Source organism: Cryobacterium tepidiphilum (genome assembly GCF_003716325.1).
Taxonomy (GTDB): Bacteria; Actinomycetota; Actinomycetes; order Actinomycetales; family Microbacteriaceae; genus Cryobacterium; species Cryobacterium tepidiphilum.
Window position 1 is genome coordinate 1 of sequence record NZ_RDSR01000019.1, and the last position, 54806, is coordinate 54806.

Annotated in this window: 62 protein-coding genes and 2 tRNA genes (1 of these 64 running past the window's edge); 29 read left to right on the top strand and 35 right to left on the bottom strand. The window is 69.8% G+C overall.

Annotated elements, in window-relative coordinates; translation table 11 throughout:
• Positions 1-743: DUF222 domain-containing protein (locus EEJ31_RS10815; RefSeq protein ID WP_148040174.1), on the bottom strand; the 743-nt coding region annotated here is incomplete at its 3' end.
• A 105-nt stretch (positions 744-848) separates the two neighbouring features.
• Here EEJ31_RS10815 and EEJ31_RS10820 point away from each other — a divergent pair.
• Positions 849-1073, top strand: coding sequence for a hypothetical protein (locus EEJ31_RS10820; RefSeq protein WP_148040175.1), 225 nt, complete (start codon positions 849-851; stop codon positions 1071-1073).
• Between the two features lie 40 nt (positions 1074-1113).
• On the opposite strand, the gene EEJ31_RS10825 is transcribed toward EEJ31_RS10820, so the two are convergent.
• Positions 1114-1581 (bottom strand): PPC domain-containing DNA-binding protein, encoded by a 468-nt coding sequence (locus EEJ31_RS10825; protein ID WP_123046320.1) that lies wholly within the window; start codon positions 1579-1581, stop codon positions 1114-1116.
• Positions 1582-1651: 70 nt separating this feature from the next.
• Here EEJ31_RS10825 and EEJ31_RS10830 point away from each other — a divergent pair, with 70 nt between their 5' ends.
• Complete coding sequence (locus tag EEJ31_RS10830; protein WP_123046321.1) at positions 1652-2131, top strand: 2'-5' RNA ligase family protein; 480 nt, start codon at positions 1652-1654, stop codon at positions 2129-2131.
• Here the strand turns inward: EEJ31_RS10830 and EEJ31_RS10835 are convergent.
• Positions 2128-2430 (bottom strand): hypothetical protein, encoded by a 303-nt coding sequence (locus tag EEJ31_RS10835; protein WP_123046322.1) that lies wholly within the window; start codon positions 2428-2430, stop codon positions 2128-2130. The two genes, EEJ31_RS10830 and EEJ31_RS10835, sit on opposite strands and share 4 nt — an antisense overlap.
• A 192-nt stretch (positions 2431-2622) precedes the next feature.
• Between EEJ31_RS10835 and pepN the strand changes: the two genes are divergently transcribed.
• The 4 genes from pepN (at position 2623) to EEJ31_RS10855 (ending at position 8491) form a co-directional block, all read left to right on the top strand.
• Positions 2623-5181 carry an aminopeptidase N gene (pepN, locus tag EEJ31_RS10840; RefSeq protein WP_123046323.1) on the top strand — a complete coding sequence of 853 codons (2559 nt, stop codon included), beginning with the start codon at positions 2623-2625 and terminating at the stop codon, positions 5179-5181.
• A 164-nt stretch (positions 5182-5345) separates the two neighbouring features.
• Entirely contained in the window at positions 5346-6347 is a 1002-nt protein-coding gene (locus EEJ31_RS10845) for a mechanosensitive ion channel family protein (protein WP_233563853.1), read from the top strand.
• A gap of 46 nt (positions 6348-6393) precedes the next feature.
• Positions 6394-6771 (top strand): globin, encoded by a 378-nt coding sequence (locus tag EEJ31_RS10850; RefSeq protein WP_123046363.1) that lies wholly within the window; start codon positions 6394-6396, stop codon positions 6769-6771.
• Positions 6772-6817: 46 nt separating this feature from the next.
• Positions 6818-8491 (top strand): FAD-binding dehydrogenase, encoded by a 1674-nt coding sequence (locus EEJ31_RS10855; protein ID WP_123046325.1) that lies wholly within the window; start codon positions 6818-6820, stop codon positions 8489-8491.
• 156 nt (positions 8492-8647) lie between these two features.
• On the opposite strand, the gene EEJ31_RS10860 is transcribed toward EEJ31_RS10855, so the two are convergent.
• Complete coding sequence (locus EEJ31_RS10860) at positions 8648-9331, bottom strand: hypothetical protein (protein WP_123046326.1); 684 nt, start codon at positions 9329-9331, stop codon at positions 8648-8650.
• Between the two features lie 67 nt (positions 9332-9398).
• On the opposite strand from EEJ31_RS10860, the gene EEJ31_RS10865 reads away from it, so the two are divergent.
• Positions 9399-10271 (top strand): acyl-CoA thioesterase, encoded by an 873-nt coding sequence (locus tag EEJ31_RS10865; protein ID WP_123046327.1) that lies wholly within the window; start codon positions 9399-9401, stop codon positions 10269-10271.
• A gap of 144 nt (positions 10272-10415) precedes the next feature.
• Here EEJ31_RS10865 and EEJ31_RS10870 read toward each other — a convergent pair whose 3' ends face one another.
• Genes EEJ31_RS10870 through EEJ31_RS10885 form a run of 4 tightly spaced genes read right to left on the bottom strand, consistent with a single transcriptional unit; the run spans position 10416 to position 13670 of the window.
• Positions 10416-10892: an acyl-CoA thioesterase gene (locus tag EEJ31_RS10870; RefSeq protein WP_123046328.1), complete on the bottom strand. Its 477-nt coding sequence runs from the start codon at positions 10890-10892 to the stop codon at positions 10416-10418.
• Positions 10893-10900: 8 nt separating this feature from the next.
• Positions 10901-12583 carry an energy-dependent translational throttle protein EttA gene (gene ettA, locus EEJ31_RS10875; protein WP_123046329.1) on the bottom strand — a complete coding sequence of 561 codons (1683 nt, stop codon included), beginning with the start codon at positions 12581-12583 and terminating at the stop codon, positions 10901-10903.
• 10 nt (positions 12584-12593) lie between these two features.
• Positions 12594-13100, bottom strand: coding sequence for a DUF6993 domain-containing protein (locus tag EEJ31_RS10880; protein WP_123046330.1), 507 nt, complete (start codon positions 13098-13100; stop codon positions 12594-12596).
• 36 nt (positions 13101-13136) lie between these two features.
• Positions 13137-13670, bottom strand: a complete 534-nt coding sequence (locus EEJ31_RS10885) for a single-stranded DNA-binding protein (RefSeq protein WP_158603948.1) — start codon at positions 13668-13670, stop codon at positions 13137-13139.
• Positions 13671-13889: 219 nt separating this feature from the next.
• Here EEJ31_RS10885 and mgrA point away from each other — a divergent pair, with 219 nt between their 5' ends.
• The 3 genes from mgrA (at position 13890) to EEJ31_RS10900 (ending at position 15990) form a co-directional block, all read left to right on the top strand.
• The gene (gene mgrA / locus EEJ31_RS10890; RefSeq protein WP_123046332.1) at positions 13890-14897 is read left to right on the top strand and encodes an L-glyceraldehyde 3-phosphate reductase; all 1008 of its coding nucleotides are present in this window, start codon (positions 13890-13892) and stop codon (positions 14895-14897) included.
• A gap of 64 nt (positions 14898-14961) precedes the next feature.
• The gene (locus EEJ31_RS10895; RefSeq protein ID WP_123046333.1) at positions 14962-15192 is read left to right on the top strand and encodes a DNA mismatch repair protein; all 231 of its coding nucleotides are present in this window, start codon (positions 14962-14964) and stop codon (positions 15190-15192) included.
• A 66-nt stretch (positions 15193-15258) separates the two neighbouring features.
• Positions 15259-15990: a hypothetical protein gene (locus tag EEJ31_RS10900; RefSeq protein WP_123046334.1), complete on the top strand. Its 732-nt coding sequence runs from the start codon at positions 15259-15261 to the stop codon at positions 15988-15990.
• A gap of 7 nt (positions 15991-15997) precedes the next feature.
• Here EEJ31_RS10900 and nadE read toward each other — a convergent pair whose 3' ends face one another.
• Positions 15998-16819: an ammonia-dependent NAD(+) synthetase gene (nadE, locus tag EEJ31_RS10905; RefSeq protein WP_123046335.1), complete on the bottom strand. Its 822-nt coding sequence runs from the start codon at positions 16817-16819 to the stop codon at positions 15998-16000.
• Between the two features lie 159 nt (positions 16820-16978).
• Between nadE and EEJ31_RS10910 the strand changes: the two genes are divergently transcribed.
• A tRNA-Arg gene (locus tag EEJ31_RS10910) sits at positions 16979-17050 on the top strand.
• 44 nt (positions 17051-17094) lie between these two features.
• On the opposite strand, the gene EEJ31_RS10915 is transcribed toward EEJ31_RS10910, so the two are convergent.
• From EEJ31_RS10915 to EEJ31_RS10935, 4 genes are all read right to left on the bottom strand, one after another.
• Positions 17095-17748, bottom strand: a complete 654-nt coding sequence (locus tag EEJ31_RS10915) for a dihydrofolate reductase family protein (RefSeq protein ID WP_123046336.1) — start codon at positions 17746-17748, stop codon at positions 17095-17097.
• A 149-nt stretch (positions 17749-17897) separates the two neighbouring features.
• Entirely contained in the window at positions 17898-18326 is a 429-nt protein-coding gene (locus tag EEJ31_RS10920; RefSeq protein ID WP_123046337.1) for an ester cyclase, read from the bottom strand.
• 363 nt (positions 18327-18689) lie between these two features.
• Positions 18690-19151 (bottom strand): GNAT family N-acetyltransferase, encoded by a 462-nt coding sequence (locus EEJ31_RS10930; RefSeq protein WP_123046339.1) that lies wholly within the window; start codon positions 19149-19151, stop codon positions 18690-18692.
• Between the two features lie 74 nt (positions 19152-19225).
• Positions 19226-19486: a thioredoxin family protein gene (locus tag EEJ31_RS10935; protein ID WP_123046340.1), complete on the bottom strand. Its 261-nt coding sequence runs from the start codon at positions 19484-19486 to the stop codon at positions 19226-19228.
• Between the two features lie 56 nt (positions 19487-19542).
• On the opposite strand from EEJ31_RS10935, the gene orn reads away from it, so the two are divergent.
• Together orn and EEJ31_RS10945 are read left to right on the top strand one after the other, a co-directional pair.
• Complete coding sequence (gene orn, locus EEJ31_RS10940; protein ID WP_123046341.1) at positions 19543-20163, top strand: oligoribonuclease; 621 nt, start codon at positions 19543-19545, stop codon at positions 20161-20163.
• Between the two features lie 42 nt (positions 20164-20205).
• Positions 20206-20278: transfer RNA gene (locus EEJ31_RS10945), tRNA-His, on the top strand.
• A 162-nt stretch (positions 20279-20440) separates the two neighbouring features.
• On the opposite strand, the gene EEJ31_RS10950 is transcribed toward EEJ31_RS10945, so the two are convergent.
• On the bottom strand, positions 20441-20725 hold the full coding sequence (locus EEJ31_RS10950) for a metal-sensitive transcriptional regulator (protein WP_016465089.1): 285 nt from the start codon (positions 20723-20725) through the stop codon (positions 20441-20443).
• A 98-nt stretch (positions 20726-20823) separates the two neighbouring features.
• Here EEJ31_RS10950 and EEJ31_RS10955 point away from each other — a divergent pair, with 98 nt between their 5' ends.
• The 7 genes from EEJ31_RS10955 (at position 20824) to EEJ31_RS10980 (ending at position 24487) form a co-directional block, all read left to right on the top strand.
• On the top strand, positions 20824-21009 hold the full coding sequence (locus tag EEJ31_RS10955) for a hypothetical protein (RefSeq protein WP_016465088.1): 186 nt from the start codon (positions 20824-20826) through the stop codon (positions 21007-21009).
• A gap of 175 nt (positions 21010-21184) precedes the next feature.
• Complete coding sequence (locus tag EEJ31_RS10960; RefSeq protein WP_123046342.1) at positions 21185-22597, top strand: MBL fold metallo-hydrolase; 1413 nt, start codon at positions 21185-21187, stop codon at positions 22595-22597.
• Between the two features lie 22 nt (positions 22598-22619).
• Complete coding sequence (locus EEJ31_RS14215) at positions 22620-23111, top strand: sulfite exporter TauE/SafE family protein (RefSeq protein WP_267897622.1); 492 nt, start codon at positions 22620-22622, stop codon at positions 23109-23111.
• 14 nt (positions 23112-23125) lie between these two features.
• Positions 23126-23395, top strand: coding sequence for a sulfite exporter TauE/SafE family protein (locus EEJ31_RS14220; RefSeq protein ID WP_267897623.1), 270 nt, complete (start codon positions 23126-23128; stop codon positions 23393-23395).
• A gap of 25 nt (positions 23396-23420) precedes the next feature.
• Positions 23421-23786, top strand: coding sequence for a rhodanese-like domain-containing protein (locus EEJ31_RS10970; protein ID WP_016465084.1), 366 nt, complete (start codon positions 23421-23423; stop codon positions 23784-23786).
• A 45-nt stretch (positions 23787-23831) separates the two neighbouring features.
• On the top strand, positions 23832-24209 hold the full coding sequence (locus EEJ31_RS10975) for a thioredoxin family protein (protein WP_016465083.1): 378 nt from the start codon (positions 23832-23834) through the stop codon (positions 24207-24209).
• Positions 24206-24487 carry a YgaP-like transmembrane domain gene (locus EEJ31_RS10980; RefSeq protein WP_016465082.1) on the top strand — a complete coding sequence of 94 codons (282 nt, stop codon included), beginning with the start codon at positions 24206-24208 and terminating at the stop codon, positions 24485-24487. Before EEJ31_RS10975 ends, EEJ31_RS10980 begins: the two co-directional genes overlap by 4 nt.
• 180 nt (positions 24488-24667) lie before the next feature.
• Here the strand turns inward: EEJ31_RS10980 and EEJ31_RS13775 are convergent, their stop codons facing one another.
• Positions 24668-24895 carry a hypothetical protein gene (locus tag EEJ31_RS13775; RefSeq protein WP_143187273.1) on the bottom strand — a complete coding sequence of 76 codons (228 nt, stop codon included), beginning with the start codon at positions 24893-24895 and terminating at the stop codon, positions 24668-24670.
• 76 nt (positions 24896-24971) lie between these two features.
• The gene (locus EEJ31_RS14315) at positions 24972-25595 is read right to left on the bottom strand and encodes a cytochrome c oxidase assembly protein (protein ID WP_123046343.1); all 624 of its coding nucleotides are present in this window, start codon (positions 25593-25595) and stop codon (positions 24972-24974) included.
• 150 nt (positions 25596-25745) lie between these two features.
• Here EEJ31_RS14315 and EEJ31_RS10990 point away from each other — a divergent pair, with 150 nt between their 5' ends.
• From EEJ31_RS10990 to EEJ31_RS11000, 3 genes are read left to right on the top strand one after another with little or no spacing between them, the layout of a single operon-like run.
• Entirely contained in the window at positions 25746-26147 is a 402-nt protein-coding gene (locus EEJ31_RS10990) for a DUF302 domain-containing protein (protein ID WP_016465080.1), read from the top strand.
• 49 nt (positions 26148-26196) lie between these two features.
• Positions 26197-26463, top strand: coding sequence for an SHOCT domain-containing protein (locus EEJ31_RS10995; RefSeq protein ID WP_071645089.1), 267 nt, complete (start codon positions 26197-26199; stop codon positions 26461-26463).
• The gene (locus EEJ31_RS11000; protein ID WP_123046344.1) at positions 26463-27923 is read left to right on the top strand and encodes a multicopper oxidase family protein; all 1461 of its coding nucleotides are present in this window, start codon (positions 26463-26465) and stop codon (positions 27921-27923) included. The genes EEJ31_RS10995 and EEJ31_RS11000 overlap by 1 nt, the downstream gene beginning before the upstream one ends.
• Before the next feature lie 394 nt (positions 27924-28317).
• On the opposite strand, the gene EEJ31_RS11005 is transcribed toward EEJ31_RS11000, so the two are convergent.
• Positions 28318-29148, bottom strand: coding sequence for a phosphatase PAP2 family protein (locus tag EEJ31_RS11005; RefSeq protein WP_033107199.1), 831 nt, complete (start codon positions 29146-29148; stop codon positions 28318-28320).
• A gap of 197 nt (positions 29149-29345) precedes the next feature.
• On the opposite strand from EEJ31_RS11005, the gene EEJ31_RS11010 reads away from it, so the two are divergent.
• The 3 genes from EEJ31_RS11010 (at position 29346) to EEJ31_RS11020 (ending at position 31297) form a co-directional block, all read left to right on the top strand.
• Positions 29346-29864 carry a PepSY domain-containing protein gene (locus EEJ31_RS11010; protein WP_016465076.1) on the top strand — a complete coding sequence of 173 codons (519 nt, stop codon included), beginning with the start codon at positions 29346-29348 and terminating at the stop codon, positions 29862-29864.
• Between the two features lie 85 nt (positions 29865-29949).
• The gene (locus EEJ31_RS11015) at positions 29950-30582 is read left to right on the top strand and encodes a VTT domain-containing protein (RefSeq protein ID WP_016465075.1); all 633 of its coding nucleotides are present in this window, start codon (positions 29950-29952) and stop codon (positions 30580-30582) included.
• Positions 30583-30622: 40 nt separating this feature from the next.
• Positions 30623-31297, top strand: a complete 675-nt coding sequence (locus EEJ31_RS11020) for a response regulator transcription factor (RefSeq protein ID WP_033107200.1) — start codon at positions 30623-30625, stop codon at positions 31295-31297.
• A 40-nt stretch (positions 31298-31337) separates the two neighbouring features.
• Here the strand turns inward: EEJ31_RS11020 and EEJ31_RS11025 are convergent, their stop codons facing one another.
• The 3 genes from EEJ31_RS11025 to EEJ31_RS11035 form a co-directional block, all read right to left on the bottom strand.
• Positions 31338-32768, bottom strand: coding sequence for a sensor histidine kinase (locus tag EEJ31_RS11025; RefSeq protein WP_123046345.1), 1431 nt, complete (start codon positions 32766-32768; stop codon positions 31338-31340).
• A 154-nt stretch (positions 32769-32922) separates the two neighbouring features.
• Entirely contained in the window at positions 32923-33216 is a 294-nt protein-coding gene (locus tag EEJ31_RS13995) for a hypothetical protein (RefSeq protein WP_199727331.1), read from the bottom strand.
• 83 nt (positions 33217-33299) lie between these two features.
• Complete coding sequence (locus EEJ31_RS11035) at positions 33300-33584, bottom strand: helix-turn-helix domain-containing protein (protein WP_177243847.1); 285 nt, start codon at positions 33582-33584, stop codon at positions 33300-33302.
• 193 nt (positions 33585-33777) lie between these two features.
• Here EEJ31_RS11035 and EEJ31_RS11040 point away from each other — a divergent pair, with 193 nt between their 5' ends.
• Positions 33778-34125, top strand: coding sequence for a metallopeptidase family protein (locus EEJ31_RS11040; protein ID WP_407643239.1), 348 nt, complete (start codon positions 33778-33780; stop codon positions 34123-34125).
• Between the two features lie 22 nt (positions 34126-34147).
• Positions 34148-35392, top strand: coding sequence for a D-alanyl-D-alanine carboxypeptidase family protein (locus EEJ31_RS11045; protein ID WP_158603949.1), 1245 nt, complete (start codon positions 34148-34150; stop codon positions 35390-35392).
• On the opposite strand, the gene EEJ31_RS11050 is transcribed toward EEJ31_RS11045, so the two are convergent.
• From EEJ31_RS11050 to EEJ31_RS11115, 14 genes are all read right to left on the bottom strand, one after another.
• The gene (locus EEJ31_RS11050) at positions 35389-35658 is read right to left on the bottom strand and encodes a hypothetical protein (protein ID WP_123046348.1); all 270 of its coding nucleotides are present in this window, start codon (positions 35656-35658) and stop codon (positions 35389-35391) included. The genes EEJ31_RS11045 and EEJ31_RS11050 overlap by 4 nt on opposite strands.
• 9 nt (positions 35659-35667) lie before the next feature.
• The gene (locus EEJ31_RS11055; protein WP_123046349.1) at positions 35668-36240 is read right to left on the bottom strand and encodes a nucleoside/nucleotide kinase family protein; all 573 of its coding nucleotides are present in this window, start codon (positions 36238-36240) and stop codon (positions 35668-35670) included.
• Entirely contained in the window at positions 36227-37018 is a 792-nt protein-coding gene (locus EEJ31_RS11060; RefSeq protein WP_123046350.1) for an energy-coupling factor transporter transmembrane component T family protein, read from the bottom strand. Before EEJ31_RS11060 ends, EEJ31_RS11055 begins: the two co-directional genes overlap by 14 nt.
• Complete coding sequence (locus EEJ31_RS11065) at positions 37015-38517, bottom strand: ABC transporter ATP-binding protein (RefSeq protein ID WP_233563854.1); 1503 nt, start codon at positions 38515-38517, stop codon at positions 37015-37017. Before EEJ31_RS11065 ends, EEJ31_RS11060 begins: the two co-directional genes overlap by 4 nt.
• A 2-nt stretch (positions 38518-38519) precedes the next feature.
• On the bottom strand, positions 38520-39146 hold the full coding sequence (locus tag EEJ31_RS11070) for an ECF transporter S component (RefSeq protein ID WP_123046351.1): 627 nt from the start codon (positions 39144-39146) through the stop codon (positions 38520-38522).
• Between the two features lie 190 nt (positions 39147-39336).
• Positions 39337-40587, bottom strand: coding sequence for a DNA polymerase IV (locus tag EEJ31_RS11075; RefSeq protein ID WP_123046352.1), 1251 nt, complete (start codon positions 40585-40587; stop codon positions 39337-39339).
• Positions 40588-40612: 25 nt separating this feature from the next.
• Positions 40613-41050, bottom strand: a complete 438-nt coding sequence (locus EEJ31_RS11080; RefSeq protein ID WP_123046353.1) for a pyrimidine dimer DNA glycosylase/endonuclease V — start codon at positions 41048-41050, stop codon at positions 40613-40615.
• A gap of 12 nt (positions 41051-41062) precedes the next feature.
• A complete protein-coding gene (locus tag EEJ31_RS11085) occupies positions 41063-42178 on the bottom strand; it encodes a VIT1/CCC1 transporter family protein (protein ID WP_199727332.1) in 1116 nt (371 codons plus the stop codon).
• A 6-nt stretch (positions 42179-42184) separates the two neighbouring features.
• Positions 42185-43684: an Asp-tRNA(Asn)/Glu-tRNA(Gln) amidotransferase subunit GatB gene (gatB, locus tag EEJ31_RS11090; RefSeq protein WP_123046354.1), complete on the bottom strand. Its 1500-nt coding sequence runs from the start codon at positions 43682-43684 to the stop codon at positions 42185-42187.
• Positions 43684-45231, bottom strand: coding sequence for an Asp-tRNA(Asn)/Glu-tRNA(Gln) amidotransferase subunit GatA (gatA, locus tag EEJ31_RS11095; protein ID WP_123046355.1), 1548 nt, complete (start codon positions 45229-45231; stop codon positions 43684-43686). The genes gatB and gatA overlap by 1 nt, the downstream gene beginning before the upstream one ends.
• A gap of 3 nt (positions 45232-45234) precedes the next feature.
• Positions 45235-45531, bottom strand: coding sequence for an Asp-tRNA(Asn)/Glu-tRNA(Gln) amidotransferase subunit GatC (gatC, locus tag EEJ31_RS11100; RefSeq protein ID WP_123046356.1), 297 nt, complete (start codon positions 45529-45531; stop codon positions 45235-45237).
• A 57-nt stretch (positions 45532-45588) separates the two neighbouring features.
• Positions 45589-47853, bottom strand: coding sequence for an NAD-dependent DNA ligase LigA (gene ligA / locus EEJ31_RS11105; RefSeq protein WP_123046357.1), 2265 nt, complete (start codon positions 47851-47853; stop codon positions 45589-45591).
• Positions 47854-47981: 128 nt separating this feature from the next.
• The gene (mnmA, locus tag EEJ31_RS11110) at positions 47982-49121 is read right to left on the bottom strand and encodes a tRNA 2-thiouridine(34) synthase MnmA (RefSeq protein WP_123046358.1); all 1140 of its coding nucleotides are present in this window, start codon (positions 49119-49121) and stop codon (positions 47982-47984) included.
• A gap of 107 nt (positions 49122-49228) precedes the next feature.
• The gene (locus EEJ31_RS11115) at positions 49229-50422 is read right to left on the bottom strand and encodes a cysteine desulfurase family protein (RefSeq protein ID WP_123046359.1); all 1194 of its coding nucleotides are present in this window, start codon (positions 50420-50422) and stop codon (positions 49229-49231) included.
• A gap of 33 nt (positions 50423-50455) precedes the next feature.
• On the opposite strand from EEJ31_RS11115, the gene glgX reads away from it, so the two are divergent.
• Positions 50456-52489 (top strand): glycogen debranching protein GlgX, encoded by a 2034-nt coding sequence (gene glgX / locus EEJ31_RS11120; protein ID WP_123046360.1) that lies wholly within the window; start codon positions 50456-50458, stop codon positions 52487-52489.
• Positions 52490-52517: 28 nt separating this feature from the next.
• Here glgX and glgP read toward each other — a convergent pair whose 3' ends face one another.
• On the bottom strand, positions 52518-54806 hold the 3' portion of the coding sequence (gene glgP, locus EEJ31_RS11125) for an alpha-glucan family phosphorylase (RefSeq protein WP_123046366.1). It continues 285 nt past the right edge of the window; only the last 2289 of its 2574 coding nucleotides appear in the window; its start codon lies off the right edge, out of view; its stop codon occupies positions 52518-52520.

Here is a 54806-nt window from a genome sequence, read left to right on the forward strand (position 1 = left end):
AGGAGGTCTTCTTCGAACGCGGCCCACGCCTCGGCGGGGAGGGTGCCGGCCTGGTCGATGATGACCTGCGCGTGCCGGTAACCGATCCGCCCCTCCGACAGGGCGGCCATGGTGGCGGGGAGGTCGTGGGCCAGGGCGCGGCTCTCGTGGATGAGCGTGTCCGCGGCGCCCTGCGACAGCGACAGCCGGGCGGCGACCTCGGACACGAACACGCGCCGGGCCCACTCGGTGCGTTCCGCCGGGGACAGCCCGGCGTCGCGGTTCACGAACTCGTCCGAGACCTCCGACCACAGCCTCGCCTGGTCGATCGCCCGGGCCCGATCGGCCGCCATCATGGCCAGGGCCGCCTCGTTCTGCGCGACGTCGTCGAGGAGGACATCCAACCGGTCCGCGTACCCGTCAGGCAGGCCGCCGGCCAGCAACGCCCCGGTCCGGGCGGCGTCCTCGGCGTCGCGGACCGACGCGCGAACCAGCTCCTCCGGGATCACGTCTTCCGGATCGACCCACTGCTCGGCGGATTCCTCGGCCCAGCGCTGCAACCACTCGTCCCACGGCTCACCCGCGAACGGATCCGGCCCCAACGCCGCCAACTCCGCCGCGACGTCGTCGGGCAGCGCGGCACCGGGCAAGGCAACGCCGGGCTGGCTGCCGGAGTGGCTGCCGGGAGGCCGACCCGGCGGCGCGCCGGGAGGAGCAGCTACCTCGGCACCGAGCGGGTGAGAGAACCTCAATGATTCATCCATGGCACCAGTGAACACCACACCACCGACATTCCCGTCCGTCTGTCCTGCTGAGCACAGGCATCCGCTGAAACACGCACGTTGGCGTGCCGTGCTAGACAAATGAGTGTGACTGCAGACGATCCCGGCAGGCACCTGCCTGTAAAGGTGGGCGCCGCAGCGGCGGCGCTCAGCGCCATCGTGGCCATCCTCGCGCTCATCGTTCTGGACGTGCAGATTCCGGCATACGCGACGGTTCTGTTGATCCTGATCGTGAGTGCCGCCGCGGGCCTGACCGCTGGGATCGCTGCGCGGAAGAACCGTTCGTCTACCGGAGTCCCAAACCGACCGTGACAGGCACTGGCGTTCGGCGACGCCAACCGCCTAGGGCCTCCTATCCGCCGACCTCCCCGTTTGACCGGGCCAGGTCGATCAGCGCCAACCCGAATTCGGGCCGGTACGTCTTCCGCAGCTGGGCGGGCGATTCCCGGATGATGACCTCCAGCGTCGGCCACACATGCCCCTCCATGAGGTGTCCACCCCGCGTCGTGCCATCCGACAGTCCGAGCACCGCGTGCAGGTGCAGCTGCGGCCCCTTCTCCGACCCCGCGATGTCACCGACCAGCGAGAGCGCCTCGCACTGCTCATCCACCGGAATGCGCCGGTAGTCATTCCGGTCACGGTCGAACCAGCCCACGACCGCCCGTTCGAAGGCGCCCACCGCCGTCACCTGCGCGGCCTCGAGTTCGTGTTCCCGCGCGAAGGCCGCGAGCGTCGCCACCGCTTCGTCGCCGACGTCGAGCACGACCACGAACGTCGAGGACCCCTCACCGGCCGAATCATCGATGTGCTTCCACTGCATGACGCGCTCCTTCCGCCTCGTCGTACCGATCACACTACGACGTGCGATTCGCGCGCTCTAGAATCGGCCCATGGCTCGCCTCGTGGTCGTTCTTCCGCTGACTCCGCTTCAGACGAATTCGAGTTTCGCCGTGCACGACTGGCCGCTGCACATCACAGTGCTCGCGCCATTCACAACGGATGCCGCCCGGCACGACATCATCGACGCCATCGCATCCGCCGCGTCGGGTGAAACCGCCATCACTGCCGTCGCCGGAGCAGACGCCCTGTTCGGGAGGCGCCACAACGTTCCCGTGACGCTCGTCGAAGAGAACGCGGCGCTCATCCGTTTGCACCTCGCCCTGATCGACACCGTTCGGCCGATCGCCTCGTCCCCCGACGAGCCCGCCTTCACCGGCGCCGAGTTCCGGCCGCACGTGACGAAGAAACACCACGGGCGCGTGCGCGCCGGCGACAAACTCGCGCTCACTCAGGTCGCCCTCGTCGACATGGCCCCGCGCTCCGCTCCTGGCGGCCGTTCCGTGCTCGCCACCTTCCCCCTGACCCGCTAGTCGACCTCGTCGTCGTCCCCCTCACCGGAGGCGACAACGCCCTGGTCGTGCCCGTCGTCGCCGCGGGGCACCCCGGTGCCACCCAGGTTGGTCGCGGTGTAGTCCTGACCGCCAGAGAGCACACCGCCCATCGTGCCGGCATACCCAGACCCCGCAACGGTCTCTCCCCCGGCGGCGGCGCCCGTGCTCGGCGCGCCCTGGCCCAGCTCATCCGCCTTCTCTTCATCGGTCAGCGGGATGTCGCCCTCGCCCACCTGGCCGGTGGGGCCGTCGGGCAGGTCGTTCGTGTTCGTGTCCATCGCGGGATCCTTCCTCAGCCTGTGCACTCCGGTCTAACACGTCCGAGCGCGAATGGGGTCCCCAGCCCGAACCCCGGAGGAACCGAAGCTCGTTAGGCTAGTCGCGGCGGCGCCAAGAGCGCCCCAAAGTCCAGATCATTCCCACGATTCCCGGGCATCCCGGCGAACCGTTCAACGAGAAGAGAGAAGCCAGTGCCAGGAGAGAACCTCACTCGGGTCGAAGCCCAGGAACGCAGCGCCCTGATCACGGTCCACGACTACGACGTCACCCTCGACCTCACGACCGGCCCCGAGACGTTCTCCAGCACCACCACGGTGCGGTTCACCGCGAAGGCGGGCGCCTCCACGTTCATCGACGCGATCACCCGCCGCGTGCACTCGGTGACCCTCAACGGCACCGAGCTCGACCCGGCCGGCGTGAGCGACGGCATCCGTATTCAGCTCGACGACCTCGCCGACGAGAACGAGCTGACCGTCGTCGCCGACGCCGTCTACACCAACACCGGCGAGGGTCTGCACCGCTTCGTCGACCCGGTCGACAACGAGGTCTACCTCTACAGCCAGTTCGAGGTGCCCGACTCGCGCCGCATGTTCGCCGTGTTCGAGCAGCCCGACCTGAAGGCCACCTTCCGGTTCACGGTGACCGCGCCCGCCGACTGGCAGGTCGTCTCCAACTCGCACACGCCCGAACCAACGGATGCGACGCCTGCCGCCGATGGAAGCGCCCGCAAGACCTGGGCCTTCGAACCGACCCAGGTGATGTCGAGCTACATCACTGCGCTTATCGCCGGCCCGTACGCCGTCACCCGCAGCGAGCTCACCTCCAGCGACGGCCGCACCATCCCCCTCGGCATCTTCAGCCGCAAGAGCCTGTTCGAGTACCTCGACGCCGACTACATCTTCGAGAAGACCCGCCAGGGCTTCGCGTACTACGAGGAGAAGTTCAACTTCCCCTACCCGTTCCCCAAGTACGACCAGCTGTTCGTGCCCGAGTTCAACGCGGGCGCCATGGAGAACGCCGGCGCGGTCACCTTCACCGAGACCTACGTGTTCCGCTCCAAGGTCACCGACGCGATCAAGGAGCGCCGCGTCGTCACCATCCTGCACGAGCTCGCGCACATGTGGTTCGGCGACCTCGTCACCATGAAGTGGTGGAACGACCTCTGGCTGAACGAGTCGTTCGCCGAGTGGGCGTCCACCATCGCCACCGCCGAGGCCACCGAGTGGACCGAGGCGTGGACCACCTTCGCCGCGATGGAGAAGAGCTGGGCGTACCGGCAGGACCAGCTGCCCTCCACGCACCCCGTCGTCGCCACCATCAACGACCTCGAAGACGTGCAGGTCAACTTCGACGGCATCACCTACGCCAAGGGCGGCTCGGTGCTCAAGCAGCTCGCCGCCTGGGTGGGCATCGACGCGTTCTTCGCGGGCGTCGGCTCCTACTTCGCCAAGCACCAGTGGGGCAACACCGAGCTCCGCGACCTCCTGGTCGAGCTCGAGGCCGCCAGCGGCCGCGACCTCACCGAGTGGGCGAAACTGTGGCTCGAGACGGCGGGCGTCAACACGCTGCGCCCCGAGATCGAGGTCGACGACTCCGGCATCATCACGGGCTTCGCCGTGCTGCAGTCTGCCGCCACCGACTACCCCACCATCCGCCCGCACCGCCTCGCCATCGGCTTCTACAACCTCCGTGGGGGCAAACTGGTGCGCGACACCCGCGTCGAACTCGACGTGAACGGCGAGCGAACGGATGTCGCGGAGCTCGTCGGCCAGGCCCGTCCCGACCTCGTGCTGCTGAACGACGACGACCTCGCCTACGCGAAGATCCGGCTCGACGAGGCGTCGCTCGCCGTCGCCATCGAGAACCTCGCGGCGATCGAGAGCCCCCTGGCCCGCTCGCTCGTCTGGGGCTCGGTGTGGGATTCGACGCGCGACGCCGAAACCTCACCGCGCGACTTCGTGCGGCTGGTGCTGAACAACATCGCGACCGAGACCGAGTCCACCACGCTCCGCACGGTGCTCGGCCAGGTCGTGCTCGCGGCGACGCAGTACGTGGCACCGGAGCACCGCGACGAGGTCGTCACCGAGGTGGGCGACGCGCTGCTGCGGCTCGCACGCGAAGCCGAGGCGGGAAGCGACGCGCAGTTCCAGTTCGTGAAGTTCCTCGCATCCGTTGCGTCGACCGACGAGCAGCTTGACGCCGTCCAGTCGCTCCGCGACGGCTCGGGTGCGCTGCCCGGACTGGACATCGACACCGACCTGGACTGGGAGCTGCTGATCGCCCTGGTCGCCGGCGGCAAGGCCGACGCGACCGAGATCGACGCCACCCTGGCGAAGGACAACACCGCCACGGGCGTGCAGTCCGCCGCGCAGGCCCGTGCGGCGATCCCCACGGCTGACGGCAAGCAGGCCGCCTGGGCGTCACTCATCGACGTGGACACGGCGCCGAACACCATCGTGCGGGTGACCGCCGCCGGGTTCCAGCGCGCAAGCGACACGGCGCTGCTCGCGCCGTTCGTGCCGGTGTACTTCGACATGCTCCAGCGGATCTGGGAGAAGCGCAGCTACGCCATCGCCGAGAAGCTCGTCGGTGGCCTGTACCCGGCACCGCTCGCCAACCAGGAGCTCGTCAACGCGACGCGCAGCTGGCTCGACGCCAACCCGCAGCCGCCGGCGCTCCGCCGCCTGGTCGTCGAGAACCTCGCCGGCGTCGAGCGCGCCCTGGCCGTGCAGGCCCGCGACCGCAGCTAGCCGCGCCCGGGCTCGCCCCTCGCCCGATCCCCGTGTGAGGGGACAACTCTTCCTAGTGCCGAGGCCGCCACACTAGGGAAAGGTGTCCCCTCACACGGCGCTGCGGCGACGTACAGGGCGACGTACAGGAGGTGCGCAGTGGCCACTCGTAAACTGTCCTTCATATGAAAATGGACTCCCTCTGGACGGCATTCACCGATCTCTTTGACGCCAAACACATGGCCGACCTGCTGATGAAGGTCATCGTGATTGTCGTCATCATCGCGGTCGCCCTCCTGCTGCGCTGGCTGCTGCACTTCGTGATCGACCGCGTCGTTCGGCAGATCGTCTCCGGCGCCAAGAAGAAGCAGAACGTCACGGACACGCAGGCGCTGGCAGCCTCGCCGCTGGCGACGGTGCGACTCGTTCAACGCGCACGCACCCTGGGGTCGGTGCTGACCAACATCGTCAACGTCCTCATCTTCGTCATCGCGGTGCTTGCGATCGTGCACACCATCAGCGCTGCCATCCTCGGCTCGTTCGCTCTCCTCACCGCCGCCGTCGGCGCCGGCCTCGGTTTCGGCGCCCAGAACATCGTGAAGGACGTGCTCAACGGCCTGTTCATGGTCGTGGAGGACCAGGTCGGGGTCGGCGACATCGTCGACGTGGGTTTCGCGACCGGCGTCGTTGAAGAGGTCGGCATCCGCATCACCAAGGTGCGCGACGTCGACGGCACCCTCTGGTTCGTGCGCAACGGCGAGATCCTTCGAACGGGCAACATGTCGCAGGGCTGGGCGAGAGTGATCGTCGACCTGCCGATCCCGTACACGTCCGACGTGGAGGCGGTGCAGGCCGCGATGCTCGAGAGCGCCTCCGAGTTGGCCAAGACCCCGAAGTGGCGCCACCTCGTTCTGGAGAAGCCCGAGATCTGGGGTCTCGAGACCATCTCCGCTGAGGCCCTGGTGACCCGACTTGTCGTCAAGACCCGGGTATCGGCCAAGTGGGACTTCGCCCGGGCACTCCGGCTCCACCTGAAGCAGGCCCTGGATAGTATGGGCACGTCGCTGACCCCGCTCAATGCCGTCGTGATGACGGGAATGGACGGCGCAACCGCAGTGGAGGCCGCGACGGAGGCGGCCGAGGCATCCGCTGCTTCGAAGACAACGGGAGCAAAACGTGGCGACTGAACCGGCTGGCGTGCACCTGCGCACGGGCGCGAACGGGCAATCCGCGCTGCCGACCCTGTACGACGAGGTCGGCGGCTATGCGTTCTTCGAGAAGCTGGTCGACGATTTCTACCGCGGCGTCGCCGACGACCCGGTGCTCCGGCCGATGTATCCCGAGGAGGACCTGGCGCCCGCTGCGCACCGGTTCACCCTGTTCCTCGTGCAGTACTGGGGCGGCCCCGGCACCTACAGCGAGCAGCGCGGGCACCCCCGGCTGCGGATGCGCCACCAGCCGTTCACGGTCAACCCTGACGCCCGCGACCGGTGGCTCGGGCATATGCGCAGCGCCCTCGACAACGCGCAGCTGCCCCCTATGCAGGACGCCGCGCTGTGGGACTATATGGACAGGGCAGCGCACGCGATGGTCAACACCTTCGAGGCCTGACGCCCCTCGGGCCGGGCTGCGCGCCGGCGTCTGACGAAGGAGTGCGATGAGCCAGCGAACCGGCCGGCCGGTCACCGAAGCGGATGTCATCGTGGTCGGGGCAGGATTGGCCGGCCTCGTGGCGACGGCTGAGCTCATCGACGCGGGCACGCGCGTGCTGCTCGTGGAACAGGAGCCGGCGGCATCCGTTGGCGGTCAGGCGTGGTGGTCGTTCGGCGGGCTGTTCCTCGTCGAGTCCCCCGAGCAGCGGCGCCTCGGCGTGCGGGACTCGCTGGACCTGGCCCGGCAGGACTGGTTCGGGACCGCCGGGTTCGACCGCCCGGAGGACTACTGGCCCAGGCAGTGGGCCGAGGCGTATCTCGACTTCGCCGCCGGTGAGAAGCGTGCGTGGCTGCGGCAGCAGGGCCTGAGCTTCTTCCCGGTGGTCGGTTGGGCGGAGCGCGGCGGATATCTGGCCTCCGGCCCGGGCAATTCCGTCCCGCGCTTCCACATCGCCTGGGGTACCGGGCCCGGCGTGCTCGACCCCTTCCTGAAGCGGGTGCGCGCCGGCGTGGCCGACGGCCTCGTCACCCCACTGCACCGACACCGCGTCGACGAGCTCATCGTGGAAAGCGGTGCCGTCGTGGGCGTGCGCGGCGGCGTGCTGTCCGCCAGCAATGCCGCCCGCGGTGTGCCGAGCAACCGGCACGTGCTTCGTGATTTCGAGCTGCGCGCCGGCGCCGTGGTCGTCGCGAGCGGCGGCATCGGCGGCAGCCTCGACCTGGTGCGCGCCCAATGGCCGGAGCGCATGGGCAAGGCCCCGCGCAGCATGCTGTCCGGCGTGCCCGCGCACGTCGACGGGCGGATGCTCGCCATCACCCAGCAGGCGGGCGCCCATCTCATCAACGGCGACCGGATGTGGCACTACGCCGAGGGGATCACCAACTGGGACCCGGTGTGGCCGCGCCACGGCATCCGCATTCTGCCCGGTCCCTCCTCGCTGTGGTTCGACGCGACCGGCAACCGGCTCCCGGTTCCCCTGTTCCCCGGGTTCGACACGCTCGGCACCGTGGAGCACATCGCGGCAACCGGGTACGCGCACAGCTGGTTCGTGCTGACGCAGAAAATCATCGAGAAGGAGTTCGCGCTGTCGGGCAGCGAGCAGAACCCCGACCTGACCGGCAAAGACGTCAAACTCCTCGCCCGCAGGGTGGGGCCGGGCGCGCCGGGTCCGGTGGAGGCGTTCAAGGAGAAGGGCGCCGACTTCGTGGTGGCCGAGACGCTCCAGGAGCTGTTCGAGGGCATGCAGCGCCTCTCCCCGGAGGTGCAGATCGATGTCGAGCGGATGCGAGACGAGATCATCGCGCGCGACCGCCAGCTCGACAACGATGTCAGCAAGGATGCGCAGCTGAATGCGATCCGGCAGGCGCGACACTACCTCGGCGACAAGCTCATCCGCGTGGCCAGCCCGCACAAGATCCTCGATCCGACGAACGGGCCGCTCATCGCCGTGAAGCTGCACCTGCTCACCCGCAAGAGCCTCGGCGGCATCGAGACCGACCTGTCGGGCCGGGTACTCGCCCGCGTCGGTCATCCCATTCCGGGCCTGTATGCGGCCGGGGAGGCGAGCGGGTTCGGCGGGGGCGGCATGCACGGCTACCGCGCGCTCGAGGGCACGTTCCTCGGTGGATGCCTGTTCTCCGGTCGCACCGCCGGTCGCGCCGCCGCCGCTGGGCTCTGACCCCGGTATCCGACCGCGCCTCGACTGTCGCGCCCCTGCCGTATGCAGGAGCCCACCGGCGTGTCGCCACCGAACCGCCCGGATCCGGGCCCCGACACACCTCCGCTCCTGCAAATGGCACCGGACCGGAGCTTGCCGGCGAGCGGGGATCGGCCATCAGGCCTGCAGGTTCCAGGCCTTCTGCCGCACGAGCACGTGCCCCCGGCTGGTGCTGAGGCGCGTCCACGGTCCCGTCCCGAGCAGATGCACCGGTTCGTCCGGTGAGAGGAAGCCGAGACTGAACGCGGCGAAGGCCGCGCCCGTGGGCAGGAAGTCGAACCCGCGCACCGGTGCGCCCCAGACCTCGGAACGCACGCGCTGCACGAGCTGCTCGCCCGTGCCGGCGGGGATCGCCGCGGCGACCTCGTCGATGCCGGCGCGTGCCGCCTCGACCAGCCGCGCGGCATCCGTTTCGCCGTACCGTCGCCAGCCGCCCTTGGGCGGTGAGATGCCCGCCCACGTGACGGTGCTCACCTGTGTGGGCACCGTCACCGCAATGGCGTCCTCCGCGGTGGCCGGAGTGGCGGCGGTCTGCAGTCTCGCGACCCGGTCGAGCAGCGACCGGATCGGCACGACGACGTCGAGGTCGACCGGCTCGGTCAGGGCGAACGTGCGCAGCCCGAGCACGGTGGGCGTGTCGTCGAGGAGGCCGCGCGGGTACAGGATCGCGCTGTACACGGCGAGCACACCCGCGGCCGACATCAACCGCACCGAACCGTCCTCGACGCGCCCCGCCCGCGACAGGTAAACCTGCAGGTCACTGAGGGAATGCGAATCGGGGAGGGAGAATGACTGGCTCATCTGCTCCTAAACTATCAAGGTACGGGCCGATTCACTGCGATTCGTTCCCGCCGCACGAGGAGGCCCCATGCACGCACCGCTCGACGGACTCATCACCGCCCTGGACCTGGTGGACACCGGGGCGCGCACCAGCGAAGACATCTTCACCGGTCCGTCGCAGTGGATGCCGCATGGCCGCGTCTTCGGAGGGCAGGTGCTGGCTCAGTCACTGGTCGCCGCGACGCGCACCGTGGCCGACGACCGGCATGTGCACTCGATGCACGGCTACTTCCTGCGCCCCGGCGACGTCGACGAATCCATCACGTTCGCCGTCGACCGCATCCACGACGGCCGCTCGTTCTCGACCCGCCGCGTGCAGGCATACCAGACCGGCCTGCCGATCCTGTCGATGATCGCGTCGTTCCAAGACGACGACGAGGGGCTCGTGCACCAGATCGAGATGCCCGGCGACATGCCCGACCCCGAGTCGCTGCCCAGCACGGCGGAGGTGCTCGGCCACCTCGACCACTCCGTGGCCCAGCACTGGGCGAACGATCGCCCTTTTGACATGCGGCACGTGCCGTCGCCGATCTACCTCAAGGCCGACGGTGAGCGCACTAGTCACCAGGCGATCTGGATGAAGACCCTCGGCCCGCTGCCGGACGACCCGGATTTGCACCGGGCGGCGCTGGCGTACGCGAGCGACTACTCCATCATGGAGCCGGTGCTTCGCCGACACGGCCTGCCGTGGATCACGCCGGGGCTCAAGGTAGCCAGCCTGGACCACGCGATGTGGTGGCACCGGTTCGGCCGCGTCGACGAATGGGTGCTGTATGTGCAGGACTCCCCCGCCGCCCAGGGCGGCCGGGGCCTCTCGCGCGGCAGCATCTTCAACCGCGACGGACTGCTGCTCGCGACCGTCGCCCAGGAGGGCATGGTCAGGATTCCCAGCCGGCGCTAGGGCGGCCGGCCCTCACCTACCCGCGGCGGCACAGGCCGGCCCCGCCCGTGAGTCGCGGGGAATGCACCCTCCCGCGCCGCGCGAAGTTCGCACGTCAGCAGCGGGAGCGGCCGCGGCGGCCGGCCGCGCGGCATCCGCTGGCTGCTACCGACGGGCGAACTGCACGGGCTCCTCGAGGTACGGCGTCCACGCGGCGCGCTCGGTGTCGCTGATCTTGCGGGGCCGCCCGCTGGCGGCGTCGACGAGCACGATCGTCGTGCTGGCCCGCGCGAACTGCACCGCCGGGTCCGCACCCTCCGGGCTCCACACCTCGTAGCAGACCTCGAGGCTCGCGCCGCCGAGCTTCCCCAGCCACAGCCGCACGTCGACGGGTTGCCGGAGGTAGGGAATCGGTGCGAGGTACTCGATCTCCTGCCGGGCGATGAGCGTGAGCGTCGCGGCGCCGGGGCGACCGTCGAGCACCGCCGTGCTCGCGCCGACCGCGGACTCCTCGGTCTCGTCGCTCACCCAGAACGCGAGGATGCGCGCCTCCTCGAGGAGGCGCAGCATCTCGGCGTTGTTGACGTGCCCATAGGCGTCGAGGTCCGACCAGCGGAGGCGGATGGGAACGTTGAGCTTCACGGCCGGGCCTAGTCGCGGGTGAGCTTGCGGTACGCGGAGCGATGCGGCTTGGCGGCGTCGGGCCCGAGGCGCTCGATCTTGTTCTGCTCGTACGCCTCGAAGTTCCCCTCGAACCAGTACCAGTTCGCCGGGTTCTCCTCGGTGCCCTCGTAGGCGAGGATGTGCGTGGCGATGCGGTCGAGGAACCACCGGTCGTGGGTGATCACTACGGCGCAGCCGGGGAATTCGAGCAGCGCGTTCTCGAGCGAGCCCAGGGTCTCCACGTCGAGGTCGTTGGTCGGTTCGTCGAGGAGGAGCAGGTTTCCGCCCTGCTTCAGGGTCAGTGCCAGGTTCAGCCGGTTGCGCTCACCGCCGGAGAGCACGCCCGCCTTCTTCTGCTGGTCCGGTCCCTTGAACCCGAAGGTGGAGACGTAGGCACGCGACGGGATCTCGCTCTTGCCGACCTGGATGAAGTCCTGGCCGTCGGAGACGACCTCCCAGAGAGTCTTGTTCGGGTCGATGCCGCCGCGGCTCTGGTCGACGTACGAGATGTCGACCGTCTCGCCGACCTTCAAGGTGCCGTCATCGAGCGACTCAAGTCCGACGATTGTTTTGAACAGCGTGGTCTTGCCGACGCCGTTCGGTCCGATGACACCGACGATGCCATTGCGGGGCAGGGTGAAGCTGAGGCCGTCGATCAGGATGCGGTCGTCGAACTGCTTGCGCAGGCCCTTGGCGTCGATGACCTGCGAACCGAGACGCGGGCCGACGGGGATCTGGATCTCTTCGAAGTCGAGCTTCCTGGTGCGCTCGGCCTCGGCGACCATTTCGTCGTACCGGGCGAGGCGCGCCTTGGACTTGGCCTGGCGTCCCTTGGAATTGGAGCGCACCCATTCGAGCTCGTCGGCGAGGCGCCTGGACAGCTTGGCGTCCTTCTTGCCCTGCACCTGCAGACGCTCCTGCTTCTTCTCGAGGTAGGTCGAGTAGTTGCCCTCGTAGGGGTAGAGGTGCCCCCGGTCGACCTCGGCGATCCATTCCGCGACGTGGTCGAGGAAGTACCGGTCGTGGGTGACGGCGAGGACAGCGCCGGGGTACTTGGCCAGATGCTGCTCGAGCCAGAGCACGCTCTCGGCGTCGAGGTGGTTGGTGGGCTCATCGAGCAGCAGCAGGTCGGGCTTCTGCAGCAGGAGCTTGGTGAGCGCCACGCGGCGCTTCTCACCACCGGAGAGGTTGGCAACGGAGGCGTCGCCCGGCGGGGTGCGCAGCGCGTCCATCGCCTGCTCGAGCTGCGAGTCGAGGTCCCAGGCGTCGGCGTGGTCGATCTCCTCCTGGAGCACGCCCATTTCGGCCAGGAGCGTGTCGAAGTCGGCGTCGGGTTCGGCCATCGCCGCGGAGATCTCGTTGAAGCGGTCGAGCTTGCCCTTGATCTCGCCCACGCCTTCCTGCACGTTCTCGAGCACTGTCTTCGACTCGTCGAGTTCCGGTTCCTGCATGAGGATGCCGACGCTGAAGCCGGGTGTGAGTTTCGCCTCACCGTTGCTCGGGGTGTCGAGCCCGGCCATGATCTTCAGAATGGTGGACTTACCGGCACCGTTCGGGCCCACGACGCCGATCTTCGCGCCGGGGAGGAACGACATCGTGACGTCGTCGAGGATGAGCTTGTCGCCGACCGCCTTGCGGGCGCGGACCATCGAGTAAATATATTCGGCCATGGTCCTAAGTCTATTTGGCGCTGGAGCCCAGCAGGCACCGGCCCGTGCCGAGCAGGGGCGCCACCATGCTGTGGTAGCCCTTGTCTTCCGGGCCCCGCTGCCCGACGATGCATTCTCCGTTGAAGCGCACCGAGAACTGGATCGAGTCGGCCTCGAGGTCGGCCGTCGTGCGGTCCGGCGTCACCTCCATGTCGCCCCGGTCGAACCCGGCGACGACGAGGGCATCGACCAGCGCGGCGCCGGAGGCCGACGGGTCCTTCGCCAGGACCGCCTTCACCGTCATATCGAAGAATGCGAGGTTCTGTTCGGCGGACAACGACGGGTCGAGCGACGGGATCGGGGTGGGGGTGGGTGTCGCGACGGGGCTCGACGGCGCGGGCGAGCCCGGGTCGTGCGCCCCGCCTTCGGCAGCGGTGCAGCCGGCAAGGCAGCCCACGGATGCCAGTGCCACGATTGTGAGCGCGGCCGGCCCCCATGCGCGACGCCGACCGGTCGCCGTTCCCCCGTGGTTCCGCACTCCGACGTCCTCCCCCGCGCCGCGTCGTGCGGCCCGCTACGAGTCTACGTCGGCCAGCCCGCGCATCTCGTTGCCGGGCGACGGCAGGAATCCGTCGCCCGCGACCGGGCGAGGCTCCGTCACCCGATCGACGAACGGGTCACGCGGCATCGGCTCCGCCTCCCGGTCCGGCACCGCCGCATCCGCTGCCGCCTGTGCGGCGGACGCGGGCGATGGCGCGCTCCGAACCGGCGTCGTCGTGCACCAGAACAGGTCGTGCCCCACGGCATCAGCCTCGAGGTCCATGCTCGTTCCCCGCTTGTCGTCCTTCTCCCAATTTCGCACTTTGAGGCGCCCGGTCACCAGCACGTGGTCGCCCTTGTTGATGGAGCGCGCCAGGTTGAACGCCAAGTGCCGGAAGCCTGAGACGTTGTACCAGTTCGTTCCGGCGTCGACCCAGGCCTTCTTGTCCTTGTCGAAGCGGCGCAGGCCCGACGCCAGCCGGAAGGTCGTAATCGGCAGCCCGGATGCGGTGACATAGTGCTTGGGCGGGGTTCCCACCACTCCGGTGACGGTGGTCATGTCGTTCATTGCTCTCTCGCTCTCTCTCGGTGGTTCTGGATGCTCGCAGGAGGTTCGGGGACGACCACTCGTGCCGGTCATCGCCGCCCCCGAACCATCAGCGAGTCTGCGCCCACAGAACGCTCCAGACGCAGGGCGCTTCAGATCGGTGGAGAGCCTCCAGCGCTTACGTGCTTGGGGAGGAAGCCGAGCGGGCGCCGGCAGGGCGCATCCGGTTACAGTGGCCCCATGACCTTCATCGCTGACGAAAACCGTTATGACTCGATGCCGTACCGGCGGTGCGGAAAGCGCGGGCTGGTGCTGCCGGCACTCTCGCTCGGCCTCTGGCACAATTTCGGCGACGAGCGGTCCCGGGAGACGCAGCGGGCGATCCTCCGTCGCGCGTTCGACCTCGGCGTGACTCACTTCGACCTGGCCAACAACTACGGCCCTCCCCCCGGCTCGGCGGAGAGCAACTTCGGCCGCATTTTCGCGCAGGACTTCCGTCGATACCGCGACGAGCTCATCATCTCGACCAAGGCCGGCTATGACATGTGGCCGGGCCCCTATGGTGACGGCGGATCGCGCAAGTACCTGCTGTCGTCGCTCGACGCGAGCCTCGGCCGCATGGGCCTGGACTACGTCGACATCTTCTACTCGCACCGTTTCGACCCCGACACGCCCATCGAGGAGACCATGGGCGCCCTCGCCACGGCGGTGCACCAGGGCAAGGCGCTGTACGTGGGCATCTCCAACTACGAGCCGGAGCAGACGGAGGCCGCAGCCGCCGCCCTGGCCGAGCACAACGTGCCGCTCCTGATCCACCAGCCGCGCTACAACATGTTCGATCGCCACATCGAACAGGGCCTGTTCCCCGTGCTCGAGAAGCTGGGAATGGGAAGCATCGTCTTCTCCCCGCTTGCCCAGGGCCTGCTCACCGACCGCTACCTCAGCGGCGACGTGCCCGCCGACTCCCGTATTGCGACCAGCCGGTTCCTGACCACCAAGGCACTGAGCCCGACGTACCTGGAGCGGGCGCGGGCGCTCAATGACATCGCCGCCGGCCGCGGACAGAGCCTGGCGCAGCTGGCCCTCACCTGGATCCTGCGCCAGGAGGCCGTGACATCCGTTCTCGTCGGCGCGTCGAGCGTGGCGCAACTCGAGCAGAACATCGCCGCCCTCGACGCCTCCCCGCTCGACGAGCAGGAGATCGCCGCGATCGAGCCCTACGCGGTGCACGGGACTGCCAAGCGGTAGCCGGCGTGTCGGTGGCGGGCGTTACGGTCGACGCAACACCCGCCATCCACTTCGGAGGTCCGACGTGAACCGTACGCTCACCACCCCGCGCACCATCGGCAGCTGCACACTGGTGCCCGTCAAAGACGGCCTCTGGCGCGTCCTCGACCGATCGGGTGCGGTGCTCGGGCACGTCGAACGCAGAACGGATGCCGCGGGCGACCGGTTCGCCGCCCGGCGCCTTGTCGCCGCCACCCGCACCTACGACCTCGGCCTGTTCTGGCGCGTGGAGGACGCGGTGGACTGCTTCCGCTAGGGGCGACATGCGGCACACCGCCTGGCTTCCGCGGCGATCCCGCACGCTGGGGATACAGTTCGGCACATGCAGTGGTGGAATAGCTTCGTCCAGTGGTTCACAGATGCCGACTCGCTTCCGGTTCTCTTCGGTGCTGTCGTGCTCGTCGTCGCAAGTGTGCTCGCGACCTGGGCGTCGCGGAGCGCGATCAAGTCGCTGGTGCGCCAGCGCGACCGCGAGCAGCAGGCCGCCGTCATCGCGACGCTGGTCGACGCCGCAATCGAGATGTCCAGCTGGAACTCGCTCAGCCCCCAGGAGCAGCTGCTGGTCGACCGGGCAGCCGGACAGGCCGACATCCAGTTGCGCCTGCTTCCCGTGCGCGGGTCCGCCCTCGCGGCCGAATGGGCCTCACACCAGCTGGCCGAGATCCGGCTGACCTCCGGCGCGTTCGGTTACCAGAGCGACGCCGTGCTCCACGAGTTCCGCGACCGGCTCCTGGACTGGCAGGCGAAGCCGGGCAAGACCCGCAAGGTCTTCCAGTCCGACCTTGAGCGGTGGCAGTCGCAGGGCACCACGCGTCCCTCCCCCGCCGCACTGCTCGGGGAGCAGGAGGATTGGACGCCGCGGCAGGCGCGCGACGACCGCGCTCCGGAGACGAATCTTCTCAGCCCGGCACGCTCCCGCTCCGCCGCGCCGGCGCCGCTCGGCAACGAGGAGGCGCCGCACGAGGCGACCCAGCGCCTCATCGACGATGTGGAAGCACTCGAGGTGCGCCCCACCGGCGCCGGGAGCCACTCGGCACCCGTACTCCCGGCCTGAGGCCTCCTCACCGCCACCAGGTGTCGGCCGGCACCACGGGCAGGTTTCGCTTGTGCCTCGTGCTGAGGTAGCGCGCTTCAATGGACTCGGCCGCCGCGGGGTCGATATCGTGCCCTTCGAGATACGCGTCGATGTCGTCGTAGCTGAGGCCCAGGTTCGCCTCGTCGGTCTGGCCGGGGTTCGTGTCGAGGAGGTCGGCTGTCGGCACCTTGAGGTAGAGGCGCTCATCCGCGCCCAGCTCTTTCAGCAGTGAGCGACCCTGGCGTTTGGTGAGGCCCGACAGCGGCAGCACGTCGGCGCCACCGTCGCCGAACTTCGTGTAGAAACCTGTGACGGCTTCAGCGGCATGGTCGGTGCCGACCACCACGGCGCCCGTCTGACCGGCGATCGCATACTGGGCGATCATGCGCGCCCGGGCCTTCACATTGCCCTTGTTGAAGTCCGTCAACGGTTCGCCCATGCTGTCGGCGTATTCGGCCTCGAAGCCATCGACGGCGCGCTGGATGTTGAAGGTCACGGCCTGCTTGGCCCGGATGAAACGCAAGGCGAGTTGCGCGTCGTCTTCATCGCGCTGTACGGCGTACGGCAGACGCACGGGGAGGAAACGCGCCTCGACTCCGTCAGCCGCCAAGTCCTCAACCGCCAGCTGGCAGAGTCTGCCGGCGAGGGTGGAGTCCTGTCCGCCGCTGATGCCCAGCACGAGGCCACTGGCGCCCGTGCTGCGGAGGTAGTCGGCGAGGAACGCGACGCGCCGCTCGATCTCGGTCCGCGGGTCAATCGTGGGTGACACGTGGAGGTCGGCGATGATTCGTGCCTGCAGGTCGCGCATTCCCCGAATCTACCAAAGGGCGCGCGTCCGCCAAGGACGACATCCGCTGCCCAGCAGACGGGCAACCGGTCGCCGTCGGTGAACGGCCCACGCATTAGACTCGGTACGCCCGCCTCCGTAGCTCAGGTGTCTAGCATTGGTTAGCATGGGCTGGTGCCTCCCCCCGTAGCTCAGCGGAAGAGCACGCGGTTTCTACCCGCACGGCCGGGGGTTCGAATCCCTCCGGGGGGACTACGTGGCTGTGGCCTCGGTTCGGCTTGGCCGAGTTCGACAGGCTACGAGCGCCGGGTGAAGGTCAGATGAACCACGCCGGACGGCGACGGCGTTGCCTCGATGTCGAAGCGCTCCTCCAGGCCCTCCAGCCCGTCCCAGAGCCGCTCACCCCGGCCGAGCACGATGGGAACGAGCACGACGTGCATCCGGTCGATGAGGTCGGCCTCAAGGAATTGACGCACGGTCGTCGCGCCGCCGCCGATGCGGATGTCGAGGCCGTTGGCGAGAGCGCGCGCCTGCTCGAGTGCTGCGGCGGGTCCGGCGTCGAGGAAGTGGAACGTGGTGCCGCCTTCCATCTGCACTGAAGGGCGCGGGTGATGGGTGAGAACGATGACGGGCGTATGGAAGACAGGCTCGTCGCCCCACCAGCCCTTCCAGTCCTCGTCCTCCCAGGGCCCTCGCTGCGGGCCGAACTTGTTGCGCCCCATGATCTCAACGCCGATGCCGTCGGCCCAGTTGCTCGCGAACGCCTCGTCCACGCCGTGCGACCCTTCGCCTGGACCTCCGACGCCCATGCCACGAAACGTCTGGGTTCCGAAGGCCCACCCCATCAGGCGCGTGCCGGCGTGTCCGAACGGGGCCTCGAGCGTCTGGCCTTCACCGGTGCCGAAGCCGTCGAGGGAGACGGCGAAATTGTGGACGCGGACCTTCGACACGGGACCTCCAGGGATTGGTTGCGGCTGCACTCACTTTAGGAAGCGCTTTCGGTTTTATCAATTGGCACTGCCGTGGCGAGTAGCTTCCCGTGCCAATCTCTGCCGCATGAAGAGATCTTCTTTGCGCGCAAGCTCTGGCTCGCTGATCGTCAGGCAGGCGGCAGCTCGAACGTGGCGCCGAGGCGGGTGAGCGCGCCATAGAGATCGGGCACGCCCCACCAGTCGGTGGCGAGGCCGTTCTCGAAACGGAGCAGGTGCATGGAGCCGAGGCTCACGGACTTACCGGTCGCCGGCAGACCGAGGAACGACCCCACATGTGTTCCTCGCCACGTGATCCGGCTCGCGATCTTGTCTCCCTCCACGACGGTGTCCTCGACCACGCCGCTGAGATCCGATAGTCCTGCGTGCATCCCACGCATCCAGCGCACGACGCCCTCACGTCCGGGCGCCTGCCCCGGGAGTGCATCGTGGTCCACGATGTCCGGGCTGACGATTGCCGCCAGGGCATCGGCGTCGTTCGCTTCGAGTGCCGCAATGAAGCGTCCGTATGCCTCCCGCAGGTCATCCGCATCACCCATTACTCCTCCTTGTCCCGCACGAGCCGCGCACGGCCGCAACCCGGAAGTGGCTGCCACATCCAGCTTGACCACTACTCCGTCGTCGGACAAGAGCTTTCGTCCGGCACCTCCTCTACGCAACGCATCGCGCAGCGGATCGTGCGTCGGCGATATTTGAGGACGCTCCACGCGTAGAACGCCACAATGAGCGATTGTGAGCCGGCAAGAGGAAAGAAGGCCCAGCCGAAGGTGAATCCGGCCTGGAGGAATCCAACGCCGAGGACACCCAGTCCCAGCGCGATCACGACCTTGACGATCCCGCGGACCAGGTTGAGGCGCGTGAAGGTACAGTGACGCACTCGGTCCGGAACGTGCGACGGCCTGTCACAGCCTCAGCGTCATGTACGCGCTGTTGTGATCGAGCCCATAGGAGCCGAAGGGGAGGCATGGAACGAAGCCCGCTTTGGCGTAGAGGGCGCGCGCGGGCGCAAAGAACTCCATGCTTCCCGTCTCCAATGAGATGCGCTGGATATCGCGGGCGCGAGCATCGTCGAGCAGGTGGTCGAGTAGACGGGTGGCCACGCCGATGCCGCGCCTGACCGGATCGGTGCGCATGCTCTTCAACTCCTCGTGGCGGGGTTCAAGAGTCGCCAACGCACCCGTGCCGATCACGTCGTCGCCCTCACGGGCAACCCAGAGTCGGACTGTCGCTGCCCTCAACTCGGCAAGATTCAACGCATGCTGGCTCTCGGCCGGTGCGGTCGGAGCAAGTTCATCGAGATGATCCTGCAAGAACGCGGCAAGGCGCGCGTCGTTGAAGTCCGCCCGAGCTATCTGTATCGTCACCGCTCCATTGTCGCGTCGCCGTGTTTCCGGCGTATGACGGAGATGCCGGCTGCGGCGGCGCCATTCGGGTGGTATCACAGCGCTTTCGCGGCGGCGACCAGCACCTGCGCGAGCGTGGGCACGCCGGTGGCGCGGAACACTTCCTCGCCGTCGGCGTTTCTCACCAGGACGGTGGGGGTCGAACGGATGCCTGCGGCCTCGGCTTCGTCGACGTACCGCGCGACGTCCATGTCGCGCACCGTGGCCTGCGGCACGAGCCTGGCCGCTTCGGCGAGCACGGCCCGGGTCTGGATGCACGGCTCGCAGAACGCCGAGGAAAACAGGGTGAGCTCCATGACCTCACAGTGTAGGCCGCCCGGGCGCTGTCAGGGGCCGAGGATAGACTCGACGCATGACGAACAGCAGTGACCGGTTGGTGTGGATCGACTGTGAGATGACCGGCCTGGACCTCGACGCCGACGAACTCGTGGAGATCGCGGTCGTGATCACGGATTACGACCTCAACCTCGTGGACCCCGGCATCGACATCGTGATCAAGCCCGACGCATCCGCTTTGGAGAACATGGGCGACTTCGTGCGCGAGATGCACACCAGCTCCGGCCTCATCGAGGAGATCCCCCACGGTGTGAGCGTTGCCGAGGCCGAGTTCCAGGTGCTCGAATACGTGCTCAAGTTCGTGCCCAACGAGCAGAAGGCCCCGTTGGCGGGCAACTCGATCGGCACGGATCGCGCCTTCCTCGCCAAATTCATGCCGCGCCTCGACGGGCACCTGCACTACCGGAACATCGACGTCTCCTCCATCAAGGAGCTGTCCCGGCACTGGTACCCCCGCGCGTACTTCCACGCGCCCGCCAAGGGCGGCGGCCACCGGGCGCTGGCCGACATCCTCGAATCCATTCGTGAACTGGCGTATTACCGGCAGGCGATCTTCGTCGCCGACCCTGGCCCCACGAGCGATGAGGCAAAATCGGTGTCAACCGCCGTGGTGGACGCGTTCGCCCCAACCATGTAATAGAATCGTTCAGTTGCCTCCTCCGAGTGGGGAGCGCGCATGGTGGGTATAGCTCAGTTGGTAGAGCGCCTGGTTGTGGTCCAGGAGGTCGCGGGTTCAAGCCCCGTTACTCACCCACAGACGGGTCAGGTGTGAACTTTCGACCAAGGGACCACCCTTGGAGGAAGTTCGCACCTGGCCCTATTTCTTTGCCTCGGCGGCCCACCAGGGAAAAGCATGGCGAGGGCCACACTTGCTCGGCGTGCTTACCGAGGCACGGAGACGCCCGCCGGAATCTCTAAGCGAGCGAGAGGAAGAGCTTCTCCAGCTCGTCGATGCGCTCGCCGTCGCCCGGCTCCTCGGCTAGGCACTCCTTCAGGGCACCGGCGACCACCAGGAAGCCAGCCCGGTCGACGGCCTTCGACACTGCGGAGAGCTGCTGCACGACGTCGCGGCAGTGGGCCTCGTCCTCGACCGCAGCGATGACGGCTGCCAGCTGGCCGTGCGCGCGCCGCAGCCGATTCACGATCTTGCGCTTCGCCTCCGGGTCGTGCGCCGCGACGATGTCTGGGCTGATGCTCATCGGATTCCTCCTGGGTTGACATCCACCATACTCCCCAGGGTATAGTTTGGATACCCCCCGGGGTATTCAACCTTCATCGACACCGCCAGGAGGGCGAGATGTGCAGAGCCGCGAAGTGCAACATCTGCGGGAAGACGACCTGGGCTGGCTGCGGCCAGCACGTGAACGACGTGCGCCGCACGGTCCCGGCATCCGACTGGTGCCCCGGCCGGCACACGCAGCGCGACATCGATGAGGCGAAGGCCTCGCGACCCGGCTTCCTCGCGCGCCTGTTCGGCCGCTGATCCACTGACGAGAGGACATCACCATGTGCGCACGCATCACCTGCGACCGCTGCGGCAAGCCGAGCTGGGCCGGATGCGGCCAGCACGTCGAGGAGGCCCTCGGGGGCGTCCCGGCGGCCGACCGCTGCCACTGCTGACGACTACAACGACGACGACGACGAACAAGGAGAGCATCATGCTGCTGGAGCGCATCTACGACGAGGACCTCGCACAGGCGAGCTACGTCATCGGTTGCCAGGCGACCGGCGAGGCGATCGTGATCGACCCCCGCCGCGACGTCGACGAGTACATGCGACTGGCCGACAAGCACGGCCTGCGCATCGCGCACGTCACCGAGACCCATATCCACGCCGACTACCTCTCAGGCACCCGCGAGTTCGCGGCGCGCACCGGTGCCCGCATGCACGTCTCCGACGAGGGCGGACCCGACTGGACCTACGGCACCGGCTTCGACGACGCCGACCGGATGCACGACGGCGACGAGATCGTCGTCGGCAACGTGACGCTGCGAGCGGTGCACACCCCCGGCCACACGCCCGAACACCTGTCGTTCCTCGTGACCGACGGCGCGCAGGCCCAGGAGCCGGGCTTCATGCTCACCGGCGACTTCGTGTTCGTCGGCGACGTCGGCCGACCGGACCTGCTCGACGAGGCGGCCGGCGGCGTCGACACCCGCTTCGAGGGCGCTCACCAACTCTTCGCGAGCCTGCGCGACCGCTTCCTGACACTGCCCGACTACGTCCAGGTGCTGCCAGCGCACGGTGCCGGCAGCGCGTGCGGCAAGTCGCTCGGCGCGATCGCGGCGACGACCGTCGGCTACGAGCGCGCCTTCTCGTGGTGGGCTCCCTACCTCGCCGCCGACGACGAGCAAGGCTTCGTCGACGAGCTACTCTCCGGCCAGCCCGACGCCCACGCGTACTTCGCCCGAATGAAGTCCCAGAACCGCACCGGCCCCGCGGTGCTCCACCCCCGCGCACCGCTCCCCGAGCGGTCCACTGCGGAGGTGCAGCACCTCCTGGAGCGCGACCTCGCGATCCTGGTGGACACTCGGGACCGCCGGCAGGTGCACGACGGCACCGTGGTCGGTTCCCTCAACATCCCGGGCGCAGCGAAGGCCGCGACCTACGGGGCGTGGGTCTACGATTCGGAGGCGGAGCACCGGCCGCTCGTTCTCCTCGCGGACGACCGCGAGGAGGCGGAGCGGATGCGCGACCACCTCGTGCGGGTCGGCATCGACGCCGTCGACGGTTTCATCCGCTCCCTCGACGGGCTCGAGCTGGTGCAGCCCCGACTGCTGCAGCCGGAGGAGCTCGACGGCCTCGCCGACGTGAACCTGGTCGACGTGCGCGGCAGCTCCGAGCACGCCGACGGGCACATCCCCGGCTCCGCGCACCTCAGCGGCGGCCGCGCGCTGTGGCACCTCGACGAGTTGCCCGCGGACGGCACCGTCGTGACGTACTGCCAGAGCGGCGTGCGCAACAGCGTCGTCGCCAGCGCACTGCGCCGGGCCGGCGTCGACGTCGTCGAGCTCGACGGCTCCTACCTCGGGTGGCTCCAGACAACCGGGCGCGAGCCGGCGACCAGCTGACCGCCGAGGATCGAGGCGCCCGATGACGCCGACCGCCACCATCGCCGTTCTTGCGCTCGCCCTGCTGGTCGGCATCAGCCTCGGCCTGCTGGGCGGCGGCGGCTCGATCCTCGCCGTGCCCATCCTGACCGCCGTCGGCGGCGTGGAGCCGCGAGCCGCCATCGCGTCGTCACTGCTCATCGTCGGCACGACGAGCGCCCTCGGACTGCTGCAGCACGCTCGCGCGGGCCGCGTGCGCTGGCGTGTCGGGGTAGTCTTCGGAGCGGCCGGTGTCGTCGGCGCGCTCGTCGGCGGGCTGCTCGGCCGCACGCTGCCCCCAGGCGTGCTCATGGTGCTGCTCGCCGGCACGATGATCGCCGCCGCGGTGGCGATGCTTCGCCGGCGCCCGCGTCACGACCGGGCGGAGCCCGCTCGGCCGCGCATCGCCCTCGTCCTCGTGCTCGGAACGGTTGTCGGCTCACTCGCCGGGCTGGTCGGCGCGGGGGGGGCGGCTTCCTCATCGTCCCCGCGCTGATCCTGCTCGCCGGCCTGCCCGCGTCGGCCGCGATCGGCACATCCTTGCTCGTCATCGCGATGCAATCGCTCGCCGGGCTCGCGGCCCAACCAGCACTCCCCGACATCCCCTGGGCGCTGGTGCTGCCGTTCACCGCAATCGCCGTGGCGGGCTCCTTCCTCGGCTCGGCGCTCACCGGCCGCATCCCCGAACGGGCACTGCGCACCGGATTCGCGGTGCTCGTGCTCAGCGTGGCCGTCGCGCTGCTCGTGCAGCAGCTCGCGCTCCACCTCCCGCTCACCTGAACGACACCGCTCACCGGAGAACACCATGACCAGAACCCAGCTCGCCGGCCTCGCCGGCCTCGCGCTCGCCGCCGTCACGACAGGCTGCGCATCGACGCCCCCTGGCAGCGTCGCAGCTCCAGCGGACGCCGTCGTCATCGACGTGCGCACCGCGCCCGAGTTGGCATCCGGTCACCTCGACGGCGCGGTCCTCCTCGACGTGTCGAACGGCGACCTCGCCGCGGCACTGCCCTCGCTCGACCCTGATGCGCCCTACTTCGTCCACTGCAGGTCCGGCAGCCGGTCAGCACAGGCGGTCGCGCTCATGCGCGAGGCCGGCTTCGCGGACGTCACCGACCTCGGCGCGCTCAAGAGCGCGTCAGCGGCGACCGGCCTCGCAATCGGGCGCTGACGCCGGCCCATCCGACCATCACCGATCCAGGGAGCAACCCCGAACATGACCACGCGTGACATCACCATCGAAACGATCGACTCGACCATCGCCGGCGACGGCATGGTGCTCCTCGACTTCTGGGCGGCATGGTGCGGCCCCTGCCGCAGCTTCGCGCCCGTCTTCGACCGAGCTGCCGCGTCGAACACCGACATCGTGTTCGGTAAGGTCGACACCGAGGACCAGCAGCAGCTGGCCGCGGCGTTCCGCATCACGTCCATCCCGACGCTCATGGCCTTCCGCGACGGGATCCTCGTCTTCTCGCAGCCCGGCGCGCTGGGCCAGGCCCAGCTCGACAGCCTCATCGCCGGCGTCCGCGCGCTCGACATGGACGACGTGCGCCGCCAGGTCGCCGAGCAGCGCGCAGCCGCCGAGGCGCCGTGACTTCCCGCCGCCGCGCCCCGGTCTGCGCTCCGGGAAGCATCGAACGCGTCGTGCAGGCCGCTGTCGGCGCGCTGACCGGCGCGTTCGCGCTCAGCAACCTGCACGACGCGCCGCTCGCCATCGCCGCCACGCTCGGCGCTGCGCTCCTCCTCACCGGCGCAGTCCGCGGCTGGTGCCCGGCATCGCTGCTCGCGCGAGTCAGTGCCACCGCCGCAGAGCACAACACGCTTGGCATCCCCGAAGCCCGCCAGCCGCTCGACCAGCGAGGCCCCCGCTAGAGCGCAGGCTTCAGCCGCCCCCTCGTGCTGCCTCGCCGATTGCTAGTCGTCGAGGACGTGTCGTGGGCCGTCGGTTCCGATGACGAGGGCTCCGGCGCAGTGCGCCGAGACGCACTCGCGCCAACGCCGCGGCGAGCTCGCGTGCAGATCGGCCCGCCAGCGCGGCCGAGCAGGATCAGTTCATCGGCCACGATCCGATGCCGTCACCGCATCCGCTCCGGCTGGCGGTGCGGATGCTGCGCGGTGTCCGCGGCGCGCCAGCGCGATCGTCCAGGCGACGCCGGCGAGGAGCAGTAGCCCGCCGGCGGCATTCCACGCGACGTCATACGGCAGCAGCTCCCCCGCCTCGGCTCGCGCGGCGCGCGGCATGCAATGGGGGACGGCATCGACATGCGCCCAGGGTTGCACGGGTACGGATCCTGGCTATCGGCGGACGCTCAGATCCCCATGGCGCCCGAGGCATTCTGCGCTCGTCCGGACGTCCTTAACACTCCCGGCTCCGACACCACGTCCAAGACGCTCCACCGCGAATCGGAGAGCGATGGCGCGGCATGCACCGGTACGACGCGGTCTCTTTGAAGCGACTCGATCGCCGGTCCGGGCCGCGGCGTCCTGCCGCTCCGGTGACGGCTCCCTCCGCCGGGGAGCTCAGCGCACTTGGCTTACCGCCACGCCGCCGGGCCGCCGGCGGGACGCATGACGTCCGGCTTCTCGGTACCAGCGCGCGCAGAAGAGCGCCACGATCGCGGCCTCGATCAGCTGCCCGCGTAGTACGTGAGCTGCGCGCCGGCTGCACGTCACCGACGGCATACAGGTCGGGAGGAGTGGCGAAGAGCGTCTTGGCGAGGATGCTGTGCGACGCCATCGTGGCGAGGGGTGCGACTGCGGTGATGAGGTGAGGCGCTCGATGCGGTGTCGAGTCGAGGCCGATGGCCGCGGTCGTCAGGAGGTAGCCCGCGAGGAGCAGGTGGGCGTGGACCGCCACGTGCACCAGCGAACCGGACTGCATCCAGCCGACCAGGGGTGTCGAATAGATCTGCCACAGTCCGCCGGCATTGAGACACGCTGCGGTGACGGCTCGCGTGTCGCCTCTCGCCTGGATGGACAGACGCGGGTCGGCGGGCGCCGCCCTCGCTCATCCACTCTTGTTCTCGAATACTCCTGGGGGTATAGTTGGATGCATCAGCGGGGACCGCGGATCGTGCCGGCACAAGCCTTCGGCCGACTCCCGCCCGCCCCGAGTCGCTTGGAGCAAGTCATGAGCTACGGCATCACCACGACAGTCGCCCTCCCCTTCGACGAAACGGTCACCGCGATCCGCGCGGCGCTCGCCACGCAGGGATTCGGCGTGCTGACCGAGATCGACATGGCGGCGACGCTCAAGGCGAAGCTCGATGTCGACATGCCCCCGCAGGTGATCCTGGGCGCGTGCAATCCTCCGCTCGCGCTCCGCGCGCTCCAGGCGGAGGAGTCCATCGGACTGCTACTCCCCTGCAACGTCACGGTGCGCGACGCCGGCGACGGTACGTCGGTCGTCGAGGCGCTCGACCCGAAGGTCATGGTCGGCGTCACCGGGAACGAGGCGCTGCGAGCGGTCGCAGACGAAGCGGCGGACCGCCTGGGCGCAGCGCTGGCCGAAGTCGGCAGCGGCAACGAGTGACGGCGCGACTGCGCCTTAAGCACGAGAACGGGGAGGTCGAAGCATGTTGATGGGCAACTGGAGCGGCATGGGCAACTGGGGCGGCATGGGCCCCGGAATGGGGTGGGTGTTCCTGCTCTTGATGATCGCGGGCATCGCGGCGCTCGTCGTCCTGACGGTGCGGCTCGCGACCGGCGGTCTGAACCGCGGAGGCCACCGGCCACCGGAGCCGCGAGGCGGATCGGCGCGCGCCATTCTCGACGAGCGCTACGCGCGTGGCGAGATCGACCACGCTGAGTACGACGAGCGAGTCGCACGCCTGCGCGACGCTCCTTGATGGAGCCGATCACCCGCCGCCAGGCTCTGCTGCTGGGCGCCTGCGGCGCCGCGGGCGTGGTAGTCGGTGGGCTCGGGCTCAGCAGCACGGGTCTGCCCTGGACCTCGCCCGATGCAACGCCCTCCGGGCCGCTGGCCGAGCCGAGCTCGCTGCGAAGCCGCGGGGGCGTGCTCCGCACCGAGCTGGTCGCCGCGGAGCACGAGAACGAGATAGCCGGCCGCAGGGCGCTCGTGCTCGGCTACAACGGCAGCGTCCCGGCCTCGACGTGGCGCGTGCGCCCGGGCGACCGCATCGAGGTCCGCCTCGAGAACCGTCTTCGCGAGCCGACCAATCTCCACACGCATGGGCTCCACGTCTCCCCGACAGGGAACGGAGACAATCCCCTCATCAGCCTCGCACCCGGCGAGGTGTTCGACTACCGCTTCGACCTTCCTCCCGACCACCCCAGCGGCGTGTTCTGGTATCACCCCCACCACCACGGCAACGTCGCCGATCAGATCTTCGGCGGCCTCTTCGGTGCCATCGTGGTCGAAGGCGACGCGCTCCCGGTCGCCCGCGAGCGGGTGCTCGTGATCTCGGACATCTCGTTCGCCGGCGGAGCCGTCGCTGCCGCTTCGGAGGCAGATCGCATGATGGGCCGGGAGGGCGACTTCCTGATGGTCAACGGTCAACTGCTGCCCGAGATCGTCGCGCGGCCGCGGGAGCGGGAGCGCTGGCGGATCGTCAATGCCTGCACGGCGCGCTACCTCCGACTCGCGCTGCCTGGTCAGCGGCTGGAGCTCCTGGGCATCGACTCCGGGCACGAACCGCGGCCCCGCGCCGTCGATGAGGTCCTGCTGGCTCCCGGCAACAGGGCGGATCTCCTGGTGACGATGCAGGCCGGAAGTGCCCAGCTGCGCACACTCGGCTACGACCGGGGCGCCGCCATGATGGGCGGGATGATGGCCGGCGGGGGCAGCTCCTCCGGCCCGGCGCTGCTCGCCTTCGTCGAAGTTCGCGGGCCCGACGCCGCGGTGCTGCCCGCCGTGCCCCCGCGCGCGCCCGACGCCGACCTGCGCTCCCGCACTCCCGACGCGCTGCGCGAGATCTCCTTCACCATGACCATGGGGATGGGCATGCCGCAGCAGGGCGGGATGATGGCCCTGGGTTTCGACGGGCGCGCATTCGACGCGGGGCGCATCGATCAGCGCGTCGGCGCGGAGACCGTGGAGGAGTGGACGATCCGCAACCCCACGCCGATGGATCATCCGTTCCACCTGCACGTCTGGCCGATGCAGCTGATCCAGGTGAACGGATCGGCGATCGACGGCACCCAGTGGCGGGACGTCGTGAACGTCCCGGCTCAGGGCTCGGTCGTGGTGCGCATCGACTTCGCACGGTTCACGGGCCTCACGGTCTACCACTGCCACATCCTCGATCACGAGGACCTAGGGATGATGGGAACGGTCAAGGCTGCATGAGCGGCGGCCAGCTGCTGGACACCGAGGTTCGCTACCTCACCGAAGACGACGAGTCGATCGATAGCCGGAGCGTTCGACCAGTTCAAGTCCGGTGGGCGACGGACCTATTTCCGTCCCCACTCTCCAATCAGTCACTTGCGTGGGCTCCCTCATCAGCGCCTGCCCAGCACGCTTACAGGGCACCGAGGCCAGCTCTCGAGCGTGCAGCCCTTCGCGGGGTACCCTCAGCGCATGCCATGCCCATGACCCCCCGCCGAACTGGCTGCACAACTCGGCCACGATGACGACGGGCGCGCAATCCGCGCCTTCTTCGTTACCCGACGACGGACGCGGGCACTTCAGCACACATCCCCTGCAAGCTGACGCCCGAGCAGGCCGAACGGGTGCGCGAGCGCTACGTCGCAAGGGCTGTCTGCTGTCGATGCCGCGCGGTGAGATAGAGCCGGTGCGCGGTGATGACGACCGCGAGCCAGCCCACTCCCAACATCCATGCGACGAGCACGTCGGTGAACCAGTGGTGGCCGAGGTAGATGCGGCTGATGCCGATGCTGACGGCGAACACCACGGCCACGGCGATGGTCGCGACCTGGACGACACGGCTCGACTGCCGCAGGAGCAGCATGTAGGCGATCGCGCCCGCAATCGCTGTGGCGTTGAGCGTGTGCCCACTTGGGAACGAGGGCGAATGCTCGAACGGTGGCACGGCGTCGTTGAACCCCGGCCGCACCCGCGCGACGAGTCCCTTGCCGACGACCGTCATCAGCAGCGATCCCACGCCCGCGGCCCCGATGATCAGAACCGGCGCCCAGTTGCGGCGACGCAGCGTCAGCACGACGATGGCGAGCACGGCGATGATCGGCATCACGATCACGCCGCCGATGTTCGTGTACCACGTCACCGCCGTATCGAGCCACGGCGACCTAACCGTCACGAACGCCGCGAGCACCGGACGGTCCAAGCCTGCGACGCCGTCGGATTCTGTCACCGCGTCGTAGACCCAGGCCGCCGCGAGCGTCGCGAGCGCTGCGACCACCGCGCCGACCGCCAGGATGAGGACGAGAGCCGCGTGAGGCCCGAGCAGCTCGCTCAGGCGGTGGACCATCAAAGCGCCGACCCGGCCGGCGCGCGACGGCCAACGGGTCAGATCCTTCGTGCCCAGGTGGCGCTCGACCTCGACTTCCGCGTCGGGACCCGTCTGCTTCGGGTCCTCGCGATCCCGCTGCATCGATGCTCCTGTCCGCCGGCCTGGAGCGATCCTGGCACGGCGTTCCCGATCGAGCACGCCTGCGGCGCTCGCACCTGAGAGCGCTCTCAGGTGGTCTCAGAGTCGCCACAGTGCCGGACCGGGAGTCTCATCACATCGACTCGATCACCGGGTCGGCCCGGACCGGCAAGGGTTCGGAAACCGAACAGGAGCACACCATGAAGAACCTCAAGAAGAAGGCAGCCGTGACCGGCATCATCGCCACGACGCTCGCCTTCGGTGGAGCCGGCCTCGCCATGGCGGCGAACCCCGACAGCACGCAGCCGTCGTCCTCGGCGACCGACGAGCAGGAACCGTCGTACACGGGCACCGTGCAGGCGCCGCAGGACGCGACCTCCCCCGACGGCACCGACACGGAGCTGTCCGAGGCCGACGAGGCCGCGAGCCTGCAGAGCCTCGCCACGGTCACGCCCGAGGAGGCGACGGCAGCAGCGCTCGCAGCGGTGCCCGGCACCGCCGGCGACGCGACGCTCGAGGACGAGAACGGCTACGTCGTCTACGAGGTCCAGGTGACCGCGGCCGACGGCTCCGTGATCGAGGTCAAGGTCGACGCCGGCGACGCGAGCGTGCTCGCGCAGGAGGCTGACGAGCCCGAGTGCACCGACGAGGCCACCGAGAACGGCACCGAGCAGCAGGACGAGACGGGCGAGAACGGCGCCGAAGACCCCAACACCTGACCCCCGACCACCGCCGGCGGAGCAACGCGCTCCGCCGGCGCTGTCGCACGCTCAGCGTCAGTCCGATGAATCAGGAGAATCACACGTGCCCGACGTCTTCCTCGCAGGCCTGCTCGACCCGGTCTCGCTCCTCACCGGAGCAGGGCCGTGGGTGCTGCTCGCCCTCGCCGCCATCATCTTCGTCGAGACGGGACTGCTGTTCCCCTTCCTGCCGGGCGACAGCCTGCTGTTCGCCGCCGGACTGCTGAGCCCGCAGCTCGGCCTTCCCATCCCGCTCGTGCTGGTCGTCGCGGCGGCCGCAGCCATTGCCGGCGATCAGATCGGCTACCTGCTGGGTCGGCGCTACGGTCGGCGGCTGTTCTCGCCTGACGCGAGGATCCTCAAGTCCTCATATCTCGAGCAGGCGGACGCGTTCTTCCTCAAGCACGGCGCGAGAGCGCTCGTGCTGGCTCGCTTCGTGCCGATCGCGCGCACCTTCGTTCCACCGGTCGTGGGAATGTCCCGCCTGCCGTACCGCACCTTCGTCCTCTGGAACGTGCTCGGGGCGGTCGCGTGGGTCGCGATCGCCGTGCTCGCCGGGCGGTGGCTCGGCGGCGTGCCGCGGGTCGCGCACAACGTCGACGCCATCGCCCTTGCGGTCGTCGCGATCTCTGTCGTCCCGCTGGTGATCGAGGTGGTGCGCGCTCGCCGAGCGGCACGCCTGCGCGACGCGGACTGAACGACCACGGGAGTGGAGCGCGGCAGTCACAATGGAACGCATGCGGGTGCTGCTTGTGGAGGACGAACGACGGCTGGCCGAGGCGGTCCGACACGGGCTGATCGCCGAGGCGTTCAGCGTCGACTGGGCCGACAACGGCATCGACGGACTGTGGAAGGCCAAGGAGCAGCAGTACGACGTCGTGGTGCTGGACATCATGCTGCCGGGCCTCAACGGCTACAAGGTGTGCGAGGGCATGCGCGCAGCCGGCATCTGGACGCCCGTGCTGATGCTGACGGCGAAGGACGGAGAATACGACCAGGCGGATGCCTTCGACCTGGGTGCCGACGACTACCTGATCAAGCCGTGCTCGTTCATCGTGCTCGTCGCGAGGCTGCGAGCGCTCGTGCGCCGCGGCGCGCCGGAGCGGCCGGTCGCGCTCAGCGTGGGCGACCTTTCGCTGGATCCGGTGCGCCACCGCGTCGAGCGCGGCGGGACGGAGATCGCGCTCACGCCGCGGGAGTTCGGGCTGCTCGAGTTCTTGATGCGGCACCCCGGCGAGGTCGCCACGAAGACGCAGATCGTGGAGGCGGTCTGGGACGCGGCCTACGAGGGCGACCACAACGTGGTGGAGGTCTACATCGGCTACCTGAGGAAGAAGATTGACCAGCCGTTCGGACGCACATCGATCAGGACGGTGCGCGGTGTCGGCTATCGACTCATAGCTCGGGACTGACCTCTCGAGTCCGGGTCCGTCCGCGTCGTCACGCCCGGCGTCACGCCTCGCGCTGCCGCGGCAGCGTGACGCGCAGCGCAGCTCCGGTGCCGCTGTCGACGACCTCGACCTTGCCGCCGTGAGCGAGCACGATCTCCTTGACGATCGCGAGGCCGAGTCCGGTGCCGCCCTCGTCGCGGGCCCTGCTCTCGTCCAGCCGCACGAAGCGGTCGAACACGCGCTCCCGGTCGGCGGCGGGGATGCCCGGCCCGTCGTCGCGCACTTCGATGACGGCAATGCCGTCCTCGGCTCGCACACTCAGCGCCACCACCTCGCGCGCGTGCCGCACGGCATTGTCGACGAGGTTCCGGACGGCCTGGGCCAGCTGAGGCGACGACCCAGAGACGCGCACCGCCTCGATCCTCGCCTCGACCGTCAAGGCGGTGGTGGAGCGGATGCGGTCGCGCTCGGCCGCGAGCAGATCGTCGAGGTCGACGTCATGCTGCTCTCGGGCGAGCCCCCGCTCGTCAGCTCGGGCGAGCAGCAGCAGCCCGTTCACGAGCCGCTCCATCCGTGTCGCCTCCTCGACGAAAGCCTCCGCGGCGGTCCCAGAGAGCGCCCCGTCGGGATGGGCGACGACCGTCTCCCCCATCGCCTTGATCGTGGCGATCGGGCTGCGCAGCTCGTGGCTGGCGTCGGCGACGAACCGCCGCTGCGAGAGCTGAGCCGCCTCCAGCCGCCCCAGCATCCCATTCATCGTCACGGCCAGCCGGCCGATCTCGTCCTGCGCCGCGGGGACGGGCACGCGCTCGGTCAACTGCCGTCCGCCGATCGCGGCCACCTTCGCACGGATGGCCTCCACCGGCTGCAGCGAGCGACCAACGAGCCAGTACGTCGAGACAGCGACGACGAGCACAAGGATGGGGTAGCCGATCGCCAGCAGCGGCAGCACTGCGGCCGTGCTCTCGTCCACCGACTCGAGCGACTGCGCGACGAGGACGGTGTACGTCCCGGTCGGCGTCCCGATGGCGGCGCGCGCGACTCGGTACGCCTCTTCCTCCTCCACCGGCAGCGTCGCATCGTCCCAGACGATCCCGTCGGCGGGGTCGAGGGGCTGGCCGAGCGCAGGCTCACCTTCCAGGTCGGCCGACTGGCTCGCCACGTCGCCGTCGGCGGTGAGGATCTGCACGACCGTGCCCTGGCGCGACGCGCTCTGCGCGGTCGACCCTAGCGACCGCGCCAGCGCGTCGGCGCTCGTTCCAGCCGGGATCGCCTCGAGCTCGACGAAGACCTCCTCGACGCGGTCCTGCACCGACGCCTCGACACTCGCGCTCAACGAGCGCCGCAGCAGCAGTACGAGCGCCGCCGAACCCAGCGCGAGCGCGACGGCGACGATGATGGTGGCGGCCAGCGCTGCTCGGGCTCGAACCCCGATGACGCCGCGCAGCGGCTCCGGCGCGCGAGACGAGCTCGTGCTGGTGCCGTGATTCATCGCTCCGCCCTTGCCATGGCCGAACGATATCCCAGCCGATTCAGCGGTGTGCTCGCGCCTGAGAGCGCTCTCAGGTGGCCAGGTCGGCCCGGATCGGCAGCGGTCCGCCGTGCCGCTCAGCCAATGGACGCGGGCACCTCGTAGTCGGTTGCGGCTAGGTCCAGCTCATCCGGTCCCGAATCGGCGTCGACGATCGAGACGGCGCTCGGACGTCAGACTGCTGAACCTGGGCGATGCTCATAGCCACGTCCTTCGCCTCCGGTGCGCTGAAACGGGCGCGCCAGACCTGCGCATCCACGGCGAGGCGCACCACCGCTCCATCGCGTTCGGCGAGCGGCTCAACAGCTCCGAGGCGAGCCAGGATGCGGCCCATCACCGGATCGTTGGGTTCGACGAGCATAGACCGCGCCATTCGCGCCGTTCGTTCGTCGGTCGCCAGTTCACTCAAGCTCGGCATCGTCGGTTCCTCTCGGCGTTCGTCACCGACGACGTGCGCCGACAGCCCTGGGGGATCAGCGGCGCGGAGGTGCGTTATGAACCGTCGCTGGCGTCGTCCATGATGAGCCCAGCCTCGACCAGCGCCGCTCGCACGGCCGTGCGGTGGACACCCATCCGGCGACCGATCGCCCGCATCGAGACTCCCGCTCGCGCAAGGCGCACGGCCTCCGCTTTCTCATCAATGCCGAGCCCGGGCCGACGGCTCGGTACGTTGCGACGACGGAGGTGGGAGAACACCGTGGCACGATGGATTCCGTACCGCTCCGCGAGGTGCTTGACGCCCATCCCGGCCAGGTAGTCGCCCACGAGAGCGTCCACCTCAGCAGCGGTCAGAAAAGTTTGAGCCGTCTCGACAGTCCTTACGACTGGCCCCCGATCGTCCCTCGGAGCGCTACTCAGGGGACGCCGCGAGACCTCGTACACACCACGATTCATGCGGTTGACTAGGGTCTTCGTCTTCGGGGAGGAGTTGCCGAACGTGCTACCCAGGCACCCCAAGGAGAACTCCATGATGCAGATGGCTGCCGAGGAGTTCGAACGCCTCGTCATCGACGAACTCGACCTGTTGCCCGACGACATGGTGGACGGCCTCGACAACGTCATCTTCGTGGTCGAGGATCGCCCGGAGGACGGCAGCCTCGACCTCCTCGGCGTGTACGACGGGGTGGCCCTGACGGAACGGGAGCAGTACGGCTTCGGGGAGATTCCCGACCGCATCGTGCTGTTCAGGGAGCCGCTGCTGGCGGCGTGCGCGTCGATCGAGCAGCTGCGCGACGAGATCCACATCACGCTCGTGCATGAGATCGCCCATTTCTATGGGATTAATGACGACAGGCTGCACGAACTCGGGTGGGCGTGAGCTCGAGCGGTACCCTGAGCAGATGACAGCGCGGTTCGGACGTTCCCTCGGGATCGCCCTCGGCGCGCTCGTCATCCTCGGCGCCGGCATCTACGGCCCGGCGACCCTGCTCGGACCCCTGCCCGCCGCCGAGCTCACTCTCCTCTCCCCCGCTCCTCCTCCGGCGAGCCCGGCGCCGCCGGTGCTTCCCGCCCACGGGGCGAGCGCACTGGTACGAGGCGCCGGAGACGAGCCGTTCGCGACCGCGGGCGTCGACGACGCGCTGCCGATGGCATCCGCTGCGAAGCTGGTCGAAGCCCTCGTCGTGCTGCGAAGCAAGCCGCTCGAGCCCGGCGCCGAGGGCCCCGCCGTTGCGATGACGGCCGAGGACTACCAGTCCTACATCGACTACGCCAACAATGGAGCACGCACCGTCGCGGTGTTCCCCGGCGAGAACTGGACGGAGCGGGAGCTGCTGCAGGCCCTGGTCCTGGGTTCCAGCAACAACCACGCCGACACGATCGCCCGCTGGGCTTTCGGCTCGGTGGATGCCTACCTCGAGAAGGCGAACGCCTGGCTGGCGGCGAACGGCCTCACCGGCACGCGCGTCGCCGACGCCACAGGCCTCGACGAGGACAGCGCCGGCACCGGCGCCGATCTCGCCCGCCTGGCCGTCCTGGCTTCGGCGCACCCGGTCATCTCGGAGATCCTGTCGCAGCCCGCCTCAGCGCTGGCAGACCGGCGCGGCGTGCAGAACACCACCGCCTACCTGCCCGAGCAGGGCATCACCGGCATCTCACGCAGTTACACGGATGCCGCGGGCGTCTGCTTTCTGTTCACGGCCACCGTCGACGCGGGTGGCGAACCGTTCTCGTTCGCGGGCGCGATCGTCGGCGAGCCCGACTACGACACCCTCACCGCCGACCTCACCGCGCTCATGAAGAGTGCCACGGCAGGTGTGCGGCAGCAGCCGATCCTCGCCGAGGGCACCGCATACGCGCGGTATGACACCGCCTGGGACCAGTCGGCGCGAGCCGTGGTCAAGACAGCGAAGACGCGCCTGGCGTGGGTGGGCGGGGCCGTTCCGGCGCCCACCGTCAAGACCGACCCCGTGACGACCCGGCGAGCCGGAAGCACGGTGGGTCACGCCAGCGTAGACCTCGACGGCCGGTCGGTGTCGTCGCCGCTGGTGCTCGATCGCAGCATCGGCGATCCGGGGCTCGGCTGGCGGCTGCTGCACCCCATCCCGATCCTCAGGGAGCTGATCGGCTCCCGCTCGAACGACTAGACGGCGTCGAGCTTCTGGTCGTCGTCCGACACCGACGGGTCGCTCTCGGGGGCGTTGAACGTGTACCGCGCGTGCAGCTCACCCTGCACGTCACGCGTGTCCACCTCGTAGTACCAGAACATCGATTCCAGGCCGTCGACGAGCGCCATCATCGTGATCTCCGGCTCCTGCTTGCCGTCGACCAGCGCGCGCTTCTCCGTGTCGCCCTCGAGGGGGCCGTCGATGAACTCGGCGATGTACTCTGCGTGATGTGCCTCAGGACTCATGGCTCCACGCTAGCCCCGAAACTCGGTGCGCAGGTGGATCGTTGCCTGCCGTTCAGGGGACTCCCGGTCACACCACGCGTCCCAATCGCGCTGCCACAGGTCCCAGTGGGAGGCGAAGACCGCGCCGTCGCGGGCGAGCGCGCGCTCCTTGCGGAGGGCGTCATCCGCCCCGAGCCAGACGCGCACGTCCGACAGGGCGACATTGGCGCGACGCAGTGTGCCGCAGCCCTCGACGATGACGGATCGGCCCGGGGCAACCTCGTGCCACTCGGCCGCGCGGCCCGCGTCCCAGTCGTACCGCTGCCAGCGCCCGGTCCTGCCGTGGCTGAGCGGCTCGAGCAGGTCGGCGGTGACCTGCTCGGCGGCGGGCGTGAGCCCGTGCCAGCCGGGATAGATGTCGTCCATCCGCACGAGCGTCGGCACGTCTTCGCCCGGCCAGCGAGCGACGAGGGTGTCGGCGAGAGTGCTCTTGCCCGCGCCGCTGGGACCATCGATGAGAACGACCAACGGATGCCCGTCGCGGCCCGGCGCATCCGTCACGGCAGCCAGCGCCGCTGTCGCCGACCGGTCAGCCGAGCACAAAGTTCCAGCTCCCGGTGAGCACCGACACGGTCGTGGCGAGGACCGCAACGAGCACACCGGCGGCCACGAGCGCCCACTCGCGCGCCCCGAACGCGGACGGCCGGGCCCAGGTGCGCTCCCCCGGTGCCCCGAACCCGCGCGCTTCCATTGCGGTGGCGAGCTTGCTGCCACGGCGGATGGAGAGCACGAGCAGGGCGAAGGCCTGGCCGGCGAACCGGCGCAGGCGGGAACCGTCAGCCACGCCCCGGGCCCGGCGTGCCAGCTCCAGGGCACGCCAGTCTTCGAGGAACAACCCGACCAGCCGAAGGCCCGCGAGCCCGCCGAGCACGAACCGGGCCGGAAGTCGCAGGACCTGGCCCAGGCCATCGGCCAGGTCGGTGGGATCGACGGTGATGAAGAGCACCACAGCGGGAAGGCCGATCGCGAGGATGCGAAGCGCGGTGGCGACGGCGAGGGCGATCGACCCGTCGGTGACGTGGATGAGCCCGAATGCCCAGTACTCCTGCCCGGAGGCCTGGCCGTACAGCAGCGTCGTGACTCCCGCGGCGGGGGCCGCCAGCCAGATCGGGACGGTGCGGAGCACCAAGGTGCGCAGGGAGACGCCGGCGAAGAGGAACAGCACGGATTCGCACGCCAGCGCGACCGCCGCGGAGACCCAGTCGATGCTGAGCACGAGCACCCCCGCGAGGAGGAGCGACGCGGCGAGCTTGGCTACCGGATTCACGCGCCGCATGCCGGCGGCGCGGCCGGGAGCGACGGCAGGCGCGAGCAGGGTCATCGCTGCACGCGCAATCCCGTGCCGTGGTCCTGATCCTGGTGCATGCCGCGCAGGGCATACTCCCGGTCAGCGAGCGCGCCGACGAAGTCCGCGTCGTGGGAGACCGCGACGATCCCGGTCCCGTTCGCGGCGAGTTCGGAAAGCAGCGCGACAATCTCCTGCCAGGTTCCGAAGTCCTGGCCGAAGGTGGGCTCGTCGAGGAGGAGCAGCGGCGGCCGGGCGGCAAGCACGGTGGCCACCGACAACCGCCGCTTCTCGCCACCGGAGAGCGTGAAGGGATTCGCCGCGGCGAGCGTGTCGAGGCGCAGCCGGGCGAGCAGGGCGTCGACGCGCTCGCTCACCTCTGCAGCAGCCAGGCCGAGGGCCCGCGGCCCGACGGCCAGTTCTTCCCGCACAGTGCCGGTGAGAAATTGGTGCTCCGGGTCCTGGAAGACGGTGCCGATCCGGCCGAGCAGCTGCTTCGAGGTCCAGCGGATGGGCTGGGGGCTGGCCCCCTGCGCGAGCGCCGGTTCCGCGCGCACGACACCGGCCAGCGGCGGCAGCAGCCCGCCGAGGGTGAGGGCGAGGGTCGACTTGCCCGCCCCGTTCGGGCCGGTGACCGCGAGCACCTCCCCGGCGTCGACGGTGACGTCGACTCCGGACTGCGCAGGCGCCGAGCGCGACCGGCCGACCGTGAGGGCCTCGGCCCTCAGCAGGGCGGGCCCACCGGCATCCGCTGTGCGAGCCGGCAGCCGGGGTGCGGCCCCCGGCACCCAGACGCCCTGCCCGGCGAGGAAGGCGCCGTGCGTCGAGAGGACGTCGTCGGGGCGGCCGTCGGCGAGCACGCCTCCCCCCGGCGCAAGAACGACGACGCGGTCGACGAGGTCCTGCCACACCGCCACGCGGTGCTCGATCACGACGAACGTGGCGCCGGTCTCGTCGAGCACGCGGGCAACGGATGCGCGCACCTCGCGCACGCCGTCGGGGTCGAGGTTGGCGGTCGGCTCATCGAGAAGCAGCAACCCGGGCTGCATGGCGAGCACGCCGGCCAGCGCGAGGCGCTGCTTCTGGCCGCCGGAGAGCGCCGACGTGGGATGCGAGAGCGGCACGTCGAGGCCGACCATGGCGAGGGCGTGGGTCACCCGCGGCCAGATGAGCTCCCGCGGAACGCCGAGGTTCTCGCACCCGAAGGCCACGTCGTCGCCCACGCGGGCGAGGATGACCTGTGAGTCCGGGTCCTGGAGCACGAGCCCCGCCGCGCCATGACGCCCACGCGCGTCGACGCCGTCGACGAGGAGCGTTCCGGTCTCCTCGCCCTCCTCCGCACCGCCCTGCACGCCGGCGAGGGCCTGCAGCACGGTGGACTTGCCGGCGCCGGACGCGCCGAGCAGCAGCACACGCTCCCCGGGCTCGAGGCGCAGGTCGAGGTCGCTCACCGCCCACGCGCGGCGACCGGCGTACCGCCACCCCCAGCCGTGGGCGTCGACCGACGCCGGGGCCCCCGGCGTGCGCGCGAGCACCGTCAGACCCGGGCGGTCGTCTCGCGGCCGGCCGCGAACCGGCTGAGCGCCCCGGTGCGCGCCAGCCCGCGCACCGCGAACCACGACAGCAGTCCGGCCAGCACGATGCCGGAGAGGATCGACGACACCGTGTAGATGCTCACGAAGGCGACGCCGGAGCCCGGGTACCAGAGGATGAGGTCATTGACCGCGAGGGCGAGGCCGGCGGCGGCCCCGGCGAGAAGGGCGACGCCCAGCCCGAACGCCCGGTAGAGGAACAGCGCGAAGATGATCTCCGCGCCGAGGCCCTGCACCAGGCCGGAGACCAGGGTGAGGGCCGCCCACTCGTTGCCGATGAGGGTCGACACGACCGCGGCGAGCAACTCCGTGTACAGGGCGGCGCCGGGCTTCCGGATGACGAGGCCGCCGAGCACACCGGCGAACAGCCAGCCACCGCCGAGGAGGGCCTGCAGCCCGGGCATGACCGGGGAGAGCAGGGCGGAGAGCGGGTTGTACGCCTGGTTCCAGACGACGAAGACCAGGCCGCTCGCGACGCCGATGACGCTGGCGATGACGATGTCGACGACCCGCCAGCGGACGGAGCGTTTCGTCCGTGCGGCAGTCTGGTGGGTGGTGAGTGATGCGTGCACTGTCGTGCCCTTTCCGTTGTGAAATGAGGGCACGGGTACGAGATGATCGGCCTCCCTGCGCTGGCATGATCCAGATCAGGTTCGACGGTCGAAGGTTGAGAACCTTCCTCTCAGCCCGGCTCACCGGACTCCCGTGTTTCAGCTCTTAGTATACCGCCGCTGCCGGCGTTCAGGCCGGGACCCCTGCGGGTCAGGGCGGCGACGCTCCCGGACGCCGCCGGTCGATCGCGCCGGGCGTCATGAGCGATGCCGGCTGCACAATGCCCATGCCGAAGCGGGCGGTGACGGAGTCGACCGCGCGTTCCGCCTCACGCCAGTCGTCGTCGGGGTCCCACAGCGCCAGGCCCAGTCCGCCGCCGTCGCCCAGCTGCTCCATCCGCACCCCGATGAGCCGCACCCGCGGCCGCGAGGCGGCCAGCGGCTCGAAGATCGCCATCGCCTCGTCGTAGATCCGGCGGCTCACATCCGTCGGCTCGGCGAGCGTGCGCGATCGCGTGACGGTGGTGAAATCGCCGTACCGGAGCTTGAGCACGACGGTGCGGCCCGTGACGCCCGCCCGGCGAAGCCTGGCCCCGACCTGCTCCGACAGCCGCAGGATCTCGCGGCCCAGCCGCGCGGCATCCGTCACATCGTGCTCGAACGTCATCTCGTGGCCGACGCTCTTCTCCTCGCGGTGCAGCGTCACCTCGCGTGGGTCGCGGCCCCAGGCAAGCTCGTACAGTTTGCTGCCGGAGGCGTCGCCGAGCGTCTTCTGCAGCACCGGCAACGGGGTGTTCGCGATGTCGCCGATCAACCGCAGGCCGAGCCGGGTGAGTGCCTGCTCGGTGGCCTGGCCGACGCCCCAGAGCGCCGAAACGGGCAACGGATGCAGGAAGGCAACAGTGTCCGCCGCCGGCACGACCAGGAGTCCGTTCGGTTTCGCCCGCCCGGAGGCGAGCTTGGCGACGAACTTGCTGGCTGCAGCCCCTACCGAGCAGGTGAGCCCGGTCTCCGCCTCCACCCGCCGGCGGATCAGCGCGCCGATCTCGGCGGGCGACCCGTGGATGCGGCGTGCGCCGGCGACGTCGAGGAACGCCTCGTCGATGCTGACCGGTTCGACCAGTGGCGTGACGTCCTCGAAGATCGCCATCACCCGCTTCGAGTACTCGCGGTAGCGGCTGCCGTGCGGCTCCAGCACCACCGCCTGCGGGCATCGGCGGAGCGCGACCGACATGGGCATGGCCGAATTCACGCCGTAGCGACGCGCCACGTAGTTGGCGGCGGTCACGACCGATCGGCCCGCCCGGTGGCCGACGATGACGGGTTTGTCGGCGAGCTCCGGGTGATCGAGCAGTTCCACGGAGGCGAAGAACGCGTCCATGTCGACGTGCAGGATGGTCGCCGCGCTGTCGTCGACAGTTGCGGTGGTGACCTGCCGGCCGCTGCCGTCCTGCTTGCTCACGGTCGGCGCCTCGCCGTTCCGGGTGTCATCGGGGGCGCTCCCAGCTCGCGATCGGGCCGTCGCGCAGCGTGAACAGCGGATGCGGGTCGGGTGCGGCCACGGCCTCCCATCGCCTCGCCACCTCGGGACTCCGGAGCGCCAGCTTGCCGGTCAGATGCCGCCACTCGTACGCGAGCTGCCCGGTCGCGAGCGGAATCGGCGCGACGGGCGCGACCGCGTCGCCGACGATCTTCTCCCGGTTGAAGCGGTAGCCGCGGGCGTCCGCCTCGGCGACGTACGCGGCGAGGAAGTGCGCCATCGCGGCGATGGGCTCGTCGTGCGCCGTGAACCGCTCCAGCTGCGGGTGCCGGCTGTACCCTCGCCCCGGGGCGACGAGAACCGACTGGGCCAGCAGGCTCTCCCGCCAGCAGGCGATGAGCGCCTGCCGGTCCAGGTAGCGCGGATGCACCGACCACAGTCTCATTCGGGTTCCGTCTCAGGAGAGGGAGGCCCCGAACAGCAGCCCGAGGACGTAGGTGATGGCGGCCGCCGCATAACCGATGAACAGCTGGCGCAGGGCACGGCGAAGCGGTGGCGCGCCGGAGAGGAGTCCGACGATCGCCCCGGTCGCGAGCAGGGCGAGTCCCACGAGCACCGACGCGAGGATGATCGCGGCGGCACCCGACATGCCGAACAGGTACGGCAGCACCGGGAGCAGCGCCCCCGAGGCGAAGAAGCAGAAGCTGGAGATGGCGGCGCTCAACCCCGTGCCGACTGCCTCGTGCTCGTCCGCGTCGATGTCGTCCGCGGCGCGGTTCTCGGCGAGGTCGAGCGCACCCGTTGCGACGTTCACCTGGCGCAGCATGTCTTCGGCGTGCGCGTGCGCCTCCGCCGGAGACATGCCGCGTGCCCGGTACACCAGCGCGAGTTCATTGGCCTCCAGGTCGAGATGCGGAAGCGCGGTGTGCGCCTGGGGGCTCGGCGTGGATGCCTCCAGCAGCTCGCGCTGCGATCGCACCGACACGTACTCCCCCGCGCCCATCGACAGGGCGCCGGCGAGGAGCCCGGCGAGCCCGGTGAACAGCACGGCGGTCGCCGGGATGCCGGTCGCGCCGACGCCGAGCACGAGGGCGAGGTTGCTGACCAGTCCGTCGTTGACGCCGAAGACCGCGGCACGGAACGTGCCCGAGAGCCGCTTGCGCCCCCGGGCGGCGAGCCCCCTCACGACCTCCTCGTGGATGCGCTCGTCGGCGGCCATGGCATCCGTCGCGTCGACGTCGGCCTCGTACGGCGACCGCGCCTCCGCGCTCTGCGCCAGCGCGAGCACGAAGACCGACCCGAACCGGCGGGCGAGGAAGCCGAGCACGCGGGTGCGCACGGCTCCCCGGCGGGCGGTGCCCACGCGGTCCCCGAGGAGCTCCCGCCAGTGCGCTTCGTGGCGGCCCTCCGCCTCTGCGAGAGCGAGGAGGATCTCCCGCTCCTCGCCGCTGCGCCGGGAGGCGAGGTCGCGGTACACCGCGGCCTCCGCCTGCTCGTCGGCAAGGTACTGCTGCCAGCGGCGGATCTCCGCCGCCGTGGGCTCGGCCGGGGTCATCGGGAGTGTCGCGTTCATCGCCGCCTAGCCGGCCGAACGCTCCAGGACGAGTTCACGCACCCGCGCGGCATCCGCCTGCCCCTTCATCGCCTTCATGACGGCGCCGATGACGGCACCGGCCGCCTGGACCTTGCCGTCGCGGATCTTGGCGAGCACGTCGGGCTGCGCCGCAAGCGCCTCGTCGATGGCGGCGATGAGCGCGGTGTCGTCGGAGACGACGGCGAGGCCGCGCTTCTCGACGACCTCGACCGGGGTGCCTTCGCCCGCGATGACCCCTTCGAGCACCTGCCGGGCGAGCCGGTCGGTGAGGGTTCCCGCATCGACGAGTTCGATGAGGGCGGCCACCTGCGCCGGGGCGACGAGGGTGTCGGCGGCCACGCCCTGCGCGTTGGCGAGCCGGGCGATCTCGCCGGTCCACCACTTGCGCGCGGCTGGCGCGGACGCGCCAGCGGCGATGGTGGCCTCGACCAGGTCGAGGAGTTCGGAGTTGACGACGTCCTGGAACTCGAGCGCTGTGAAGCCCCACTCTGCCTGCAGTCGCTTGCGCCGGGCCGCCGGCGGTTCGGGCAACGTGGCGCGGAGCTCCTCCACCCATTCCCGTGACGGGGCGACGGGCACCAGGTCGGGCTCGGGGAAGTAGCGGTAGTCGTCGGCGTCGGACTTCGGCCGCCCAGGGCTGGTCATCCCGGTGTCCTCGTGCCAGTGCCGCGTCTCCTGCGTGATGGTGCCGCCGGCCTCGAGCACGGCCGCCTGCCGCTGGATCTCGTAACGCACGGCACGCTCGATCGAGCGCAGCGAATTGACGTTCTTCGTCTCGGTGCGGGTGCCGAGCTGTCCGGAGCCGCGCGGCCGCAGCGACAGGTTGACGTCGCAGCGCACGTTGCCCTCCTCCATGCGCGCGTTGGACACGCCGAGGGCCTTGACGATCTCGCGCACCGAGGCGACATACGTCTTGGCGATCTCCGGAGAATCCGCTTCGCCGCCCTCGATCATGCGCGTGACGATCTCGACCAGCGGCACGCCACCGCGGTTGTAGTCGACGAGCGAGTACTCGGCACCGTGGATGCGGCCGGTCGCCCCGCCCTTGTGGGTCAGCTTGCCGGCGTCGTCCTCCATATGGGCGCGCTCGATCTCGATCGTCACCTCACGGCCGCTCTCGAGTTCGATGGTGAGTGCGCCGTTGAACGCGATCGGCTCGTCGTATTGCGAGGTCTGGAAGTTCTTCGCCGTGTCGGGGTAGAAGTAGTTCTTGCGGGCGAACCGGGAGTACTCGGCGATCTCGCAACCGAGGGCGAGGCCCAGGCGGATGCTCGACTCGATGGCCTGCTGGTTCACCTGCGGCAGGCCGCCGGGGAGTCCGAGGCAGGTGGGGCAGGTGTTGGTGTTGGCACCCTGGCCGAACTCGTTCGCGCAGCCGCAGAACATCTTGGTCTTGGTGTTGAGCTCGACGTGCACCTCGAAGCCGAGCACCGGCTCGTAGAGTTCGAGGGCCTTGTCGAGGTCCATCAGGCGGGCTTTCGCCATCAGACGGCTCCTTCTTCGCTGGCGAACATTTCGGTCGGTGTCAGCACGGGAGCCTGGCTGAGCAGGGGGCCTCCCCAGCTGGCTTCCAGCAGCTGCTCCAGTGCGGCACCGAAGGTGTAGAGCCGGGCGTCCTCCCCGGCCGGGGCCATCACCTGCAGGCCGGTGGGGAGACCGTCCTCGGGGGCGAGGCCCATCGGAAGCCCCATGCCGGGCACGCCGGCGAGGTTCGCCGGGATGGTGGTGATGTCGTTGAGGTACATGGCCATCGGGTCGGCGAGCTTCTCACCGAACCGGAACGCGGTGGTCGGGGCGCTCGGAGACACCAGCACGTCGACCGACTCGAACGCCGCGTCGAAGTCGCGCTGGATGAGGGTGCGTACCTTCTGGGCGCTGCCGTAGTACGCGTCGTAGTACCCGGCGGAGAGGGCGTAGGTGCCGAGGATGATGCGGCGCTTGACCTCGGGGCCGAATCCGGCTTCGCGGGTGGCCGCCATGACGCGCTCGCTCGTGAGCGGGCCGTCCTCCGGGTTCACGCGGATGCCGAAGCGCACCGAGTCGAAGCGGGCCAGGTTGCTGGAGGCCTCGGCAGGGAGGATCAGGTAGTAGGCCGCGACCGCGTACTCGAAGTTGGGGGCGCTCACCTCCACGATCTCGGCGCCCGCGGCGGAGAGCAGCGCGAGGGTCTCCTCGAAGCGCTGGGTGACGCCGGCCTGGAACCCGGCGCCGTTCAACTCCTTCACCACGCCGACGCGCATGCCGGCAAGCGCGCCGTCGGCGAGCCCGGCCTGCGCGGCGGCGGCCATGGACGGCCAGGCGCTCGTGAGCGAGGTGGAGTCGAGCGGGTCGTAGCCGCCGATGACGTCGTGCAGCAGGGCCGAGTCGAGCACCGTGCGGGAGACGGGACCGACCTGGTCGAGCGAGGAAGCCAGGGCGATGGCGCCGTAGCGGGACACGCCGCCGTAGGTGGGCTTGACCCCCACCGACCCGGTGACCGCGGCGGGCTGCCGGATGGACCCGCCGGTGTCGCTGCCGAGCGCGAGCGGCGCCTCGAAGGCGCTGACCGCTGCGGCGGAGCCGCCGCCGGAGCCGCCGGGGATGCGCTCGAGGTCCCACGGGTTGCGGGTGGGACCGTAGGCGGAGTGTTCGGTCGAGGAGCCCATGGCGAACTCGTCCATGTTGGTCTTGCCGAGCGGGACCAGGTCGGCGGCGCGGAGCCGCGCGACGACGGTGGCATCGTACGGCGGAATCCAGCCCTCGAGGATCTTCGAGCCCGACGTCGTGGGCATGTCCCGCGTGGCGAGGACATCCTTGATGGCGATCGGCACGCCGGCAAGGGGGCCGAGCTCCTCGCCCGCACCGCGACGCGCGTCGACCGCCGCTGCGGTGTCGAGGGCGGACTGGCGTGCCACGTGCAGGAACGCGTGGATGTCGGCGTCGACCGCGTCGATGTGGTCGAGGTGCGCACGGGTCACCTCGACGGCGCTCACCGAGCCGTCGGAGAGCATCGCGCCGAGGGTGGCCGCGGGAAGTTTGATCAGGTCGCTCATGCGTTACTCCTCGTCCAGGATCGCGGGCACACGGAACTTGTCGCCGTCACGCGCCGGGGCGCCGGAGAGGGCCTGTTCCACCGTGAGCGAGGGGCGAACGACGTCTTCACGGAACACATTGGTCAGCGGCATCGGGTGGCTTGTGGCCGGGATGTCGGGCGTGGCCACTTCGGAGACCTTCGCCACCGAGTCGACGATCTGCACGAGATCGGCGGTGAGGTGGTCGATCTCCTCCGGGCTGAGGTCGATCCGGGCGAGGTGTGCCAGGTGGGCAACCTGCTCGGCCGTGATTTCAGACATGAAACTCCGATTGTTGGTCGAGGTGGATACCCCAATTCTATTCGGCTGGCCTGGGCCCTATTCGGCCGGGCTCTCCTCCGGCTCCGGGGCCGGGGCATCCTCGAATGCGGCCGGGCCCTCGGCCAACAGCTTCCTGAAGCCCTCGGCGTCGATGATGCGCAGGCCCAGCGCCTCGGCCTTGGCCAGCTTCGAGCCGGCTCCCGGGCCGGCGGCGACGAAGTCGGTCTTCTTCGACACGCTCGAGGCGGACTTGCCGCCCGCGGCGAGGATCGCCTCCTGGGCTTCCTCCCGGGTGAACCCCTCCAGGGAGCCGGTGGCGACCACCGTGAGTCCGGCGAGCACTCCCCCGGCGGCCGCGGCGGCGCCCGGGCCGGGGTGGCCGGGCGTGGAGAACTGCACACCGTCTCGTTCCCACTGGTCGACGATGTCGCGGTGCCAGTCCACGTCGAACCAGTCGATGAGGGCGTCGGCGATGACGCCGCCCACCCCTTCGACCTCGGCCAGCTGCTCGCGGGACGCCGAGCGGATCGCGTCGAGCGAACCGAAGTAGTTCCCGAGGGCGCGTGCGGCGACGGGGCCGACATGGCGGATGCTGAGGGCGACCAGGAGGCGCCACAACGGACTGCTCTTGGCGCGTTCGATCTCCGCCAGGAGTGTGAGCGCGCTGGAGGAGGGCTGCGGGCCGGTCAGGCCCTGCTTCTTCTCGGCAGCGCTCGGGTTGCGGCGGAACGGCGTGCGCATGCGCAGGCTGCCGTCCTCGTCTTCCTTGGGCAACCCGGTCTCCGCGTCGCGCACCACGACCCCGATGGGCAGCAGGTCGTCGATGGTGAGGCCGAACAGCCCGGCCTCGGTGGGCAGCGGCGGCTCGGCCGGCACCGTGGGCTGGGTCAGGGCCGCGGCGGACACCTCGCCGAGGGCTTCGATGTCGAGGGCGCCGCGCGAGCCGATGTGCTCCACCCGACCGCGCACCTGTGCGGGGCAGCTGCGGGCGTTCGGGCAGCGGAGGTCGACGTCGCCCTCCTTGGCGGGGGCTAGCGGGGTGCCGCACTCCGGGCAGTTCGTCGGCATGACGAATTCGCGTTCGGTGCCGTCGCGGAGCTCCACCACCGGCCCGAGCACCTCGGGGATCACGTCGCCGGCCTTGCGCAGCACGACGGTGTCGCCGATCAAGACGCCCTTGGCCTTCACGACGTCCTGGTTGTGCAGGGTCGCCTGGCGCACCTCGGAGCCGCTGACCCGCACCTTCTCCATGACCGCGAACGGGGTGGCCCGGCCGGTGCGGCCCACGCTCACGACGATGTCGAGGAGCTTCGTGTTGACCTCTTCCGGCGGGTACTTGTAGGCGATGGCCCACCGGGGGGCGCGGCTGGTGGCGCCGAGCTCCTGGTGCAGGGCGAGCTCGTCGACCTTGACGACGATGCCGTCGATCTCGTGCTCGACGCTGGCCCGGTGCTCGCCGTAGTGATCGATGAAGCCGGCGGCATCCGTTGCCTCGTGCACCACCCGGTAGTGGGTGCTGGTGGGCAGGCCCCAACCGGCCAGCAGCTCGTACATCTCGGACTGGGAGGCGACGGGCGGGTTCTGCCAGGCGCCGAGCCCGTGCACGAGCATGCGCAGCCGGCTGAGCCTGGCGTGCATGAGTGCCAGCTGGGCCTGGTTCTTGCCCTCCGCCTTCTGCCGCAACGAGCCGCTGGCGGCGTTGCGCGGGTTGGCGAAGATGCGTTCACCGGATGCCGCCTGGCCGGCGTTGAGCTCGCGGAACGCCTCGACGGGGAAGAAGACCTCACCGCGTACCTCGACGAGCGGCGGATGTCCGGTACCGGCCAGGCGCTTCGGGATGCCGGGCACGTAGGCGATGTTCTCCGTCACGTCCTCGCCGACCACGCCGTCGCCGCGAGTCGCGGCCGTGACGAGCACGCCGTTCTCGAAGCGGAGGTTGATGGCGAGCCCGTCGATCTTGAGCTCGCAGAGATAGTGCACCGACCGGGCGGAGTCCCGCTCGACGCGTGCGGCCCAGGCGAGGAACTCGGGTATGGAGAAGACGTTGTCGAGACTCAGCATCCGCTCGGCGTGCACGACCGGGTCGAAGAGCGTCTGCGCCCGGCCGCCGACGGTCTGGGTGGGGCTGTCCTGGCCCTGCAGCTCGGGGAAGAGGTGCTCGATCTCTTCGAGCCGGTGCATGAGGCCGTCGTACTCCTGGTCGGAGGCGATGGCCGCATCGTTCTCGTAGTACGCCTCGCGCAGTTCCAGGATGCGGGAGGTCAGCCGCTGGGCCTCGGCGCGGGCCGCGTCGAGTTCGCCGGGTGCGTAGGTGTCTGCCACGCCCTCAGCCTACCGACGCTGCTTCCGCGCGGGTATCCGCCCGTGAGGGGCCACGTTTACCTAGTGCGGACGCCGCGCGACTAGGGAATCCTGTCCCCTCACGCGACGCAGTGCGCGGTGGGGAGGGGTCAGGCGGGGACGGGGACCGCGGAGACCGTGCGGTCGATGGTGCACTGGCCGAGCACGCGGGTGCCGACGTAGACGACGGCGGTCTGGCCGGGGGCGACGCCGTTCAGCGGCTCGGCGGGGGTGATCCTGAGCTCGAGCGCGCCGGGGGCGGAGTCGGAGCCGTCGGGCACGGGGACGACCTGGGCCACGGCCGGCACCGGGTCGGCGTGGGCGCGGATCTGCACCTCACAGTCGAACGCCACCTCGGGCGTCTCCGGCGCCTTCCCGGCCCAGGTGTATTTCGTGCCCGCGATCTCGCCGATGGCGAGCGCTTCCTTGGGGCCGACCACAACCGTGTTGGTCACGGGTCGCACCTCGAGCACGAACCGGGGCTTGCCGTCGGCCGCGGGGGTGCCGATTTGGAGGCCCCGGCGCTGGCCGACCGTGTAGGCCGTCGCGCCCTCGTGCACGCCGAGCTTGGCGCCGGTGCGGTCGAGGATGTCGCCGCGCTCCGCCCCGACGCGGTCCGCGAGCCAGCCGCGGGTGTCGCCGTCGGGGATGAAGCAGATGTCGTGCGAGTCGGGCTTGTTCGCCACCGAGAAGCCGCGCTCGGCCGCCTCAGCCCGCACTTCGGCCTTCGACGGCGTGGCGCCGAGCGGGAACATGGAGTGCGCGAGCTGGTCGGCGGTGAGCACGCCGAGCACGTAGGACTGGTCCTTCGCCCAAGCGGCGGCGCGGTGCAATTCACGGTTGCCGTCGGCATCCGTTGTGATGCTCGCGTAATGTCCGGTCGCGACGGCGTCGAAGCCGAGGGCGAGCGCCTTCTCGAGCAGTGCGGCGAACTTGATGCGCTCGTTGCAGCGCATGCACGGGTTGGGGGTGCGGCCGGCGGCGTATTCGGCGATGAAGTCGTCGACGACGTCGAGCTTGAAGCGCTCCGAGAAGTCCCACACGTAGTACGGGATGCCGATGATGTTCGCGGCACGCTGCGCGTCCATGGAGTCTTCGATGGTGCAGCAGCCGCGGCTGCCGGTGCGGAGCGTGCCCGGCATGCGACTGAGGGCCAGGTGCACGCCCACCACCTCGTGCCCCGCCTCGACGGCGCGGGCCGCCGCCACCGCGGAGTCGACCCCGCCACTCATCGCCGCCAGAACCTTCATCCCCCAAGTCTAAGCACCGCTCCCTGGGCGCTCGCCCCCACTGACCGGGCGCGAGTGAGCACTTTTTACGGGAACGAACCCGCGGCCGCTATTCCCGCAAAAACTGCTCACTCACGGAACGGGGCGGGGGCGCGGGCGGCGAGGCCGGCGCGGGCGGCCTGCGCGTGCGCGGCCGGGAGGGCGGCGAGGAAGGCGTCGACGTCGGCATCCGTTGTGGTGCGCCCGAGCGTGACCCGCAACGCGCCGCGCGCCTCGTCTTCGCTCCGGCCCATGGCACGCAGCACGTGCGACGGCTCCGGGATGCCCGCCTGGCACGCCGACCCGGTCGACACGCTCACCCCGGCGGCGTCGAGGAGGAACAAGAGGGAGTCCCCCTCGCAGCCCGGAAAGCTGAAGTGGGCGTTCCCGGGCAGCCGGCCGTCGCCGGACGCGCCGTTCAGCACCGCGCCGGGCACACTCCCCTGCACGCCCGCGATCAGTCGGTCGCGGAGGCCCGCCAGGCGCCGGTTCTCGGCGTCCAGGTCGCCTGTGGCAACGGATGCCGCGGTCGCGAAGGCCACCGCCGCCGCGACATCCTGGGTGCCGCTTCGCACCCCGCGCTGCTGTCCGCCGCCGTGCAGGAGCGGCACGACGGTCGCGGTGCGCGAGAGCACCAGTGCGGCGATGCCCACCGGTCCGCCGATCTTGTGGGCGGAGATGCTGAGCGCCGAGACCCCGGCAGCCCGCAGCGCGGAGAAGTCGATGGGCAGGTGCCCGTACGCGGACACGGCGTCGACGTGCACCGGGATCCCGTGCTGCGCGGCGAGCGCTGCCACCTCGGCGACCGGCTGGATGGTTCCCACCTCGTTGTTCGCGGCGAGCAGCGTCACGAGGGCGATGCCGTCCGGGTCGCGTTCGATGGCCGCGGCGAGCGCCGCCAGGTCGACGAGCCCGTCGTGATCCACCGGCAGCCACTCGATCACGGCGCTGTCATGCGCTGCCAGCCACTCCACCGTGTCCATGGTCGCGTGGTGTTCCCCGCCGGGCACGAGGATGCGACGCCTCGGCGAACGCGCCCAGAACAGGCCCTTGAGCGCCAGGTTCACCGACTCGGTCCCGCTGCTCGTGAACACCACCTCGATCGGGTCGCACCCCACGCTCGCCGCCACGGCCTCGCGAGCCTCCTCCAGCATCCGCTTGGCGTTCTGGCCCTGGCTGTGGATCGACGCCGGGTTCCCGACGAGACTCATCGCCTCGGTGTACGCCGCAATGGCGGCGGGCAGCATGGGCGTCGTCGCCGCGTGGTCAAGGTAGACGGCCATGCGCCTAATTTTAGAGCGCTTACTCTAGAACTCATGACTGCACCGGATGCCCTGCGCAACCTCGGTGTGCGGGTCACCGCCGCCGGTGGCGAGCTGCGGGTCTGGTCAGAGGCGGCGGATGCGATGGAGCTCTGCATCTACGACGACAACGATCCGTTCTGGATCGTCCGCACCATCCCCATGCACCGCGGCGCCGAGAACGTGTGGTCGGCCCGCTCGCGCACGCTCGTTCCCGGCCGCCGATACGGCATCCGCGTCTCCGGGCCGATGGCCCCCACGCACGCGTTCCGGGCAGAGAAGACGCTCATCGACCCGTATGCCAAGGGACTCATCCACGTCGGCAGCAACGAGTGGCGTTCCGTGGTGGTCGACGACACGTTCGACTGGCAGGGCGTGGCCAAGCCGGCGACGCCGCTGGAGCGCACCGTGATCTACGAGGCGCACGTCAAGGGCATGAGCAACCTCAACCCGGACGTGCCGCCGGAGCTTCGCGGCAGCTATGCCGGGCTGGCGCACAAGCGCACCATCGCCCACCTCAAGGACCTCGGGGTCACCGCCGTCGAGTTGCTGCCCGTGCACGCCTTCGTGTCGGAGCGCCGCCTGGTGAAGCAGGGCCTGACCAACTACTGGGGGTACAACACCCTCAACTTCTTCAGCCCGCACGCCGGATATGCGTCCATCGATGCGCAGCAGGCCGGCCCCCAGGCGATCCTCGACGAATTCAAGGGCATGGTGCGTGCCCTCCACGCCGCCGGCCTCGAGGTGATCCTCGACGTGGTCTTCAACCACACCGCCGAAGAACAGCGGGGAACCCCCACCATCACGTTTCGCGGCATCGACAATGCCGCCTACTACCGGCAGGGGGCGGACGGCGCGTACATCGACGTCACCGGCTGCGGCAACACCCTGAACACCGGCCACGCCGTCCCGGCGCGGTTGGTCCTGGACGCGCTGCGCTACTGGGCGAACGAGGTGCAGGTCGACGGATTTCGGTTCGACCTGGCCGTGGCGCTCGGCCGGGACGAGAACACCGTGTTCCACCCCGACCATGAGCTCCTCACGGCCATCCGCGACGACCCGGCCCTCGCCGGCGTCAAGCTCATCGCCGAGCCGTGGGACCTCGGCCCGGACGGCTGGCAGACCGGGTCATTCCCCGCCGGGTGGTCGGAGTGGAACGACCACTTCCGCGACCGGATGCGCGCCTTCTGGCTGGCCGATCTCCACGCGACACGGTCCGGCGCCACCGCCGGGGGCCTCGGGGCCGTGGCCGACCGGCTCACCGGCTCGGCCGACGTCTTCACCGCGGAACGATCCCCGCTCGCATCCGTCAATTTCGTCACCGCCCACGACGGGTTCACCCTCGCCGACCTCGTCACGTACAACGTCAAGCACAACATCGGCAATGGCGAATCCAACCGCGACGGCACCGACAACAACGCGTCGTACAACCACGGCGCCGAGGGGATCACGACCGATCCGGCCATCCTCGCGGGCCGTCGCCGCTCGATGCGCAACCTGCTGGGTTCCCTGCTGCTCTCGGCGGGCGTGCCGATGATCACAGCGGGCGACGAGTTCGGCCGCAGCCAGCGCGGCAACAACAACCCCTACTGCCGCGACAGCGAACTCACCTGGCTGGACTGGAACCTCGAGCCGTGGCAGCAGGACCTCTACCGGGCCACGCGGGCGCTCCTCACCCTCCGGCGCAGGAACCCGGCGCTCCGCCCGTCCCGCGTCGGCATCGACGGTGAGTCCGTGCCGGGTGCGGCGCACGTGGACTGGTACGACGAGCAGGGCCAGCGGATGTCGCCCGACGCGTGGGGATCGGCCCGCACCGTCCAATACGCGGCCGCGACGGATGCCGGGGCGGAGCCGGCCAACGCGGTGCTTCTCGTGGTGCACGGGCAGGACCGCGACGAGACGGTGACGCTCCCCCGGCAGTCGGGCATCCGCGGCTACACGCTCGCCTGGGACTCCGCCCGCGACGAGGAGACGGCCCCGGAAACCCTCGCTCCCGGAGCCGTCGTGCCGGTCTCGGCCATGTCGCTGCAGCTGTTCGTCGTCTCCTGAGGCGCATCCCGCACGCCAAGAGCCGACGCTAGTGGGCGACCGCCACGAGACCCATCTCGGCGGGGCTGACCAGCAGGTCGTTCTGCGGCACGACGCGCACCGTGTAGCCGAAACCGCCGGCGCGCTCCAGGGTGACCGTGCCGGTGAACAGCGTGCTGCCGTCGGAGATGGTCACGTTCGGATGCGGCTCGACCGTGAGGCCGTGCACGCGCGTGTTGGCCAGCTCGTCACCGTTCCGGCTCTGCCCGTACACGACCTCCACCCGCACATCCGACGGCTCCAGGCCGCCGAGGGCGATGTGCGCGCGAAGGTGCAGCTCGTCGCCCACCTGCGGAATCTGCTGCATGCCGCCGGACTCGACGTGGGTGACGGCGACGCGCGGCCACTCGCGGTGGATACGCTCCTTCCACCGGGCCAGTTCCCGCGCCTGCTCATATTCGTTGGCGCCCAGCAGTGACGCATAGTGTTGCGCGGGCCGGTACATCCGCTCGACGTACTCGCGCACCATGCGGTCCGCCGACAGCTCCGGCGACAGCTCGGAGAGCGTGTGCCGGATCGCCTTCACCCAGCGCCTGGGCAGCTCGTCATCGCCGTCGCGCTCGTAGAACGAGGGCGCCACCTGGTGCTCGATCAGGTCGTACAGCGCGTCGGCCTCGAGCTCGTCGCGTTCGGCGGCGTCCATCGCCGAGTCGGCCGACGGGATCGCCCAGCCGTTCTGGCCGTCGTAGTACTCCGGCCACCAGCCGTCGAGGATCGACAGGTTGAGCACGCCGTTCAGCGCCGCCTTCATGCCCGACGTGCCACACGCCTCGAGCGGGCGCAGCGGGTTGTTCAGCCAGACGTCGGTGCCCGGGTACATGACCTTGGCCATCTGGATGTTGTAGTCGGGCAGGAACGCCATCCGGGTGCGGATCTCCGGGTCTTCGGCGAACTGCACGATCTTCTGGATGAGCCGCTTGCCCTCCTCGTCGGCGGGGTGCGACTTGCCGGCGATCACGATCTGCACCGGGTGCTCGGGGTGCGTGAGCATCGCGCGCAGCCGCTCCGGGTCGTGCAGCATGAGCGTCAACCGCTTGTAGGTGGGCACCCGGCGGGCGAATCCGATGGTGAGCACGTCGGGGTCGAACACCTGGCTCATCCACGACGGCGGCACCAGCCCCTTGTTCTGCTCGCGCCACGCCTCGATCAGCCGCCGCCGGGCGTCGAGCACGAACTGCTCGCGCATCCGCTTCCTCGCCGTCCACAGGTCTTGGTCGGATACGGCGGTCGAGGCCCAGTCGGCCGTGGAGGTGTGGGCCGTCCCCAGTTTCTCCTCGGCCAGGGTGACGAGCGCCTCGTCCGTCCAGGTCGGCGGATGCACCCCGTTCGTGATCGAGGTGATCGGCACGTCGTCTGGGTCGAAGCCCGGCCACAGGCCGTTGAACATGCGGCGGCTCACCTGCCCGTGCAACTTCGACACGCCGTTGGCGTGCTGGCCGAGCCGGAGGCCCATGATGGCCATGTTGAAGGTGCCCGGCGAACCGCCCGGGTAGTTCTCAGCGCCCAGGGCGAGCACGTCGGCGACGTCGACGCCCGGCAGGAGACCCGAGGAGAAGTACCGTTCAACCAGCCCCATGTCGAACCGGTCGATGCCGGCGGGAACCGGCGTGTGGGTCGTGAACACGGTGCCCGCGCGGGCGACCTGCAGGGCTTCGTTGAAGGTCAGGCCCTCGCCGATGAGGCGGGAGATCCGCTCCAGACCGAGGAATCCGGCGTGGCCCTCGTTGGTGTGGAACACGTCGGGGGCTGGACGCCCGGCCAGCGATGTCCACAGCCGCACCGCGCGGGCGCCACCGATACCGAGCAGGAGCTCCTGCAGCAGCCGGTGCTCACCGCCGCCGCCGTAGAGCCGGTCGGTGACGGTGCGCAGCTCGTCGGGGTTGTCGGGGATGTCGGTGTCGAGCAGCAGCAGCGTGATCCGGCCGACGGCCGCCAGCCAGACGCGTGCGTGCAGCACGCGGTCGTCGGGCAGCGCCAGCGAGACGTGGGCAGCCGAGCCGTCGGGGTGGCGCAGCACCGAGAGCGGCAGCCCGTCGGGGTCCTGCACCGGGTAGCTCTCCAGCTGCCAGCCCTCCGGCGAGATGGACTGGCTGAAATAGCCGGCCCGATAGAACAGGCCAACGCCGACCAGCGGAAGACCGAGGTCGGACGCGCTCTTCAGGTGGTCGCCGGCCAGGATTCCGAGGCCGCCCGAGTATTGCGGCAGCGCGGCGGCGATCCCGAATTCGGGCGAGAAGTAGGCGATGCCCTTGGGCTTCTCCCCCTTCAGGCCCTGGTA

Coding starts and splice junctions, on each gene's coding strand:
- EEJ31_RS14215 (WP_267897622.1), top strand. CDS start 22,620: ATGACGCCGACCGCCACCATCGCCGTTCTTGCGCTCGCCCTGCTGGTC.
- EEJ31_RS10935 (WP_123046340.1), bottom strand. CDS start 19,486: ATGGAGCTCACCCTGTTTTCCTCGGCGTTCTGCGAGCCGTGCATCCAG.
- gatB (WP_123046354.1), bottom strand. CDS start 43,684: ATGGCGAAAGCCCGCCTGATGGACCTCGACAAGGCCCTCGAACTCTAC.
- EEJ31_RS10855 (WP_123046325.1), top strand. CDS start 6,818: ATGAGCCAGCGAACCGGCCGGCCGGTCACCGAAGCGGATGTCATCGTG.
- ettA (WP_123046329.1), bottom strand. CDS start 12,583: ATGGCCGAATATATTTACTCGATGGTCCGCGCCCGCAAGGCGGTCGGC.
- EEJ31_RS11000 (WP_123046344.1), top strand. CDS start 26,463: ATGGAGCCGATCACCCGCCGCCAGGCTCTGCTGCTGGGCGCCTGCGGC.
- mnmA (WP_123046358.1), bottom strand. CDS start 49,121: ATGAAGGTTCTGGCGGCGATGAGTGGCGGGGTCGACTCCGCGGTGGCG.
- EEJ31_RS10960 (WP_123046342.1), top strand. CDS start 21,185: ATGCTGCTGGAGCGCATCTACGACGAGGACCTCGCACAGGCGAGCTAC.
- EEJ31_RS10885 (WP_158603948.1), bottom strand. CDS start 13,670: ATGAACGACATGACCACCGTCACCGGAGTGGTGGGAACCCCGCCCAAG.
- EEJ31_RS10990 (WP_016465080.1), top strand. CDS start 25,746: ATGAGCTACGGCATCACCACGACAGTCGCCCTCCCCTTCGACGAAACG.
- orn (WP_123046341.1), top strand. CDS start 19,543: ATGACGAACAGCAGTGACCGGTTGGTGTGGATCGACTGTGAGATGACC.
- EEJ31_RS11050 (WP_123046348.1), bottom strand. CDS start 35,658: ATGAGTCCTGAGGCACATCACGCAGAGTACATCGCCGAGTTCATCGAC.
- EEJ31_RS11115 (WP_123046359.1), bottom strand. CDS start 50,422: ATGGCCGTCTACCTTGACCACGCGGCGACGACGCCCATGCTGCCCGCC.
- EEJ31_RS10860 (WP_123046326.1), bottom strand. CDS start 9,331: ATGAGCCAGTCATTCTCCCTCCCCGATTCGCATTCCCTCAGTGACCTG.
- gatC (WP_123046356.1), bottom strand. CDS start 45,531: ATGTCTGAAATCACGGCCGAGCAGGTTGCCCACCTGGCACACCTCGCC.
- EEJ31_RS11010 (WP_016465076.1), top strand. CDS start 29,346: ATGAAGAACCTCAAGAAGAAGGCAGCCGTGACCGGCATCATCGCCACG.
- EEJ31_RS11040 (WP_407643239.1), top strand. CDS start 33,778: ATGCAGATGGCTGCCGAGGAGTTCGAACGCCTCGTCATCGACGAACTC.
- glgX (WP_123046360.1), top strand. CDS start 50,456: ATGACTGCACCGGATGCCCTGCGCAACCTCGGTGTGCGGGTCACCGCC.
- EEJ31_RS10955 (WP_016465088.1), top strand. CDS start 20,824: ATGTGCAGAGCCGCGAAGTGCAACATCTGCGGGAAGACGACCTGGGCT.
- EEJ31_RS10995 (WP_071645089.1), top strand. CDS start 26,197: ATGGGCAACTGGAGCGGCATGGGCAACTGGGGCGGCATGGGCCCCGGA.
- EEJ31_RS11080 (WP_123046353.1), bottom strand. CDS start 41,050: ATGAGACTGTGGTCGGTGCATCCGCGCTACCTGGACCGGCAGGCGCTC.
- nadE (WP_123046335.1), bottom strand. CDS start 16,819: ATGCGCGACCTGCAGGCACGAATCATCGCCGACCTCCACGTGTCACCC.
- EEJ31_RS11025 (WP_123046345.1), bottom strand. CDS start 32,768: ATGAATCACGGCACCAGCACGAGCTCGTCTCGCGCGCCGGAGCCGCTG.
- EEJ31_RS11060 (WP_123046350.1), bottom strand. CDS start 37,018: ATGACCCTGCTCGCGCCTGCCGTCGCTCCCGGCCGCGCCGCCGGCATG.
- EEJ31_RS11020 (WP_033107200.1), top strand. CDS start 30,623: ATGCGGGTGCTGCTTGTGGAGGACGAACGACGGCTGGCCGAGGCGGTC.
- EEJ31_RS10835 (WP_123046322.1), bottom strand. CDS start 2,430: ATGGACACGAACACGAACGACCTGCCCGACGGCCCCACCGGCCAGGTG.
- EEJ31_RS10975 (WP_016465083.1), top strand. CDS start 23,832: ATGACCACGCGTGACATCACCATCGAAACGATCGACTCGACCATCGCC.
- EEJ31_RS10970 (WP_016465084.1), top strand. CDS start 23,421: ATGACCAGAACCCAGCTCGCCGGCCTCGCCGGCCTCGCGCTCGCCGCC.
- EEJ31_RS11045 (WP_158603949.1), top strand. CDS start 34,148: ATGACAGCGCGGTTCGGACGTTCCCTCGGGATCGCCCTCGGCGCGCTC.
- EEJ31_RS10950 (WP_016465089.1), bottom strand. CDS start 20,725: ATGAGCATCAGCCCAGACATCGTCGCGGCGCACGACCCGGAGGCGAAG.
- EEJ31_RS10865 (WP_123046327.1), top strand. CDS start 9,399: ATGCACGCACCGCTCGACGGACTCATCACCGCCCTGGACCTGGTGGAC.
- EEJ31_RS11085 (WP_199727332.1), bottom strand. CDS start 42,178: ATGAACGCGACACTCCCGATGACCCCGGCCGAGCCCACGGCGGCGGAG.
- EEJ31_RS10830 (WP_123046321.1), top strand. CDS start 1,652: ATGGCTCGCCTCGTGGTCGTTCTTCCGCTGACTCCGCTTCAGACGAAT.
- EEJ31_RS10845 (WP_233563853.1), top strand. CDS start 5,346: ATGAAAATGGACTCCCTCTGGACGGCATTCACCGATCTCTTTGACGCC.
- EEJ31_RS10900 (WP_123046334.1), top strand. CDS start 15,259: ATGCAGTGGTGGAATAGCTTCGTCCAGTGGTTCACAGATGCCGACTCG.
- EEJ31_RS11005 (WP_033107199.1), bottom strand. CDS start 29,148: ATGCAGCGGGATCGCGAGGACCCGAAGCAGACGGGTCCCGACGCGGAA.
- EEJ31_RS10825 (WP_123046320.1), bottom strand. CDS start 1,581: ATGCAGTGGAAGCACATCGATGATTCGGCCGGTGAGGGGTCCTCGACG.
- gatA (WP_123046355.1), bottom strand. CDS start 45,231: ATGAGCGACCTGATCAAACTTCCCGCGGCCACCCTCGGCGCGATGCTC.
- EEJ31_RS10920 (WP_123046337.1), bottom strand. CDS start 18,326: ATGGGTGATGCGGATGACCTGCGGGAGGCATACGGACGCTTCATTGCG.
- mgrA (WP_123046332.1), top strand. CDS start 13,890: ATGACCTTCATCGCTGACGAAAACCGTTATGACTCGATGCCGTACCGG.